This is a genomic window from Lysinibacillus sp. NPDC093216 (assembly GCF_050280325.1).
Taxonomy (GTDB): domain Bacteria; phylum Bacillota; class Bacilli; order Bacillales_A; family Planococcaceae; genus Lysinibacillus.
The window spans coordinates 179978-237648 of sequence record NZ_JBNNVB010000005.1 but is presented as its reverse complement, the minus strand read 5'-3'; the positions used below and the strand labels follow the sequence as shown (position 1 = coordinate 237648).

The 57671-nt window shown below is 35.8% G+C and carries 66 protein-coding genes (1 of these 66 cut by a window edge); 27 read left to right on the top strand and 39 right to left on the bottom strand.

Annotated elements, in window-relative coordinates; translation table 11 throughout:
• On the bottom strand, window positions 1-201 hold the 5' end (the start) of the coding sequence (locus ACQKOG_RS08830; RefSeq protein ID WP_402869002.1) for a formate--tetrahydrofolate ligase. Its footprint begins 1479 nt before the window's first position; 201 of the gene's 1680 nt are visible here — the first part of the coding sequence; its start codon is at window positions 199-201; its stop codon lies beyond the left edge, outside the window.
• Window positions 202-525: 324 nt separating this feature from the next.
• Between ACQKOG_RS08830 and ACQKOG_RS08825 the strand changes: the two genes are divergently transcribed.
• Complete coding sequence (locus tag ACQKOG_RS08825; RefSeq protein WP_132358884.1) at window positions 526-726, top strand: cold-shock protein; 201 nt, start codon at window positions 526-528, stop codon at window positions 724-726.
• A gap of 81 nt (window positions 727-807) precedes the next feature.
• Here ACQKOG_RS08825 and ACQKOG_RS08820 read toward each other — a convergent pair whose 3' ends face one another.
• Complete coding sequence (locus tag ACQKOG_RS08820) at window positions 808-1593, bottom strand: VOC family protein (protein WP_370077417.1); 786 nt, start codon at window positions 1591-1593, stop codon at window positions 808-810.
• Between the two features lie 203 nt (window positions 1594-1796).
• On the opposite strand from ACQKOG_RS08820, the gene ACQKOG_RS08815 reads away from it, so the two are divergent.
• Both ACQKOG_RS08815 and ACQKOG_RS08810 read left to right on the top strand, forming a co-directional pair.
• Window positions 1797-2285 (top strand): flavin reductase family protein, encoded by a 489-nt coding sequence (locus tag ACQKOG_RS08815; RefSeq protein ID WP_370077416.1) that lies wholly within the window; start codon window positions 1797-1799, stop codon window positions 2283-2285.
• A 134-nt stretch (window positions 2286-2419) separates the two neighbouring features.
• Entirely contained in the window at window positions 2420-2935 is a 516-nt protein-coding gene (locus ACQKOG_RS08810) for a carbon monoxide dehydrogenase (RefSeq protein ID WP_427446024.1), read from the top strand.
• 91 nt (window positions 2936-3026) lie between these two features.
• On the opposite strand, the gene ACQKOG_RS08805 is transcribed toward ACQKOG_RS08810, so the two are convergent.
• From ACQKOG_RS08805 to ACQKOG_RS08795, 3 genes are all read right to left on the bottom strand, one after another.
• Window positions 3027-3182: a YezD family protein gene (locus tag ACQKOG_RS08805; protein WP_370077414.1), complete on the bottom strand. Its 156-nt coding sequence runs from the start codon at window positions 3180-3182 to the stop codon at window positions 3027-3029.
• A gap of 336 nt (window positions 3183-3518) precedes the next feature.
• On the bottom strand, window positions 3519-4184 hold the full coding sequence (locus ACQKOG_RS08800; protein ID WP_370077413.1) for a phosphopantothenoylcysteine decarboxylase: 666 nt from the start codon (window positions 4182-4184) through the stop codon (window positions 3519-3521).
• A gap of 620 nt (window positions 4185-4804) precedes the next feature.
• Window positions 4805-5680 (bottom strand): LysR family transcriptional regulator, encoded by an 876-nt coding sequence (locus ACQKOG_RS08795; RefSeq protein ID WP_427446021.1) that lies wholly within the window; start codon window positions 5678-5680, stop codon window positions 4805-4807.
• 134 nt (window positions 5681-5814) lie between these two features.
• Here ACQKOG_RS08795 and ACQKOG_RS08790 point away from each other — a divergent pair, with 134 nt between their 5' ends.
• On the top strand, window positions 5815-6714 hold the full coding sequence (locus ACQKOG_RS08790; protein ID WP_427446019.1) for a DMT family transporter: 900 nt from the start codon (window positions 5815-5817) through the stop codon (window positions 6712-6714).
• Window positions 6715-6810: 96 nt separating this feature from the next.
• Here the strand turns inward: ACQKOG_RS08790 and ACQKOG_RS08785 are convergent, their stop codons facing one another.
• From ACQKOG_RS08785 to ACQKOG_RS08765, 5 genes are all read right to left on the bottom strand, one after another.
• The gene (locus tag ACQKOG_RS08785; RefSeq protein ID WP_427446017.1) at window positions 6811-7158 is read right to left on the bottom strand and encodes a general stress protein; all 348 of its coding nucleotides are present in this window, start codon (window positions 7156-7158) and stop codon (window positions 6811-6813) included.
• A gap of 221 nt (window positions 7159-7379) precedes the next feature.
• A complete protein-coding gene (locus tag ACQKOG_RS08780; protein ID WP_427446015.1) occupies window positions 7380-7820 on the bottom strand; it encodes a Dps family protein in 441 nt (146 codons plus the stop codon).
• Between the two features lie 230 nt (window positions 7821-8050).
• Complete coding sequence (locus ACQKOG_RS08775; protein WP_427446013.1) at window positions 8051-8281, bottom strand: hypothetical protein; 231 nt, start codon at window positions 8279-8281, stop codon at window positions 8051-8053.
• A 112-nt stretch (window positions 8282-8393) separates the two neighbouring features.
• Entirely contained in the window at window positions 8394-8600 is a 207-nt protein-coding gene (locus tag ACQKOG_RS08770) for a hypothetical protein (RefSeq protein ID WP_427446011.1), read from the bottom strand.
• Window positions 8601-8714: 114 nt separating this feature from the next.
• Window positions 8715-9665: a hypothetical protein gene (locus tag ACQKOG_RS08765; protein WP_427446009.1), complete on the bottom strand. Its 951-nt coding sequence runs from the start codon at window positions 9663-9665 to the stop codon at window positions 8715-8717.
• Between the two features lie 168 nt (window positions 9666-9833).
• On the opposite strand from ACQKOG_RS08765, the gene pepF reads away from it, so the two are divergent.
• Together pepF and ACQKOG_RS08755 are read left to right on the top strand one after the other, a co-directional pair.
• Entirely contained in the window at window positions 9834-11648 is a 1815-nt protein-coding gene (pepF, locus tag ACQKOG_RS08760) for an oligoendopeptidase F (protein WP_427446007.1), read from the top strand.
• Between the two features lie 230 nt (window positions 11649-11878).
• On the top strand, window positions 11879-12862 hold the full coding sequence (locus ACQKOG_RS08755; RefSeq protein ID WP_415730257.1) for an SEC-C domain-containing protein: 984 nt from the start codon (window positions 11879-11881) through the stop codon (window positions 12860-12862).
• A 297-nt stretch (window positions 12863-13159) separates the two neighbouring features.
• On the opposite strand, the gene ACQKOG_RS08750 is transcribed toward ACQKOG_RS08755, so the two are convergent.
• Window positions 13160-13351 carry a zinc-finger domain-containing protein gene (locus tag ACQKOG_RS08750; RefSeq protein WP_132358910.1) on the bottom strand — a complete coding sequence of 64 codons (192 nt, stop codon included), beginning with the start codon at window positions 13349-13351 and terminating at the stop codon, window positions 13160-13162.
• A gap of 468 nt (window positions 13352-13819) precedes the next feature.
• Here ACQKOG_RS08750 and ACQKOG_RS08745 point away from each other — a divergent pair, with 468 nt between their 5' ends.
• Window positions 13820-14212, top strand: a complete 393-nt coding sequence (locus tag ACQKOG_RS08745; protein WP_427446004.1) for a ribonuclease HI family protein — start codon at window positions 13820-13822, stop codon at window positions 14210-14212.
• Window positions 14213-14568: 356 nt separating this feature from the next.
• Window positions 14569-15237: an NlpC/P60 family protein gene (locus ACQKOG_RS08740; RefSeq protein ID WP_427446002.1), complete on the top strand. Its 669-nt coding sequence runs from the start codon at window positions 14569-14571 to the stop codon at window positions 15235-15237.
• A 41-nt stretch (window positions 15238-15278) separates the two neighbouring features.
• Here the strand turns inward: ACQKOG_RS08740 and ACQKOG_RS08735 are convergent, their stop codons facing one another.
• Together ACQKOG_RS08735 and ACQKOG_RS08730 are read right to left on the bottom strand one after the other, a co-directional pair.
• The gene (locus ACQKOG_RS08735; protein ID WP_415730427.1) at window positions 15279-16475 is read right to left on the bottom strand and encodes an MFS transporter; all 1197 of its coding nucleotides are present in this window, start codon (window positions 16473-16475) and stop codon (window positions 15279-15281) included.
• A complete protein-coding gene (locus ACQKOG_RS08730; protein ID WP_370077402.1) occupies window positions 16475-16873 on the bottom strand; it encodes a MarR family winged helix-turn-helix transcriptional regulator in 399 nt (132 codons plus the stop codon). Before ACQKOG_RS08730 ends, ACQKOG_RS08735 begins: the two co-directional genes overlap by 1 nt.
• Window positions 16874-17102: 229 nt before the next feature.
• Between ACQKOG_RS08730 and ACQKOG_RS08725 the strand changes: the two genes are divergently transcribed.
• Window positions 17103-17657 (top strand): DJ-1/PfpI family protein, encoded by a 555-nt coding sequence (locus ACQKOG_RS08725; RefSeq protein ID WP_370077401.1) that lies wholly within the window; start codon window positions 17103-17105, stop codon window positions 17655-17657.
• A 37-nt stretch (window positions 17658-17694) separates the two neighbouring features.
• Here the strand turns inward: ACQKOG_RS08725 and ACQKOG_RS08720 are convergent, their stop codons facing one another.
• The 5 genes from ACQKOG_RS08720 to ACQKOG_RS08700 form a co-directional block, all read right to left on the bottom strand.
• Entirely contained in the window at window positions 17695-18024 is a 330-nt protein-coding gene (locus tag ACQKOG_RS08720) for a DUF3889 domain-containing protein (protein ID WP_370077400.1), read from the bottom strand.
• Window positions 18025-18120: 96 nt separating this feature from the next.
• Window positions 18121-18264, bottom strand: coding sequence for a hypothetical protein (locus ACQKOG_RS08715; RefSeq protein WP_323656514.1), 144 nt, complete (start codon window positions 18262-18264; stop codon window positions 18121-18123).
• Between the two features lie 22 nt (window positions 18265-18286).
• Window positions 18287-18523, bottom strand: a complete 237-nt coding sequence (locus ACQKOG_RS08710; RefSeq protein WP_402868978.1) for a hypothetical protein — start codon at window positions 18521-18523, stop codon at window positions 18287-18289.
• A gap of 254 nt (window positions 18524-18777) precedes the next feature.
• Entirely contained in the window at window positions 18778-19398 is a 621-nt protein-coding gene (locus tag ACQKOG_RS08705) for a tyrosine-type recombinase/integrase (RefSeq protein ID WP_427446040.1), read from the bottom strand.
• Window positions 19399-20017: 619 nt separating this feature from the next.
• Window positions 20018-20407 carry a hypothetical protein gene (locus tag ACQKOG_RS08700; protein ID WP_370077398.1) on the bottom strand — a complete coding sequence of 130 codons (390 nt, stop codon included), beginning with the start codon at window positions 20405-20407 and terminating at the stop codon, window positions 20018-20020.
• 115 nt (window positions 20408-20522) lie between these two features.
• Between ACQKOG_RS08700 and ACQKOG_RS08695 the strand changes: the two genes are divergently transcribed.
• Both ACQKOG_RS08695 and ACQKOG_RS08690 read left to right on the top strand, forming a co-directional pair.
• Window positions 20523-21035, top strand: a complete 513-nt coding sequence (locus ACQKOG_RS08695; protein WP_370077397.1) for a matrixin family metalloprotease — start codon at window positions 20523-20525, stop codon at window positions 21033-21035.
• A 15-nt stretch (window positions 21036-21050) separates the two neighbouring features.
• Complete coding sequence (locus ACQKOG_RS08690) at window positions 21051-21674, top strand: hypothetical protein (RefSeq protein ID WP_427445998.1); 624 nt, start codon at window positions 21051-21053, stop codon at window positions 21672-21674.
• Window positions 21675-21786: 112 nt separating this feature from the next.
• On the opposite strand, the gene ACQKOG_RS08685 is transcribed toward ACQKOG_RS08690, so the two are convergent.
• The 4 genes from ACQKOG_RS08685 to coaW all read right to left on the bottom strand — a co-directional run bounded on the left by ACQKOG_RS08685 (window position 21787) and on the right by coaW (window position 24009).
• Window positions 21787-22455, bottom strand: a complete 669-nt coding sequence (locus ACQKOG_RS08685; RefSeq protein WP_427446038.1) for a DNA ligase — start codon at window positions 22453-22455, stop codon at window positions 21787-21789.
• Complete coding sequence (locus tag ACQKOG_RS08680; protein WP_370077395.1) at window positions 22437-22670, bottom strand: hypothetical protein; 234 nt, start codon at window positions 22668-22670, stop codon at window positions 22437-22439. Before ACQKOG_RS08680 ends, ACQKOG_RS08685 begins: the two co-directional genes overlap by 19 nt.
• A 115-nt stretch (window positions 22671-22785) precedes the next feature.
• A complete protein-coding gene (locus ACQKOG_RS08675) occupies window positions 22786-23088 on the bottom strand; it encodes a hypothetical protein (RefSeq protein ID WP_370077670.1) in 303 nt (100 codons plus the stop codon).
• Window positions 23089-23172: 84 nt separating this feature from the next.
• Complete coding sequence (gene coaW, locus ACQKOG_RS08670) at window positions 23173-24009, bottom strand: type II pantothenate kinase (protein WP_370077394.1); 837 nt, start codon at window positions 24007-24009, stop codon at window positions 23173-23175.
• 745 nt (window positions 24010-24754) lie between these two features.
• Here coaW and ACQKOG_RS08665 point away from each other — a divergent pair.
• Window positions 24755-25576: a squalene/phytoene synthase family protein gene (locus tag ACQKOG_RS08665; RefSeq protein ID WP_427445996.1), complete on the top strand. Its 822-nt coding sequence runs from the start codon at window positions 24755-24757 to the stop codon at window positions 25574-25576.
• Window positions 25577-25636: 60 nt separating this feature from the next.
• On the opposite strand, the gene ACQKOG_RS08660 is transcribed toward ACQKOG_RS08665, so the two are convergent.
• Complete coding sequence (locus tag ACQKOG_RS08660; protein ID WP_370077392.1) at window positions 25637-26125, bottom strand: metal-dependent hydrolase; 489 nt, start codon at window positions 26123-26125, stop codon at window positions 25637-25639.
• Window positions 26126-26334: 209 nt separating this feature from the next.
• Between ACQKOG_RS08660 and ACQKOG_RS08655 the strand changes: the two genes are divergently transcribed.
• Entirely contained in the window at window positions 26335-27579 is a 1245-nt protein-coding gene (locus tag ACQKOG_RS08655) for a ferredoxin reductase family protein (protein WP_427445994.1), read from the top strand.
• Window positions 27580-27743: 164 nt separating this feature from the next.
• Entirely contained in the window at window positions 27744-28370 is a 627-nt protein-coding gene (locus ACQKOG_RS08650; protein ID WP_370077390.1) for a nitroreductase family protein, read from the top strand.
• A gap of 213 nt (window positions 28371-28583) precedes the next feature.
• Here ACQKOG_RS08650 and ACQKOG_RS08645 read toward each other — a convergent pair whose 3' ends face one another.
• From ACQKOG_RS08645 to ACQKOG_RS08625, 5 genes are all read right to left on the bottom strand, one after another.
• The gene (locus tag ACQKOG_RS08645; RefSeq protein ID WP_220443510.1) at window positions 28584-28691 is read right to left on the bottom strand and encodes a putative holin-like toxin; all 108 of its coding nucleotides are present in this window, start codon (window positions 28689-28691) and stop codon (window positions 28584-28586) included.
• Between the two features lie 173 nt (window positions 28692-28864).
• A complete protein-coding gene (locus ACQKOG_RS08640) occupies window positions 28865-29092 on the bottom strand; it encodes a YdbC family protein (RefSeq protein WP_370077388.1) in 228 nt (75 codons plus the stop codon).
• A 147-nt stretch (window positions 29093-29239) separates the two neighbouring features.
• Window positions 29240-30241, bottom strand: coding sequence for an HNH endonuclease (locus ACQKOG_RS08635; protein WP_427445991.1), 1002 nt, complete (start codon window positions 30239-30241; stop codon window positions 29240-29242).
• A gap of 11 nt (window positions 30242-30252) precedes the next feature.
• Window positions 30253-30462, bottom strand: coding sequence for a nucleoside triphosphate pyrophosphohydrolase (locus ACQKOG_RS08630; RefSeq protein ID WP_427445990.1), 210 nt, complete (start codon window positions 30460-30462; stop codon window positions 30253-30255).
• A gap of 331 nt (window positions 30463-30793) precedes the next feature.
• Entirely contained in the window at window positions 30794-31480 is a 687-nt protein-coding gene (locus ACQKOG_RS08625; protein ID WP_370077386.1) for an NERD domain-containing protein, read from the bottom strand.
• Window positions 31481-31875: 395 nt separating this feature from the next.
• Here ACQKOG_RS08625 and ACQKOG_RS08620 point away from each other — a divergent pair, with 395 nt between their 5' ends.
• Window positions 31876-32367 (top strand): hypothetical protein, encoded by a 492-nt coding sequence (locus ACQKOG_RS08620; RefSeq protein ID WP_415730273.1) that lies wholly within the window; start codon window positions 31876-31878, stop codon window positions 32365-32367.
• Between the two features lie 58 nt (window positions 32368-32425).
• On the opposite strand, the gene ACQKOG_RS08615 is transcribed toward ACQKOG_RS08620, so the two are convergent.
• The gene (locus tag ACQKOG_RS08615; RefSeq protein WP_402868967.1) at window positions 32426-33505 is read right to left on the bottom strand and encodes a DUF1835 domain-containing protein; all 1080 of its coding nucleotides are present in this window, start codon (window positions 33503-33505) and stop codon (window positions 32426-32428) included.
• A gap of 188 nt (window positions 33506-33693) precedes the next feature.
• Here ACQKOG_RS08615 and ACQKOG_RS08610 point away from each other — a divergent pair, with 188 nt between their 5' ends.
• Both ACQKOG_RS08610 and ACQKOG_RS08605 read left to right on the top strand, forming a co-directional pair.
• Window positions 33694-34842 carry a pyridoxal-phosphate-dependent aminotransferase family protein gene (locus ACQKOG_RS08610; protein WP_427445989.1) on the top strand — a complete coding sequence of 383 codons (1149 nt, stop codon included), beginning with the start codon at window positions 33694-33696 and terminating at the stop codon, window positions 34840-34842.
• A 258-nt stretch (window positions 34843-35100) separates the two neighbouring features.
• Window positions 35101-35292 carry a hypothetical protein gene (locus ACQKOG_RS08605; protein ID WP_049666523.1) on the top strand — a complete coding sequence of 64 codons (192 nt, stop codon included), beginning with the start codon at window positions 35101-35103 and terminating at the stop codon, window positions 35290-35292.
• 71 nt (window positions 35293-35363) lie between these two features.
• On the opposite strand, the gene ACQKOG_RS08600 is transcribed toward ACQKOG_RS08605, so the two are convergent.
• Together ACQKOG_RS08600 and ACQKOG_RS08595 are read right to left on the bottom strand one after the other, a co-directional pair.
• A complete protein-coding gene (locus tag ACQKOG_RS08600; RefSeq protein ID WP_427445988.1) occupies window positions 35364-36704 on the bottom strand; it encodes a D-serine ammonia-lyase in 1341 nt (446 codons plus the stop codon).
• Window positions 36694-37167, bottom strand: coding sequence for a YaiI/YqxD family protein (locus tag ACQKOG_RS08595; protein WP_370077381.1), 474 nt, complete (start codon window positions 37165-37167; stop codon window positions 36694-36696). Before ACQKOG_RS08595 ends, ACQKOG_RS08600 begins: the two co-directional genes overlap by 11 nt.
• 188 nt (window positions 37168-37355) lie before the next feature.
• Between ACQKOG_RS08595 and gdhA the strand changes: the two genes are divergently transcribed.
• From gdhA to ACQKOG_RS08580, 3 genes are all read left to right on the top strand, one after another.
• Window positions 37356-38729, top strand: a complete 1374-nt coding sequence (gene gdhA, locus ACQKOG_RS08590) for an NADP-specific glutamate dehydrogenase (protein ID WP_402868962.1) — start codon at window positions 37356-37358, stop codon at window positions 38727-38729.
• A gap of 186 nt (window positions 38730-38915) precedes the next feature.
• Window positions 38916-39602, top strand: a complete 687-nt coding sequence (locus ACQKOG_RS08585; protein WP_402868960.1) for a phosphoribosylaminoimidazolesuccinocarboxamide synthase — start codon at window positions 38916-38918, stop codon at window positions 39600-39602.
• Between the two features lie 170 nt (window positions 39603-39772).
• Window positions 39773-40423, top strand: coding sequence for a YIP1 family protein (locus ACQKOG_RS08580; protein WP_370077378.1), 651 nt, complete (start codon window positions 39773-39775; stop codon window positions 40421-40423).
• A 42-nt stretch (window positions 40424-40465) separates the two neighbouring features.
• Here ACQKOG_RS08580 and ACQKOG_RS08575 read toward each other — a convergent pair whose 3' ends face one another.
• From ACQKOG_RS08575 to ACQKOG_RS08550, 6 genes are all read right to left on the bottom strand, one after another.
• On the bottom strand, window positions 40466-41668 hold the full coding sequence (locus ACQKOG_RS08575) for an NAD(P)-dependent malic enzyme (protein ID WP_370077377.1): 1203 nt from the start codon (window positions 41666-41668) through the stop codon (window positions 40466-40468).
• A gap of 418 nt (window positions 41669-42086) precedes the next feature.
• Window positions 42087-42917: an MBL fold metallo-hydrolase gene (locus tag ACQKOG_RS08570; protein ID WP_370077376.1), complete on the bottom strand. Its 831-nt coding sequence runs from the start codon at window positions 42915-42917 to the stop codon at window positions 42087-42089.
• 282 nt (window positions 42918-43199) lie between these two features.
• Window positions 43200-44381, bottom strand: a complete 1182-nt coding sequence (locus ACQKOG_RS08565) for an anti-sigma factor family protein (RefSeq protein WP_370077375.1) — start codon at window positions 44379-44381, stop codon at window positions 43200-43202.
• Window positions 44371-44913: an RNA polymerase sigma factor gene (locus ACQKOG_RS08560; protein WP_370077374.1), complete on the bottom strand. Its 543-nt coding sequence runs from the start codon at window positions 44911-44913 to the stop codon at window positions 44371-44373. Before ACQKOG_RS08560 ends, ACQKOG_RS08565 begins: the two co-directional genes overlap by 11 nt.
• A gap of 214 nt (window positions 44914-45127) precedes the next feature.
• Window positions 45128-45937: a sulfurtransferase gene (locus ACQKOG_RS08555; RefSeq protein WP_370077373.1), complete on the bottom strand. Its 810-nt coding sequence runs from the start codon at window positions 45935-45937 to the stop codon at window positions 45128-45130.
• A gap of 10 nt (window positions 45938-45947) precedes the next feature.
• The gene (locus tag ACQKOG_RS08550) at window positions 45948-49559 is read right to left on the bottom strand and encodes a dynamin family protein (protein ID WP_427445984.1); all 3612 of its coding nucleotides are present in this window, start codon (window positions 49557-49559) and stop codon (window positions 45948-45950) included.
• Between the two features lie 638 nt (window positions 49560-50197).
• Here ACQKOG_RS08550 and ACQKOG_RS08545 point away from each other — a divergent pair.
• Both ACQKOG_RS08545 and ACQKOG_RS08540 read left to right on the top strand, forming a co-directional pair.
• Window positions 50198-50617 carry a DUF4183 domain-containing protein gene (locus ACQKOG_RS08545; RefSeq protein WP_402868954.1) on the top strand — a complete coding sequence of 140 codons (420 nt, stop codon included), beginning with the start codon at window positions 50198-50200 and terminating at the stop codon, window positions 50615-50617.
• Between the two features lie 29 nt (window positions 50618-50646).
• Complete coding sequence (locus ACQKOG_RS08540; RefSeq protein WP_402868952.1) at window positions 50647-50967, top strand: DUF4183 domain-containing protein; 321 nt, start codon at window positions 50647-50649, stop codon at window positions 50965-50967.
• Window positions 50968-51115: 148 nt separating this feature from the next.
• Here the strand turns inward: ACQKOG_RS08540 and ACQKOG_RS08535 are convergent, their stop codons facing one another.
• Entirely contained in the window at window positions 51116-51730 is a 615-nt protein-coding gene (locus ACQKOG_RS08535; protein WP_402868950.1) for a pyroglutamyl-peptidase I, read from the bottom strand.
• 578 nt (window positions 51731-52308) lie between these two features.
• Between ACQKOG_RS08535 and ACQKOG_RS08530 the strand changes: the two genes are divergently transcribed.
• The 5 genes from ACQKOG_RS08530 (at window position 52309) to ACQKOG_RS08510 (ending at window position 56452) form a co-directional block, all read left to right on the top strand.
• Window positions 52309-52764, top strand: a complete 456-nt coding sequence (locus ACQKOG_RS08530; protein WP_402868948.1) for a chemotaxis protein CheX — start codon at window positions 52309-52311, stop codon at window positions 52762-52764.
• A gap of 358 nt (window positions 52765-53122) precedes the next feature.
• Window positions 53123-53245: a hypothetical protein gene (locus ACQKOG_RS08525; RefSeq protein WP_255505077.1), complete on the top strand. Its 123-nt coding sequence runs from the start codon at window positions 53123-53125 to the stop codon at window positions 53243-53245.
• Between the two features lie 103 nt (window positions 53246-53348).
• On the top strand, window positions 53349-53840 hold the full coding sequence (locus ACQKOG_RS08520; RefSeq protein ID WP_370077367.1) for a cytochrome c oxidase subunit II: 492 nt from the start codon (window positions 53349-53351) through the stop codon (window positions 53838-53840).
• On the top strand, window positions 53827-55488 hold the full coding sequence (locus ACQKOG_RS08515) for a b(o/a)3-type cytochrome-c oxidase subunit 1 (RefSeq protein WP_370077366.1): 1662 nt from the start codon (window positions 53827-53829) through the stop codon (window positions 55486-55488). The genes ACQKOG_RS08520 and ACQKOG_RS08515 overlap by 14 nt, the downstream gene beginning before the upstream one ends.
• Window positions 55489-55753: 265 nt before the next feature.
• On the top strand, window positions 55754-56452 hold the full coding sequence (locus ACQKOG_RS08510) for a hypothetical protein (protein WP_427445980.1): 699 nt from the start codon (window positions 55754-55756) through the stop codon (window positions 56450-56452).
• Window positions 56453-56531: 79 nt separating this feature from the next.
• Here the strand turns inward: ACQKOG_RS08510 and ACQKOG_RS08505 are convergent, their stop codons facing one another.
• On the bottom strand, window positions 56532-57383 hold the full coding sequence (locus tag ACQKOG_RS08505; RefSeq protein ID WP_402868942.1) for a CPBP family intramembrane glutamic endopeptidase: 852 nt from the start codon (window positions 57381-57383) through the stop codon (window positions 56532-56534).
• Between the last annotated feature and the right edge of the window lie 288 nt (window positions 57384-57671).

Here is a 57671-nt window from a genome sequence, read left to right as displayed (position 1 = left end):
ACTAATAGCTGTTACCAATACAACCTTTGCATCCTCACCATGTGCTGTTATTTTTAATGGATCAATTTTTGCTTTGTAGCGACCATACTGTTCAAGTGCATCCTCTGGAATACCTGCAGCTTTCGCTATTTGAGTAATAGGTTGCATAACCGCTTGATTCGCGATTTCTAGATCTGTTAGAGGTTGTTTTTTCGTTGTCATTTGGCATCCTACTTTCTATGTCGATCAATTATGCCTCGGCATAATTGCGTCCGGAATCGGCTTTGTGCGTACACAAAGAATTCCTTTCCGATTCTGTGACATCCGCCGGAGGCCTTAACTTCTTGCTGAAAGAAGTTAATTCCATTATAGACTTTATTGTAAAAAAAATCATAGTAAGTTATTCAAGTATTTCGACAATCAATTGACAACATTGCTCAATTCATGTATGTTCTAAATGAAAATGCATTTTTTCACATTTTCACAATTTATGTCACGACTTAATTGATTTTATTCTACATTCAAGCGCATGGGAGGCGAATGCTTATGCAACAGGGAATCGTAAAGTGGTTCAATAATGAAAAAGGTTATGGCTTTATAGAATGTGATGATGGAGAAGATGTATTTGTACATTTTACGGGAATCCAAGAGGAAGGCTTCCGTACACTTGAAGAAGGTCAAAAGGTATCATTTGAAGTGGTGGAAGGCAATCGAGGGCCACAGGCGTCAAATGTTGTAAAAGTATAAACTCAAAGGAGCTGTTCGATGGATGAACGGCTCCTTTTTTCAAATGCTCTTAAATGTACTATCGCTATAAACACTATAACTTCAGCGATTGATCCAATAAAAAGCTCCGGGAAAAACTAGCGTTTCCTTCGTTCTGTCAGTATCCATAAGTGTTACCCCAAACGCCCCTTCATTTAAATGACCTAGTGTCATAGTAGCTGCAGCGACTTTGTCATAAAAATCCAGGCGAATATTTGGTAAATGTAAGGAGATAAACTGTTCTTGTTGTTCAGGCTCTGGTAGTTGTAATACTTTCCTCCATAAATTCACTGTTGCTTGCACATCTTTCACATAAAATTGGACAGATTCCATCGATATAGTTTGATTCGTATCAATGGCTCCATTTGCTTTTAATTGTGCAATACGTTCCTCATCTGTATCAGTCCACTCAATCAAAAATGGAAAATCAATTGCCTGCTCTGGCTTCCCAAAATGCAATAGCTTCCATTCTACTACAGAGCCATCTGGTCTTGTACGACTACAAGCATCTGGTCCATATACTTCAAATCCAAGTGAACGTAAACGTTGTGCCTCTTCTTCAATATTTTTTGTACGTAATGCAATTCTTGAAAAACCATAGCGCTCGTTAGCACGTTTAAACGTATAATGTAAGGAATAAGGTGATTTCACTGCATTTTCAAATAAATTACGATCATAAATTGCTATTTGCTCAATATAGTTTAATCCAAAATAGCTTAACGTATTGTATGTCCCCCACATTGTATGTTGACCACCGTTAACTGTATGGATATTACGTTTATTTAAGAAAATCTTTGTATTTTCTGGTGATTGAACTTGATGAACTAGATGGTCAAAATATAAAGTCATGACTGAACCCCCTTTTTTCTCTATTATATACTTTACCTGTTAGTTTTGTTGGTTTAAAATAAAATTTAGAATATTATAATTATTAGAACTTACTATATTTTATGATATCTTTTTTAAAATGCCCGGCAACAAAAGGATTTCAATGCTAGTAGTTCATCAAAAAAGATTTTTTATTTTCGTAAATCAATGAAGAGGTGATTAGAATGACAGACAAAGTAGCTGCTTTTAAACTAGCATTAGGTAATTATCCAACAGGTGTTACGGTTGTCACTGCTTGTAATGACATAGGTGAACCTATTGGCTTAACTGTCAATTCCTTTGCGTCAGTTTCCATAGATCCACTCCTTATTTTATGGTCGCTCGATAAAAAATCACAGCTACATCCATATTTTACAGTGGCTCAAAAGTTTGCTGTAAATATTTTAGCGAGCAATCAAGAACAATTATGTACGCTATTTTCAAGTAAAATCCCAGATCGTTTCGCCCAGGCTAAATGGTCAAACTCAGCTTTAGGTCTACCGGTTTTACATGATACTGCGGCCATTTTACAATGCAAAACATCTCAGCAAATCGATGCTGGAGATCATACGATATTTATCGGGCAGGTCCTAGAAATTGAGAATGCACAGAAGGAACCCTTACTTTACCATCGCAGACATATTGGTGAAATCCCAAATAGTTTTTATGATTAGGCTTTGGCAAAAATATATACGCAAAAAACAGGATGATTGGTCGTAATCATCCTGTTTTTTTGACGTATCTTTCCGCTCTTTATCGAAATAATAAGTTTGATTGATGAAAAAGTAAGAGATGAGGTGTATTACAAATGTTTAAAAAAATCCTTTTCATGATATCTATTATTTTTTTATTTTCTACAAATGAATGGGTAACTGCAAATTTCGAAAACCCTCCTCCTTCCTTTGAGGAAAAATTCGCTGAAGGTGGATATAAATCCGTAGAAGAGTCCGTTAAGGAATTTGAAAATCATTGTAAATGTGCGGTAAAGTTACCCCAAATTATGCCACCGATTTCCTTCACACATCAATTTGGGAAATTTTACGAAGATAAAAAATATAATATGAATGATGCATTGAGTCTTATGTTTGTTAATAAAGAAATAAAAGGAAATATTTACAAAATTGAGATTCGATCAATAGAAAATAAAATAAACTTCAAAGACAAATTGAACTTTAAAGGTAAAGAATATACTCTTCAAGATGGTACAAAAGCTATTTATTTTGAAAACCAACTATTTAACTTTTTTGTTTTCGAAATAAATAATTTGCAATATTTACTCGGTATTTATAAGAAATATCTAATACCGATACACCTTACACATTAATTAAAATAGCTAACTCTATAAAATAACCTATGCTGTTGCGAAAATGGCCACATAAAACGAAGGAAATAATTTTTGTGGCCTTCTATACAGTTTACTTTTTCTGTGGAAATCTTTGCTTTTCAAGTCTGTTAATTTGCACAATGACACCATCTTGAATCGTAATGTGTACTTCTCCAAACTCCAAATTTTGAATCGCCTTTGCAATTGCCTCTAGTTTTTTGTCATCTACCTTTACCTGTTGAGTCATCCGATACACCCCTTCTTTTAACATATTTTGAGGCCAACTCATCAATCATAGCCCACTTATCCCTTAGATAGCTCTGTTGGATTTGACCTACAATATTTGTTGTCAAAGCTTCTTTTTAGGCCTAGTTGTCGGTATTTCGTTTCATGCAAATAATTCTATAATTCAGAAAACCCATTGTCAATATAAATATTACAAAACTTAGTTGTTTACTAAGAAATAAAGGAATATGAAGTATGTCTATAGTTATGCCAGTAAGTATCACTATAGACTTTACGGGGGAAAAAATAAAAACTGCGCAGATCAATTTGCCTCTACACAGTTTTTGTTTTAATCATTTTATAAAAGATCCATTAATGCTTTCGCTGTCTTTTGCTTGCCCATAACCTTTATCGGTTCGCCTTTAGCCGGTACAATCCAGTGTGGCTCATCTCCACCATATAAAGACTGTGAGCTATTTGCTACCATAAACTGAGCGTTGGCCGATTCCATTCGTAGGCGTGCACGGGACAGTAAAAATTCCTCGTCATCTGTTGCCTCAAGTTTAAAGCCCACTAATGTAACTTTTGGCTGCCACCCTTTAATTTGACCTAATACTTTAGGTGCCTTTTTAAAGTGAATGATAGGTGGCTCATCAGATGGCATTTTACCTACTTCCTCCATTAAATTCCCAGATTGATCATACACTTTGTCAATGAGCCAATCAGAACCTGCAGCTGCCATAATAACGATATCTACTTGTTCTTCCTGAACAGCATGTCGAATTTTCTCACCTAAATCTTCAATACCTTCAAATCGAATGTTACGCATTTTATCTTTGTTCTCAGGAAGCTGTGCAAAATAACCATGCATATACAATACGTTTGCCCCAGCCTCTAGTGCTGCTTCAGCTAAATAACAGCCCATCGACCCTTTCGATAAATTCGTATGCCCACGCACACGATCCCATTTTTCAAGTGTTCCCCCACTTGTAATGAGTACGGTCTTACCTCGTAATGTCCCCATACACTCACCTTTTTTCTAATCAATTTCACCTTGGCGTAATTGTAGCTGTCGCTTTGCTTTCGCTACAGATAAACAATGCGACCGGATTTTGAATTGTGCCTAGGCCTGCACGAGGGCCGACACGATGTCGGTCATTTCGGTAATGCCACAGGACGTGGCGTTTTTACCGATGCAGGTCAGTTAGCCGTTTTCGCAGGATGCGAAGATTTTAGGCTAACATCCTTATATTCATTCCTTTGAAAATCCGTGACATCCGCCGGAGGCTTTGGGCCAACATGTTTTTCGCGCGAAAGCGTAGTACTAACGCAGCATCAGCAGCGTAATGTTGGTCAATCAGTCGTGTGTTGTTGCTGACGCTTCGCTTTCGCACAGATAAATTGCCACAGGACGTGGCTCTCTTAGGCTAAGTTCCTCTATTTCAGTAAGTGTTTGGACACACACTGAAAAAGTAATCAAAATTGCATTCATCTCACCACCTTTAGAGGTGGGAATCTTCTGTACCTGTCGCTACGCTTTCGGTACAAAAAAGATCTGCTGAAGATAAATATACAAATACTATTTTAACGTAATGCTATGTTATGCTTCAATGTTGTTTTTATAAGGTTGGAGTTAAATTAATACTATTTCATATTTTGCTCTTTTAACCAGGAACTTAATATCTCAGCAAATTTCTTGGTCACTGGTGATGCCTGATTTTTCATAGCTATTCCTATTGTGCGATAGCCACCTTGTTTTAAAGGTATAGCTTTTATCGTAGGAGGCAAGTTATACGTCACTAATTTCGGTAAAATACTAATTCCAAGCTGGTGAGCAATCATCGAAATGATCCCTACCTCTTCTGATAGTTCAAAGCGAATATTTGGCTTTACGTGATATTGCTCTAACAGTTCTTTTACATCATTAGTGCCTTTATATGAAGTCATGATAAATGGCATGTCTTCTAGTTCAACAATATCAATTTCGGCTTTATTATAAAGTGGACTTTTATCGGAGACAATACACAGCAATGGATCCTGCTGAAGTTCGGTAAACTGAAACTGCTTAGATTTTTGACCATTTAAAAATCCCGCATCAACCTCTCCACTCAATAGCCATTGTTCAATTTCATAATAATCTCCCTCGCGCAATTCGACTTGGATACCAGGAAATTGATTGTCCATAATACGAACAATTTCCGGCATCCAGTTTGAAGAAATACTTGAAATTACACCAATTCTCACTTTCCCTCGAGTAACGCCAAGTATATGTGCAGCTTCTTGCTGTAACAGTTCTTGTGCATCGAGGACATGTCTCATTGCTCTTAGCATTACATTACCTTCACTTGTTAACGTGACACCTGCTCGACTTCTGTGAATGAGCGCAAAGCCGAAATCCTTTTCTAAGCTTGAAACAGCATGACTTACAGCAGATTGGGTTAATCCCAATGCTTCCGCTGCTTTTGTAAAGCTAGCTACCTCAGCCACTTTATTCAAAATCTCATATTTGACTAAACTCATCGCCTTGTCCTCTATATACATGAATTTTTTTAATACTAACCATTATAAACATTCGTTTTACTAATCACAACACAAGATATATAGTAAATTTTAGTATAAAAACTGTTTTAGTACACAGATTGTAGGTGAGCATAATGAGTATCCAAGGAAAAGCAAATTTATTGATGGTTATAGTGACAATGTTCTGGGGCTTATCTTATACTTTTATGGTAATGGGGCTTGAAACATTGGCTGTTTATAATGTGGTGGCATTGCGTTGTATCATCGCATTTTTCGTAGCTGGTATTATCTTTTATAAACGTATGATTAAAGTCGATGTTAAAACATTAAAATATGCAGCTATACAAGGGTTTCTATTATTCATTGTGTTCGTTCTAAGTTTATTCGGACTAGAAACTACATCGGTATCAAATGCTGGTTTTATTTTAAGTCTAACAGTTATCTTAGTGCCTATTTTCAGCAGTTTTATTGAAAAGAAATTACCTTCAAGAGCAGTTAGCTTTGCGATTATTTGCACAATGATTGGGATTACAGTTTTAACGGCACATGGTTCATTTACCTTTCAAAAAGGGGATATTTTAATAGCCATCGCTGCACTATGTTATTCGTTTTATTTACTGTTAAACAGTTCATTTACACGGAGCGTTGAATCAATTTCTTATGGCATTTACCAGCTTGGTTTTGCAGGACTTTATGCACTTGTATTAACATTCATTTTCGAAACACCAACACTTCCAAATACAACGACTTCTTGGATTGCTATTATAGGACTTGGTGTCATTTGTAGTGCATTTTGCTTCGTAGGTCAAACTGTTGCACAACAGTTCACCTCTGCTACACATACAGGACTAATATTTTCCTTAGAGCCAATTTTCGCAGCGCTGTTTGCCATGATGTTTATCGGTGAAGGAATAACGGTAAAAATAGTAATTGGCGGTAGCTTTATTCTAATTGGTAATCTTGTTGCTCAATTGGAGCATCTCCATATATTACGCTTTATTAAAAAACATGAACATGAAAAAGCTATAAATTAATCCTACTATAAAAATAAACAGAGTGATGCATATGCACTCACTCTGTTTATTATATATTTAACTCTAGACACGTGAATCAAAACGAATTTCGATATATTACGCCGTCATACGTTTAGTTGAATGCTCAGCAAATAATACGATGACACCCTGTTCAACGAGATGAGCATAGTAAGCTGTTTGACCTTCCGTAAGATCAAATCGCTTAAATCCTTCTTTTACAGCCGATTCACCGGTAAACCAAGACTTAATTTGATCAACCCAATTCCCAACCTCATGTGTTTTAACATTAGCATCCCATTTCACACCTTCAAATTTACTTGGATCCTTTGCAATAACGTAAATATCCTCTATTTGATATGCATCTAATTGCATACTTTCTAAAATATGAAGCATTTCTTCCCTTGTATGGGCCACTTCAATTTTTTGGTTTTGTTCATTTATCATGCTCAATTCCTCCTAATTTGTATGGCTTACTTGGTATCTACCCTTCCTATTCAAGAAAAAAACCTTATTACCTATTCTTTTAACGAACTGTAATATTTGTAATATCTTTGTGATACATCTTCACCTTTTGAAACAATGGTCTTAATTTTTCACGAAATGTCAAAAAATAGGCAATGGGTGCGAATTAAGAAGTCCCATCGCCTATCATTTACTTGTGGTTATTAATGTCCGAGGAAGGCTTTCAGCATCCATGTATGCTTTTCTAGGGACTGATACATAGCATTTAGTATATCCTCTGTTCGATCGTCCCCTTCTTCTGCCGCAAGCTCCATTGTTGAATTTAAAGCTTTCATAAGTGTTTGGAAATCGGCAATGGTTGTAGCCACCATTTCCTCTGTCGTCTCATTCCCTTTTGCTTCCTCTACAAAGGACAGCTCAAGATGTTCTTTTAACGTAGCAACTGGTTTTCCATCTTTCGAAAGAATACGTTCTGCAATTTCATCTAGATTTAACGTTGTTTCATTATATAATTCTTCAAATTTTACATGTAGTGTAAAGAAAGCATTCCCCGTTACATACCAATGATAATTGTGCAATTTCGTATAAAGTACAGACCATGTAGCGACAAGTTTATTCAATTGTTTGTTTAAGTTTTGTGACATTATTTCTCCTCCAATGTGCCAGTTGTTCTAGCCTTTAGTATGCGTTGCAAAGTATGCTTGCTATACACACATTTTTTCATTGAAAAAAATTCTAAGGTCATCTGTAGATACAAAAAATACAAAACCAAAACATTTTCCACTACATAGCCAGCCCTAAAAAACAGATGGATTACATTAATTGGACGTTTAAAAATCACAACAAACCTATAAGAGATTATCATACAATTTGACTACTTCAGTTCCTTACGAATTTCTTTTATCTTTGTTATTGGAAGCTTTGAAACTTTTGCAATCCACTCATCGTCAGCACCTGTTTCAATCAAACCAGTAATTATTTGTTTCCTCCCTTGCTCAAATCCTTGCTTGAAACCTTCTTTGAAACCTTGCTCAAATCCTTCTCGCCTGACTAATTCCAATACTCCAGCAAGTGTCGGCGGTAGATCTTCTTTAAATAGATGCAAAATCTCTTCCTCCCCCTCTTTTACCTTTCATATCTCTTCCAAGCTACCCAAACATATTTTTTGTAGTTTCATTTGTCTTTCAACAATAGTGTCTAGATCTAATACTTTTTAATTATTTCAGTTCCTTACGAATTGCTTTTATCTTTGTCACTGGAAGCTTTGAAACTTCAGCAATCCATTCATCGTCAGCACCTGTTTCAATCAAACCCCTGATTATTTGTTCAATTCCTTGTTCAATTCCTTGTTCAATTCCTTCCTGTCTTTCTAATTCCAAAACTCCAGCAAGTGTCGGCGGTAAACCTTCTTTATTTAGATGCAAAATTTCTTCCTCCCCTTTAATTTCGTCTTTTACATCTCTTCCAAGCTGACTAAACATATTTTTTGCAGTTTCATTTGTCTTTCAACAATAGTGTCTAGATCTAATACTTTTTAATTATTTCAGTTCCTTACGAATTGCTTTTATCTTTGTCACTGGAAGCTTTGAAACTTCAGCAATCCACTCATCGTCAGCACCCGTTTCAATCAAACCGCTGATTATTTGTTTAATGGCTTGCTCAATTCCTTGTTCAATTCCTTCCTGTCTTTCTAATTCCAAAACTCCAGCAAGTGTCGGCGGTAAACCTTCTTTATTTAGATGCAAAATTTCTTCCTCCCCTTTAATTTCGTCTTTTACATCTCTTAAAAGCTGCTCAGACATAGATTTTGGTAGCTTTAATAAATAATCAATGAAGTAAAGAAGCGCACGTATCTCTGTCCGTTCAACATTACTTAATAACCATACTTCTCTTAGTAATGCTCTTTTGTAAGCACTACGATGGCTCATTTCGTTTTTTGTTTGATTTAAATAAATTGATGCTAGTAAAGCTTTACTAAACAGCTTCGGTGATTTTTTCAATTCTTCTTCATCAAAATCTGACACGACAAACTTGTTAAATGTATAAGTTATTTCTGTACCATAATATCTTTCATGATACTGATTCGTGCTTTTGGTACTCGTATCTGTAAAGATTGCAATGGCCACAATCTTCTTACCATAACGATCACTGATACGATAAAAATACTCAAACATTCGCTTCGCAAAATGCACTTCATCTACTGCTTGTATCTCTGTATGGACAAGAATCCATTGCTCTGCCCCACTCTTTAGATGAACCTTCGCAATTTGATCAGCTACCTTGCGCCCTTGACGATGTTCAATTATTTCTTTGAAAAGCTCTTGCTGTAAAAACTCCACTTGCTTAGAAAAATCAAATTCTGCATGTAAGTCTGGCAAAAAGAACAACAAAAAATCTTCAAACAAATCCGCAATTAACTTCTTCCATAGATTATCTTGATTCACTTGACTAAGCTTATATACATCTGGTTTCTCCCAAACTAGCTGCATTATAACTACATCCCCCCTTTAACTTTAAATCTATTATAGCTATTACGAACAAAGTTTCCACTCTATTGTTATATTTTTAAGAACATTGAAACTATTTTCTATAATTATTTCACTTTCCGAAATAGTTTCGTTATAATGGAATCACTTACTAAAAAGGGGTGTTAATTAATGGAGGTATTGCCATTACGAAAAGATGTACCAGTAGAACAAACATGGGATTTAACAGTTTTACTTGAAAATGACGCGGATTTTGAACCTGCTCTAGCGAAGCTTGTGGAAGATGCAAAAAATTTCGAAAGCACGCATCAAGGTACAATTACGGATGCTCAAAAGGTAATTGATGTTTTAACAGCTTATGAAGCACTATATGAAAGCATAGTTCCTATTGGTACTTATGCAAGCTTAAATAATCAAGCTGATCATACAGATAATGAAGCCCAAATGCGTGCTGCAAAATATGGTACAGCAGTCGGAAAAATAAGTAGTACAATTTCTTTTGTACGCAGTGAATTACTAGCACTAGATGAGTCTATTTTAGAAGAAGCTGCTACATTAAGCCCTAAATATAAAGTCTATATAGAGGAATTATTAAAACAAAAGCCTCATCAGCTACATCCAGAGGTAGAAAAAGCACTAGCTGCATTTAGCTCTACTTTTGATGCACCATATGAAACGTATAATACGACAAAGCTTGTAGATATGCATTTTGGAGAGTTTGAGGCCAATGGCGAAAAACATCCACTTAGTTTTGTATTATACGAAAATGATTGGGAGTTTGACGCTGATACAAATGTTCGCCGTGCAGCTTTCCAAGCATTTTCGAATAAGTTGCGCGATTATCAGCACACAACTGCAAAAATTTATAACACTCACATTCAACAAGAAAAAACTATGGCTGATTTACGAGGTTTTGATTCTGTCATTGACTATTTATTATTTGATCAAGATGTTGATCGTACGCTTTATAATCGTCAAATAGATCTGATTACGAAAGAGCTTTCTCCGCATATGCGCCGCTACGCAAAGCTTATTCAACAAGCAAACGGCATTGAAAAAATGACATTTGCTGATTTAAAGATTGCCCTTGATTCAGACTATGATCCGAAATTAACAATGGCTGAAGCAAAAGAATATGTTGAAAAAGCATTAGACGTTTTGGGTGAAGATTACAAAGAGATGCTCGAAAAGGCGTTTAACGAACGCTGGATTGATTATGCACCTAACAAAGGTAAATCGACTGGGGCATTCTGTTCAAGTCCATATGGTAGTCATCCGTATATTTTAATGTCTTGGAATGAACGTATGAATGAGGTATTTACTTTAATTCATGAGCTTGGGCACGCAGGGCATTTTGTGAATGCACATGCCAATCAATCTTATTTTAACAGTCGTCCTTCGTTATACTTTATCGAGGCACCATCAACAATGAATGAAATGCTACTAGCTAATTATTTATTAACCCATAACGATGATCTTCGCTTCAAACGTTGGGTAATTTCAAATATTGTATCCAAAACGTATTATCATAACTTCGTCACACATTTACTTGAGGCAGCTTATCAACGAAAAGTATATGAATTAATCGACGCTGGAGAAGCTGTGAATGCTACTGTTTTAAATCAATTAAAACGCTCTGTATTAGAAGATTTCTGGGGTGACACTGTCGATATTACTGAGGGTGCAGAGCTTACTTGGATGCGTCAACCGCACTATTATATGGGCCTATATCCATACACATATAGCGCTGGCTTAACAATTTCTACACAAGTATCTAAGCGTATCTTAAAAGAAGGTAAGACTGCTGTAGATGAATGGCTAGCAGTCCTTCAAGCAGGAGGTACGAAATCACCTGTAGAGCTAGCTCAAATGGCAGGTGTCGATGTTACAACAGACCAGCCGCTACGAGATACGATTGTTTATATTGGTCAACTTATTGATGAACTAGAACGATTGACGACTGAAATGGAAGCTGTCAAAGGCTAAACAAAGCGAGAACCATCTACGCTATTTCTAAAGCGTAGATGGTTTTCTTTTTTTTAGGTTCTAAGCAGGAAAATACATACATATACTAGAATCAGGTCGTCCTTCTATGTTTTTTGATATTTCTAAATAGACAATCATTTTTCTTCGTACAAATGTACCGTTATTATTAATTGTATGCAATTTATTTAGCAAAATTCTACTAACAATTTTCAAAGGAAGTGTTTCTAATTATGGTAAAACGTAATGATCCATGCCCATGCGGTAGCGGCAAAAAATATAAAAAATGTTGTGAAGGTAAACAACAGGTTACCGTAGAAGCTGTAGCAATCGAAGAATTAGAGCGTGTACTACAAACATTTTACTTAGAATATCCTGAACGTAAAGATGTTCGTGCCTATATAGAGCATGTAGGTACATGGCAACCTAAATTAGAGAGCGTACTACAAAGAGAGCTGATTGAGGCGATCGCGTTAGACGACTTCTTCTTCCACCAAGAACCCTCTATTTGGAAAGGTTACTTAAAGAAAACAAAGAAAAAAACGGTAAGACCTTCTACGGTAAATGTGTTAGAAGGCTGGTCACAACCTCGTCTATTTGTTGGTTCCGTGTCAGTTGTAGAAGAAAAATATTTCAAGGCTACACATGTGTTAACAAATGAAGAGATTAATATTCGTCGTGAAAATGACAAACCAATCCCTGAAGGTATGCATGTCTTTGCATTCATCTTACCAGATGGTACAAAAAAATCAGAGCATTATTTAGCTGTATCAACGCTTATCTTCTTCCCAGAAGATCATGCTAAAGTATTTGAGCAATTCAAGAAAAATTTTGAGGCTTCTGAGAAAAAGGCTGGAGCATTCTTAAAAGAAGAGCATTTATCCTTCTGGGAATTACTTGTGTCAAACGGTTATAAAGGCGAGGAGTTCACGAACTTTGAGAGCAATGTAATCACACAGGTAAAAGATTTCCTTGAGCAAAATGAGCGTGAAACAGCTCCTATGTTAGAGCTTTTAGAGGACTATTTAATTGAAGGACAACCATCTGCGCGCAAAGAGGCGGCCATTGCTGCCGGCGCAATTCGATATGGTCAAGAAAAAGAGCTATTCGAGCCGTTATCACTGACTGTAAAAGAAATTGCGGCGACGTTCGATATTTCAGCTTCCTCTCTCACAAAATACTACCAAGACTTAAGTAGCTATGCTGCAACTAAATAATGCTTAAAATAGCGCAACACACTCTATGCAATTTTAGAGTGTGTTGCGCATTTTAGTTTACATAGAAAAAAGCTACCTTTATTATCGGCAATGAGCCAACAATAAAGGTAACTTTTTCCATGGTAACCAACCAATACTATCATTTCCGAACATATTGTTATTTATGCATCGAATTTAGTAAATATGATTATTTATTGAGCAATATGAAATAAGCTTTATTTTATTTAAACATAGTCTGTTTAGTTCCTATGATTACTTTGCCATAGTTGTAAAACATTTCTGTAATGGTTTAAAACATTATTTACTATACACCTTCAAGAGCTCTTCTCCGAGAAATTGTAGTCGCTCTCCTACAGTGCAGGCTTCAATACAGAAACGGTGAGCTCCAGGTTTACCACGATCTTTTCGTAATTGCTTTATGACCAAGCAATCAGCACAATACGTGTCATGTAGTTCATCAATATCTTTCATAACCGTCACTTTATCCAAATTGAACTCTCGCTCCTTTCACGTCCAAATTTCGCTTCTTACTATTATGAAGTGAACATTTTGAACAAGCAACTATTTTGTTTAACCATTTAGCAAATCTCTTTTGTAGCGACAGGTAAGTAAGTTCCCCACCTCTATAGGTAGTGAGATAAAAGCCGATTTGAGCTACTTTTCTTTTCAGCTGGTGATCCAAAGCCTCTGGCGGATGTCACGGAATCGGAAAGGAGTTCTTAGAGGATGTTAGCCTAAAACCATCGCATCCATGCGATAACGGCTAACTGACCTGCATCGGTAAAAACGCCACGTCTTGTGGCATTACCGAAATGACAGACATCGTGTCGGCCCTCGTGCAGGCAAGACAAAGCCGATTCCGGACGCGATTATGCCGAGGCATAATTCTAAGATATTGTGAAAAAGCACTATTGATGTACAATTAATGTATAATCTAAATTAAAAAGTAGGGATTTTATGTTAGAAGTATATATAGATGCTGCTAGTGCAGGTAATCCTGGCCCAAGTGGTATTGGGATATTTATTAAAGGAGAAGGCCATCATATACAAATCAGTGAGTATATAGGGCAAACTAATAACCACATTGCCGAGTTTACTGCCTTAGTTCGCGGTCTTGAGGAAGCACGAAAGCTTGGTTCAAACCTAGTCTCAGTGCGCTCAGATTCAAAAATTGTTGTTGCCTCTATGGAAAAAGAATATGTGAAAAATGAGGAATTTAAACCTTATCTTGAGCAGGCACTTACACTTGTGAGTAGCTTCGATTTATTTTTCATCAAATGGGTTCCAGATACGCAAAACAAAGCAGCAGATGCACTTGCACGTAAAGCGATTCAAAATGAAAAAAATTAATTTATAGGGACTGCCTCTTGTCTTACCAAGAGTCGGTCTCCTCCTTTCACTTCATTCAGATACTTAATATCCCCCAATATTTTAATTTTTATCATCTTCATTTTCATATATAAACAAAATATATGCCATGCTCATAAGGAATCGCCAAGTCCTCATCCAATTAACTTACATACTTGGCATATATATATAAATATCTCCCCTGATTTTTGATGATAAGCCATAAATCAATATATTTTCCAATTATTATTAGTATAATTTGTATCCTCAATGTTATTTTATTGACATACTATTGTAATATTACAATGTTAATATCATATATGTATTAAGTTTTTAAAGTTATTAGGAGGATACATATTATGAAAAAGAATAAAAAGTATAGATGGGGATTGAAATTAGCTACATTGGCTTTAAGTTCATCTGTACTTTTTTCAACAATTGACACAGCATCAGCGGCAACTTATACAGTAAAATCTGGTGATTCTTTATGGAAGATTGCCAATCAGTATGGTGTTACTTATCAAACATTGATGAAATGGAATAACTTATCTTCTACGACAATTCGCGTTGGACAAAAGTTAAACCTCAATACCCCACTCACATCAGCAACAATATCAACACCTACACCTAAACCAACAGCTGCAGCTAAACCAACAGTTACACCTAAACCAACAACTAACCTAGTGCAAGTTGCTAAAAAACAATTAGGCGTAAAATATACATTTGGTGGAAGTAAACCGAGTACAGGTTTTGATTGCTCAGGCTACGTCACTTACGTATATAATAATGCTGGTATTTCGACAGCTCGTAAGTCTGCAGCAGGTTTTTACAGTACAGCTAAAAAAGTATGTTCACCTCAAGTAGGTGATCTAGTATTCTTCGCTAATACATATAAAGCTGGTATTTCACATGTAGGCATTTATATTGGAAATGGTCAAATGATTAGCGCAAGTGACGGTGGTGTTTCTATTGCTAACATTAATAGCTCTTATTGGAAAACACACTTTGCTGGATATGGTCGTATATAGTGAATAAAAAAAACAGTTGGGATTCCCCAACTGTTTTTTCTTTATACATGTGCTACTTTTTTCGATTTTATTTTTGCTAAACGTAGTAAATAAATGATAAAGACTACAACTAGCAAGCCTGCTCCAGTTAGATAAACAGAAGAATAGCCTGCTTGCACGGCCACCATTCCTAAAATGTATGAGCCAAGCGCAATGCCAAGGTCAAACATCGTAAAGAACGTTGCTGTTGCATAACCACTGCGTGTATGTGATGTAGATTGTATAGCTAATGCTTGTAAGCTTGTAGTTACTGCCCCATAGCCTAATCCAATAAAGATGGCTGCAAATAAAAATAATGCTGGTCCTGAGACAAATGCGAGCATAACAAGACCGATAGCAAAGAGTATAATACCAGGTATAATAACAAACTGCGGCCCTTTTGTATCATAAAGTTTACCTGTATATGGACGTGTAATAAGCATTGCTGCTGCAAAAACTGCATAAAATAGACTCGCTACAGCCATTAAATCTTTTTGCTGTGCGTAGACTGATAAAAACGATAAAATACTCGAATATGAAAAAGCTACTAAACTAGCAATCGCCGCAACTGGAAGTGCACGACGTTCAAATAAATCATCAAATTTAAATGTCAATTTACCCTGATGTTCAGGCTTGGATAAATCATCAGTTTTTATCGTTGCAGCTAGGATGCCCCCTGCTAATATACAAATACTCATCACAATAAATAATACATTGAAGCTACTATATTGAATAAGTAGCAAACCGATAAATGGTCCAATAACTACTGCTAAGTTAGTAGACATTGCGAAATAGCCTAGACCTGTACCTTTTCGATTGGCTGGCACTATATCTGCAGCTAAAGAGCCAGCAGCTGTTGTAATAATACTAAAGAAAATCCCTTGAATAAAACGTAGTCCTAGTAAAAGTCCAAAAGGATGAATAAATAAATATAAAACTGTACATAAAAAATATCCTATAATTGAAATAACTAAAAGCTTTTTCTTCCCAAAAACATCTAATAGTTTACCCGAAAAAGGACGAACGATAATGGCTGATAATAAAAATCCTGATATTAACAATCCCGCTTCCTTGTCTGTCTGGTGCAACTCACCAATCGCATATAGCGGCAAAGTCGTTACCAATCCATAAAAAACAAAAAAGACCGAGATATTTGTTAAAAAGAGACTAATAAACCGCTTCGTCCATATTTTTGTATTCCCCTCTTGCTGCACGTCTATCAACCTTTCATTTTTTCCAATAAAATTATAAATTGCTGTTGTTCCTCGACAGTCAATGCCCCTACCATTTCTTCCTCAAAAACTAAGATGGTTTTAGTGATAGCAGGCAAATGTTCCTCTGCAAATGGTGATAAAGTAACGATTTTTTCACGTTTATCTTCACCTTCAATTCTAAGCACCCAACCTAAAGTCTCGAGTCGAGTAATTGCTCTAGTTATACTCGGTGCCTCAACGTTTAAATACTTCCAAATTTGTGTTAATGTCATTGGCCCATGATTATGTAAGCAATATAAAATAGCCCATTGTGAGCTATACAAGTTATGCTGTTTCAGTACTTCATTTAAACAATTCGTTAAATAACGACTTTTTTGGAATAAAGCATGAAAGATAGGATTCATGTTAGCAACCTCCTAATTTATTTACCTAGCTAAATAAATACTATACTCTTCATTTTTTTCGTTGTAAAGCAAGTTGTTTGAAGGTGCATTGTAGGAGCAATGATCCCCAGCCGACTGTCGTATGATTCATTATTATCAGCGATTCTCTCCGATGTACTAAATATCAGAAGGGAATTTTTTGAAAGTGTCGAATTAAGCTAATAGATTACAAATAAAAGGAGATGGAAGCATGGGGAAAAAGGTATTAATACTTGCAGGAGACGCAGTTGAAGCTTTAGAAATTTTTTATCCTTATTACCGTTGTCTTGAGGCTGGCTATGATGTAACGATTGCAGCACCATCCGCGAAGAAATTACAGACTGTATTGCACGATTTTGTTGATGGTGTCGATACATACATCGAGCGTACAGCATATGGCTTAGAAGCACACGCATCCTTTGCAGAAGTAGATCCAGCACAATTTGACGGGCTCATCATTCCTGGTGGACGAGCGCCAGAGTACATTCGTTTAAATGAACATGTTCCAGCACTAGTGAGCCATTTCTTTGAAACAAATAAACCAATCGCTGCTGTATGTCACGCAGCTCAAATTTTCGCGACCATTCCAGAAGTTCTGAAAGGACGTGAACTAACAGCCTATATTGCATGCAAGCCCGAAGTTCAAGTAGCTGGAGCGACGTATATCGATACTAATCTTCACACAGACGGCAATTTAATTAGTGGTCATGCATGGCCAGATTTACCTGGATTAATGCGAGAATTTATTAAAAAGCTAGAAAGCTAACGGAATGAGGATGCCCGAAAGTAGGCATCCTCGTATTTTATGGAGTGGTTTCTTGGAATTCAATTTTCACTACTTTATTTGTATTGGTTACATATTTGATTCGAACATGTACACCGAATTCCTTGTCACTTTGTTTTAGCCAAAGTTTAAATTTTTCAATAGTGGAGTCTTCAACAACCTCGCTTCCCTCATGCAAATAATCGAGGATTTTTGCTTGAGGGTACTTTGCATGTGTCTCTTTTATCGCTACTTTTCCCCATTGAGCATGAGCTGGTATCCCCTGTTGAGCATAAGTAATTGTTGGGGTGTTTATGAATGCAGCAAACAATACAAGAAAAATGCCAAGTTTCACACAAAATTTCCACAAGTTAATCAACCTTTCATATTCTTTTGGTATAAAGTAGCCAAAACTGCAAAAAATAAGTGCTCCTTAAGTATTCTCAACCTTAAGGAGCAGTTTTTGTTATTTTTTACTGGATTGTTTTGGTTGTTGAGGATTGTTATGAATTACTTGATTAAATTCTGCTGAATATTCTTCACGATCATTTCTTTTATGTGTATCTTCTTTCTTTTTCTTTTTAAAGCTCGTTTTATTCTTCTTTGCCATTATTTAAGCCTCCATACTTTGGTTATTTGTTTTTGTTGGACTGCTGATTTTTCTTATGGTTCGTTTTATTATCTTTATTTTTTGCTTTCGCATCAAATTCTGCAGCGAATTCTTCATTGAGATTGTCATTCGGGTTATTGTTATTACTATTTGATTTATCGAGGTCTATTTTTTTGTAGGTATCAAAGGGATTATGCGTTCTAACATTCATTGTTTTATTGTTGTTTTTGTTGTTTTCATTGGTGTTTCTATTGGCCACGGATCTTCACCTCCTACATGTAATGTGCTCAGGATAGAAGGTTTTATGCTTTGGGGATTACTACAGACATTGCTAAAACTTTTACAGTATAAAAAAATGTACATCACTAATATTAATTAGTAATGTACATTTCATTAACTTCCTAGAAAAAGAAATAAACCCGAAACCTATATATATCAAGGGTTTCGGGTGGTTTAGAGAAGTGGATTATTTGCGTTAATTTATATTTTGTGAACAATCATATTCTCCCTTTTTCACATAAATTGATCATAGGTTTCCTTACGAGCATGATCATAGAGCCTTGCATATAGTTGCGTATGCTGCATTTCCTCATGGCCGAGGAGAACCTGGATGCATGAGAGCAGCATTCCCTTCATAGCTAAATGAGATGCAAAGGTATGTCGCAATGTGTGGGGGGTAATTTTCATACCTAACTGGTCTCCATACTCGGCTAATTTTTTTTGGACAGTCCTATGGCAGATTGGTCCTTTTCCAGTTGTATTCACGAATACATTGGGCATATCGTCTTCTCTCCCTTTTAGATACCTGGATAGTTGTTCCCCACATTCTCGTGTAAAAAGAACAATTCGAGACTTTTTACGTTTACCTTTTGTAATTACAATTGACCGTTCGGACCAGTTAATGTCTTCCTTTTTCATGGCAGATAATTCACTAATTCGTATGCCTGTAGTATACAAGATTTCAACTACAACTCGATAATACTGGGCATCTTTTGCCAATTCCCTTAAACGGGTCACTTGTTCCATGAAGTCTGACGGACAGCGATTTTGTATCTCCCTGTCCGTTATGCTTTTCTGTCTCTCCTTGCCACTTGTATTCTCAGCCCTCTTAGTGTCTCCTATGGGATTCACCATTTCTTCCACTAAGTAAGTCCTTCTTTGGATTGTCTGCTTCATCGAACAAGTGAAATTCGAGTTTATTCCACACTTCTTCATAGTTCGGTCCTTCCCATGTAAACGGTACTATGACCTCTGCTGACTTCTGATGGTTCAGCTACTTATCGCTAAGTAGGTTACAAAGTGTACTTTGCATTTCCATCAGAACTCCCCGGGTAAGCGTATGCACTTTCACACCATCTATCCGCCTCATTTACTCGATATGACCTTCGACAGAATGGACTTTGTGTTGTTATGCACACTCATCCAATCATACCTAGCCTTATATGAGATTCGTGTTCCTCGGACCGGTGTTTTGCCTCCAGATTCCGCTTCGCCACGGACACCCTTGCTCTTGGCTAACCTCTACTTCTGTCTTCGGGGTTCGGGACTTGCACCCTATAGTTCATACGCATGCCGGGCGCACATAAAAGAGTCTTTAAGACTCTCTCAATAGTTGTGAATATTTAGTTTTGAAAACCTAGTATTTCTTTTATTCAAGTATTTCTTCAATATAAGTTCTTAATTAAAAATGTTTTGGTTTTTCTATCTATGAAGCTTGTTAAGTCGTCATTAAATTGTAATATTTTCCTTTTTGTTATTTATTTGGTAGTATATCAAGTAATTCTTTTGATTCTCCTTTTGATAATTTAGTATATTTCACATCATTTTCTACCAGAATCACTTGTTCATTTGAATTTACATAGATTAAATAATAAGAAGACTTCAATTCCTTATCAGAGTCTATAAAATCAAAAGACATTCTGTACTTTAATAGTCCAAATGATTCTTCACTTTTTTCTTTCCATTTAACTTTATTTAGAATTTTATTTATTATCGAAACTTGATCTTTATCTAGGATTTCTAAACTCTCTTTAAAATCCCCATTTTCATTAGCTATCTCTAAAATAATTTTCTTTGCATCATTAGAACATCCAACACATAAAAAAATCAATGCAAATGAAATAATAATTATTTTTTTTAACACAAAAATCCCCCCCTTCTAATTGTATTTCTTATTAAATTTTAACACTATTGACTTTTATTCTCAATTTACATTAATATGGTATTGTTGTTATATTATGTAAATAGGAGATGATTGTATGAAGAGGAAATTTTCGTTTTTAGCTTTATGTTTTGGAATCTTTTTTTGTTTTCAAGTACCTGAAGGACAAGCTTATGAATTAAATAGCAAAAAATTTAGTAATCCAAAAGATGCATTTTATTGGATAGACCCTACTTTTGATAGTTACAAATTAGGTGGTGAAGTTAAAAGTGGAATTTTAGCGTGGAATGCGCTCCCTGAAATCAATTTTACAAAAAAAGTAGCTACTGCATCTGGTGTAGAAGCAAGTGTTGAATACTTGGATAAATATAATGGAGATACTTATGGTCAAAGTTTTGGTAGTGGGCGAATCACTATTTATAAAAAATGGCGTGAAGAGTTAAATTCAACTCAAAGAATTGAAACTGTAGTTCATGAAGTTGGTCATGAGGCAGGATTAGGTCACACACAAGAAAAAAATGATGAAATAGCAGTTATGAGAAAATTAGGCTTTAATAACAAAGCTTATCCTTTAAAAGATGACAAAGCTGGAATCGCAAAAAAATATTGAAAGGAAGGTTAAAAAATGAAGAAAAATTTTTTCATGATTAGTGCCGGATTAATAGTTTTATTTAGTGGTAGTTTTCTTATTTCAGAAGGATTTTCTATAGAAGATACTAATGAAAATAAAATTATTTCAGAAGATTCTCCTTCAAAGCCTAAAAGAATTGATGGCGAAGCTAAAACGAATGGCTTCATTGATTTGAATGAATTAGCGGAAAAATCACCTATTATTGTTAAAGGAACTAAACTAGAGGATGTGCGAACAGAAGTATTTAAATCTAAAATAGATGAAGCCGTAATTGGTGGATATACAGTTGCAGATTTTGAAATTACTGAAGTTGTAAAAAATGCGACTACCAATGATAAAATTAATCTAGAGCAAACTATTCCTATTGCAGAATTAAATTTTGAATCAGAAGGTACTATTTACAGCGTTAATGGGTATGAAAAAATGAATAAAGGTGATGAATATTTACTATCTCTAACAGACGAACAAGATGAAGTATTTGCTACAAGTGGTGTTACAGTTGGTAAAGTCCCATTGGACTCTAATGAATTAGAAATTTATGAAGAAAACTTAGATGATTCAGAACTGAAATTAATTGAAAGTATTTTTAATGATGCTAGAATAGAATTCAATAACTAAATAAAATATGTTAAATCTTCAATTCATTTAAATAGAGAAAAAGCGTGTTCCAAAACTTTTTTTATAATACGCTTTTTCTCTACTTTTTTAAGTGGTTATTTAATTTTGTATTTTAAAGCTCATTAACTTCAAAATTAAATCCTTTAAATGAAACGATTCTTAATGATCCTGTGCTTGTTTTCTCAAGATACTGTACCTTACAGAATAATCTTGGTTCTAGCCACATTACATCTCGTTCCACGCTACCTATTATCTGTTTAGCTATTTCTCTAAATGCTCTTTTTTCATCAGGTTTAAAGCCAAACTCCACATTCGCAACAGGTCTATAATTACCATTTCTTAATTGCGTACCTACTATCATTGTAAATGGATTTTCTTTATAGCCTAATATAATAGTGTCCATTACTTTAAAGTGTTTATATTTTAACCAACTATGCGAACGATGCTTAGCTTTGTAGGTAGAATTGCTTCGCTTTCCTACGATACCTTCCATACCCTTTTCTTTGGTCAACTGAAAGATATCATTACCGTTACCCATAACTGAAGGTGTAATCAACAAATTATTTGAAGGTGCAATTATCGATGAAAGCATTTCTTTCCGTTCTGCCAATGGTTTATTCATAACGGATTTATCAGTCGATAATATGTCGAATGCGATAAACGTAGTAGGATGAGTTATCGCAACTTGTTCAATTTTTTCTTTATTAGAAAGTCTACCTCGATATGCAAAATCATCAAATACAGATACCCCATTTCGTAAAACTACACCTTCACAATCAATGATTGCTTCATGTTCCTGAATTGATTGTCCTGCAGCTTGTAATTAGCAGTTACATTATTTCCATGACGAGTATACGCTTCTATTCGATCATTTTGTTTATGCAAAAGGATGCGCCAACCATCCCATTTTATATCGTAAATCCATTCAGGATCATCCATTATTTCATTATTGTTACCCATCGAGAGCAACATAGGTTTTATTGGAGTAAACAACATTGTATCATCTCCTTATCTATAATTATCTCATGATTGAACGTTCAAAAACATAAGAAATACAAGGTACTTATGGTAATTAAAAAAAGAGAGTCAACAAGACTCTCTCAATTTGATTCTATTTGTTTAATATTGCTCTAATTTCAGATAATGACTGATCACGAACCAATTTACCATTTACGAATACATCTTCTAATAAATCATCATCGTAGATTGATTCATTGTATAATCCATCAACGTAAGAAATACTTCCGTTTGATTCATAAACTTTAACTTTGCCGCGCAGACTACGTTTAGTTCCATCATCTGTCTTAGGATCTTTGAATAATAACTTTTCTTCACCATTAATAACTGCATAAGTAGCCTTCATTGCAAATCCAAAAGAATCTCGTGTATTGTATTGGAATGTATAAGAACCGATACCATAAACTACATTTGTTGATGCAAATCCTTTAGCTTCTAATCGCTCACAAATTTCTCAAAAGAGCGTTAATCTACATTATAGTTAGACAATTGTATATTCAGTTATATTTAATAATGCACCGACTGCACCTGAAAAACCGTGGTCATTTATAAAGACTGGTGTATGTTTTTTCGTACGTGTGTAATTGGCAATAACACGTGTAAGTTGATCGTTATTACTTAAAGTTGAACCGATATAAACGATATGTTGAGCATTTTTTTCTTCAGCATATTGAATACTAAGTGTTGTAATAACCTCACCTACAAGCCCTTGTACAGTTGCAATAATATCTTCTTTTGGATGTTTGACAGATTCAGTAATACCAACTTTCCCAAAATTACTAGCTGTCAATTGCCCATCAATAGGTGTGTCCATCCCTTGATAAATATCCTTTACTAGTAAATCAATTTCTTCTCGATTACCTTTAGTGGCCAGTTCTCTTATTTCATTATAATCCGTGATGCCAGTTGTAAGCGCTGACAATCCAATCAATGTTCCACCACCTACACCTGTTCCACCAACACGAATATGCGTATTATCTTCCATATAATGAATTGAAGTACCAGTACCAATATTAGTAATCATACTTCTTTCGAAGAAGTAGCCCTCTTTATGCAATAAAAATCGGACGCCCTTCAATGTGGCTTCAAACTCTACTATATAATGAATCGATTTCATTGTTTTGATGACATCCAGTAATTGTTCTGTACGCCCTCCCGTAACACCAATATCCTCAATATCTGGATGATTAATAATCCAATTCTGCACTGCTAGCAAATCATTTGACGGGAAAGTTATTAAAACGAGCTCATTATGCTCATCTAAATAAGCAACTTTTGTCAATGTTCCGCCTGCGTCAATACCTATAGCCTTTGGCATACCATTCTCCTTTGACTTTACGTACAATCTCTATTTCAGATGGTGAGATATATACTAGATTTTGCTTGTATTCAAGAGGCGTTTAAAAGCCAGTTGAATAACGTTCATGCCTCCACAAATGTCACGGATTTTGCAAGGAGTTATTGTGCCAAAATCCGATGTATTGTATTTCAATACCGAAAGCAAATCAACACAAATGTCTTCTGCGCGAAAGCGAAGCGTCAGCAGCAAATGTTTTCTGTGCGAAAGCGCAGCGGCAGCAACAAATGTCTTCTGCGCGAAAGCGAAGCGTCAGCAGCAATTACTCGAAAAGTGAAGTTGTATCTCTGTCCTTCCTAAACTTTAACGCTGTTGAAATAAATGTGCAATAACTTAGCAAACTTTCATGAAAAAAAGACGAAAAATATCAATTTTTTTCTATTAATCACACGATTTTCGTCGCATTTTTATAACTTTAACATTATTCTACTATAAAAACACAAAAGAAGTGAAAATGCAATGATACTCGATGCATCATCGATTCTAGCAAGTGGGTGTCGTTAAAAATTAAAAGTTGGGCGATAATTGCTGAAAGTGTTCCGATAAATGTCATGTGAAATTGCAACCCGATTATCTCCCCTCTCTTTGTCTTAATCTTTACCAATTGAAAATAGTTGAATATAAATTGAACAATCTGTTTTATCTTTCATCACTTTTACGATACGATATACTATAGATGTGTTACCATTTGAACGGAGGAATACAAGTGAAAGATCAAAAAAAACTTTATAAAGAAGCGATGCAGGTTTTAAAGGAAACTAGTCGCACTTTTTATATACCGATTACTTTTTTAAAAAATGATTTAAAATTGTCTGTGGCAGCCGCATATTTAGCAATGCGTGCTATAGACGAAATTGAGGATCATGAAAACCTATCTAATGACGTGAAATTCGATTTACTTAATGCAACAAGCGAGTTATTAAAGGAATCATTTAATGCTGAAGCTTATGAAACATTATTAGCGCCATATGCAGATCAGCTACCTGAAGTATCTCTTCGTTTAGCAGATTGGCTAACGTTTTGTCCTGAAGGCTCACGTAAAATTGTCCAAGCTTCAACAAGTGAAATGGCGTTTGGGATGGCAAAATGGGCAAAAGCAAACTGGCAGGTGCATACGCGAGAGGATTTAGATGATTATACATACTACGTTGCAGGGATTGTTGGGACAATGCTGTCCGAGCTTTGGGCGTGGGGTGCTGACATTCAAACAGATCGCGATTTAGCTATTGGCTATGGCCGCGGTCTCCAAGCAGTCAATATTTTACGCAATCAGCATGAGGATATGGATGAGCGCGGAGTAAGTTTCGTTCCTGATGGTTGGACTCGTGAAGATTTATTTGCATATGCGGAGGAAAATCTCGCAAAAGCTGATCTTTATATGAAAGATATTAATAAACGTACGGTATTATTATTCTGTCGTTTACCACTTGCATTAGCCCATAAAACATTGAAGGCCATGCAAGAAGGTCGTGAAAAAATGTCACGAGCAGAAGTAGAACAAACAGTCGAAGAAGTACAGGCTGACTAAAACTTTCACCATTTAAAAACAGCCTCAGTATGAGAAACTCTCATCCTGGGGCTGTTTTAGTTATACGGACTGGACTAGATTAACAATCATTTCATAACTAAAAAAGACTGAAAGCATCGTTAACAACATAAACACTACCTTTTCAGCTTTACTGCCCGTTTTTGTAGTAATGGGTAGACGTACTGAGATGGATACTGGGAAGAACAGCTTAACACCCTTCTTCGTCCCCATATCAAGGAAAATATGACTTGCCATCCCTAATAAAATACCTAGCGAAATGGATTCGTAAGGTATAAATGTATGTAGTAGCATCCAAATCAAAAATAAAAAAAGCAAACTATGTGTAAAGGAACGATGTCCAAACAGCGAATTCACAGTTTTTGATATGATGGGAAACTTCCTCCCGATTTTGCTGCCTCCATGGCAAATATCTGGAAGTAATGCACCGATAACGCCCGCCCCTACTAAAACAAGCGGATTATCATTAGAAATTTGTGCAAAAGCAAGACTTGCAGTGATGCCCCCGATAATATGTGTATTCCCTTGCATTATTTACTTCTGCTCCTTATATCTCTATATTTTTACCCTTCTTAATTTAACACACCTCAGCGCAAAAGGGAACATATATTCCGAACGTATAATCCCTTTTTTATTGACGAAATTAACTTTCATATCAAATTAAAAATATCAGAAACATTTCAGGTTCTTATTGTATATATAGGATACTTAGAGATAAAAATGAATAGTGGAGGTTATTTATGAAATCTATCAAAGGAATTTTGTTTATCATACTAATAATGAGTAGTAGTGCTTTACTGTGGTATTTTGCTACACCTATAGAGCCTATCCAGGCAGTTAACAGGCTCAGCCACATCATTGGAGGCATGGCCATCACAGGCTTCTTTCTTGTCTTTTTGTTAGCAACAAGAATGAAAATTTTTGAACGTTGGTTTCATGGACTAGAAAATGTTTATTTTTATCATAAATATGTAGCAATACTTTCACTAGTATTAGTGGTTATTCATGGTCAATTACAAGGTCTGGTCCCCCACTGGGATAAAGTACAAAGAACTTCACTCAGCGAATTTGCGAAAGAGCTAGGATCACTTGGGCAATATGGTTTCATAGCGCTAATTGTAATTGCGCTTTTTGCTAAATTTCTAAAATATGAGCACTGGCGGATCTTTCATCGGTTAATGCTTATCCCTTATACATTTGGAATTTATCATGCCTATTTTTCAAGCAGATACGATTTATTACAGCCTACACCTTTAGGAATTTTTACAGCAATAACTGCAACTATTGGATTTATGTCAGCATTATATATGCTGACGATGTATCAGGATATGTTTTTTAAATATAAAGGCAACATTACGGAGATTAAAAAATTGGGCTCCAATGTTATTGAACTGGAGCTAACACTTGATAAAAAATTACCATTTCGTCATGGACAATTTATTTTTATCAAGATTTTGCAAGATGGCATAGAAAAGGCGCCTCATCCCTTTTCAATTTCAGGTGGCGATGGAAAAATATTATTTGTCACTATAAAGGCGATTGGTGATTTCACAAAAAAAGTATATGATTCAGTTCAGCTGAATACACCAGTTACACTTGATGGTCCTTATGGTCATTTAAACTTTGAAAACGGAACACAACAACAAGTTTGGATAGCTGGTGGTATAGGCATTACTCCATTTTTATCTTATTTGCAATCACAGCCCGTAAATCGTGATATTGAGTTATTTTACACTTATCATGGTCAAAATGATGCTATCTATAAAGATTTTTTACAGGAGTATGCAGAAACTAATCAACAATTCAAAGTGAACTTTATTGATACTACCCAAATGGACAGGCTTTCATTTAAAAATTTTGCAGTGCCCCCGCAAACAAGTATTTTTATGTGTGGCCCTGAAAAAATGCTAAAACATTTTGCCAAGCAATTGAAATCCCGCAATAAAGATATAAGCGTTGACTTCGAGGCATTTAAATTTAAGTAATAATAATCAATTATGCCTCGGATTATCAATTATGCCTCGGCATAATTCCGCGACATCCGCTGAAAGAAGTTAATCAAAACTCTCTAAGGCGAGCGATTTACTTGGAATTCTAAAAAGAATATCGTATAGTAAAATATCATAAATATAAAGGAGATTTTTTAACGATGACTACAACTAAAAGTTATATAAATAAAGTAATGCACGATCGTAAATCTGTGCGTAAGTATGAGGCAAATTATAAAATTCCTCAATCAGATATAGAGGAATTACTTGTCGAGGCAACAACCGCTCCTTCATCAAGTAATTTACAACCTTGGCGCTTTTTAGTGATCCAAGATGAGGCAGTAAAAAAAGAACTACGTTTAATTGCTAATAACCAGGAGCAAGTAGAAACTGCGTCTGCCATCATTGCGGTATTAGGCGATACAGCAATGTACAATAATGTTGAAGAAGTCTATACAAAAAACTTCGAGCTTGGCTATATGGATGAAGCAACAAAAAACATGATGATCGAAAATTCATTAAAGATTTATTCTAATCTTCCTAAAGAAGTTCTAAAAAATATAGCTACATTTGATGCAGGCTTAATTTCTATGCAAATCATGCTTTTAGCAAAAGAAATGGGCTATGATACGGTTACAATGGGTGGCTTCAATAAAGAGGCTTTTGCGAAGCACTTTGAATTAACAGATAATCTAGTGCCGATCGTCTTAATCGCCATCGGAAAAGCAGCATCACCAGCTTATGGCTCTTCTCGTTTAGCGCTAAATGACATTGCAAAATTCATTTAATCGAGAGAGAAAGACTGTATCAATTACGCTTGGCTTGAAATGCCCACTGAATGAAGAAAAATGTTCTTTTTCGAATAAATATGATACACTATATATAGAATAAAAAAGACTGGATGCGTCAACATCCAGTCAAAGCAACAATCATGCCGCAATCATAGCGGCTGACCAAGTTAAAGTTGTAGCTATCGCCACCTTACTTAGCCGGCAGGGTGGCTATTTCTTTTTATTTTGAGAGACAATAATGCTAAGCATCAGTGTCAGTACCGCAATTAGCAAAAGGCTACACTGCACAATCAAACTGAATGCTTCAAATACTGTCATCCGCCTCACCCCCTTTCAAAAGGGAGTTCAGCCGCCACCTGCATTATGAATTGTTGCTATTGTTAGTCTAACAATTTTACGAAATATATTCTATGAAAAATCCTCAGAAAATTTAATATTGCTACTCATTTGCGTAATTATTCTAAAACAACTCTAAAGAATAGTTTTGTACATTAATCTAAGCCTGACAATTTAGCTAATGACTCTTTCAAAAGCTGTAGCTCAGACAGTGACAACGTAACACCCTTCCCCATCTTTGTATGATCCTCCGACCAATCTCTAATATCGTATTTCGGTTCACGACCATTCCAGCTAATTAAATTCAATTCTTTTTTCCAGCCTTTATTGCCTTCCGATAATACCGCAACTGTTTCAACAATTTCGTATTTAACTTCTGCCATATTTATTCCTCCTTATTTTATCTGTAATAAGAACTATATATTGAAATAATAGGATAATCAAACGTGACAACACTTGAAATAATTACACTTCCTAAGAAACGTAAAATCCGTCAGAGTTATTCTATGTTCTTCCATAATAAAATCAAATTAATTTTTTAACTTATGTACCTTCCTCGGCTCCCATAACGTCGTATATCCGTTCATTATTGAGTAATCATATAAATCCACAAGTTTGCTATTTTCATATGTATAAAAATAAGTTGGTTCTCTAACAATTGACACTAAATTATAGTTTCTTTCGAACATGGACTCTAAATAAAATCTAGTTGTGATTTTGTCACTTTTATGCAAGTTACAATCATTACACGCCAACACTAAATTCCATAAATTATCATTTTGAATAAAGCTCCACGGAATGAAGTGATCGACGTGTGTTTTTCGACGATTAGTTGATAAATCACAATTACAATAGAAGCATCGATTTTGTTCAAATTGTGTAAGAACCTTGTAAAATGTTTCTAAAGAACTGCGCTTTGAAATGACTTCTACTTTCGAAAGCAACGCCATTGTACTTGTGACTTCATTCACTTTTTCAAGATATTTGGCTAAATGATAATTTGTTAGATTTATTAAAACCCGCTGGTATTTTTTCATGAATTGATAGACAGGATTGTTGAAACGAAAATGTGCATGTTTGATGTCAAATTCATAGAATACCCCTGCTGTATCTCCGTAAAATGCGCCGATAACGTTCTGCTTACAATCACGCTTCACCTCATTGACGATTTTTAGTTGCAACGAATCTAAAAGCTGATCGAATTGCCATTCTGGAGGGATAGCATTGTCATTAGCATATTTCTGTAAGATGGTTTGGGCACGAGCAGGTTTATTTTTATTAGGTGATTGTGCTAACTTGTGATGAATTACCAGATTCCAATATATATTTGTGAAAGAATAAAATATTTGATCATAACTGAGTACTAACTTCTCGTCTACATTGTATAAATTTTCAAGAAATGCTTTAAAAAACACATATTTATAAGAAGTTGCGACTGATGAACGATAGTAAAAATTATTCAGATGTTGCCAAATCTGATCCTCAGTTACATATTGTTCACGTATTTCACCGACCTTTAAATCATGCGACATACTGCTTCCCCCTACTCCTTCACCTCAATTAAATATATACCTTTCGAAAATCCTCCGCGTTGGCTCTTCTTCTGAGTACGTATTTGTTCTAATTGTTCGTAGGACACGTCGTACATTTGTATAGCTGTATGTACTAATTCTAAAATATCCGCAAGTTCCTCAACGGCCTCTTTTGGTGAGGCTGCCTCTAGAAATTCTAATGCTTCTTCTTGCATTTTCACTTTTATTTCCTCTAAGTGTTCTCCTTGTTCTAATACTCTTATGCTACATGTTTTACCCTCTTCTTCAATTACTTGAGGAAATCAATTATGCCTCGGCATAATTGCGTCCGGAATCGGCTTTGTGCTTGCACAAAGAACTCCTTCCCGATTCCGTGACATCCGCCAGAGGCTTTAACTTCTTTCAGCGGATGTTTGGACACCCGCTAAAAAGTGAATTAAAACCGCATTCATCTCACCGCCTATAAAGGTAGGTGACTTCTGCTGAAAGAAGTTAAATCACGTACTAATTTATTGTATATTGGCATGCTTATAGTCCCCTTTTAACACACGATTATTTTCCATATTTCTGCTGAATCGTTTGAATATGTTGTTTTTTGATTTCATTAGATACTTGCATTTGAGGTACAAGCTTATTGTAAATTGCTTGAATATCTTCTTGTGAGAAAAACTGTTTTGCAGTTTGCTTTTGCGTTTGGATAAAACGCCTTAAATCCTCTCGTTTTATAACATGTACATTTTGGGAAGTTACTCCCACTTTTTTCAATGTACAGCGTTCGCTAAAGACAATGACTGAATGAATTGCTTCTTTCGGAAGGTCTAAAAAATCTTGAATTGCACGGATATGCGTAGCATTTTGCCGGATCGGATTGAAAAATTTATATTTTTTCTTATTCGGCATCGTTTGTGTCCATTGCTGTTGTGTCTCATTACCAAAAATCCAGCCACTATAGTTTTTTGATTCAATCACATATAGACCAGTTCGATCAATATAAAGCAAATCAATTTCCGTTAATTCATCTGAATTTCTCTTTGGAATATATACATTTAATAATTGTCTATGACTTTGTAAGGCATGCCTCTCAATAATTTTCGATGTTAAGTACTCACCATTTCTCCCTTTATCGAGTTTAACTGCAAAGAAATTATTTTTTGTCAGTTTATAATAGACACTTTTCCGATAATTTTTTTCCATAAGGTAAAAGCTTATCACTATCAATATAAAAATTATAATTAGCATCACTTACTCTCCTCTCTCTTATTTCTTTTACTTCATATAAGCCAAAAATCCTAAAACTATTATACCAATACTTATGAGGATATTTTTAGCATCTTTTACATTAGTGCTCAAATATTCATCAAGATAGTTTCTTGTAGAATTTAAATTTATTTGTAAGCTGTCTTGTTCAAGCACTGATTTTTTGTGACGTCTACAACAATTGGCTACTAGTTTGCCAACCTCTTTTTTTGATCCAACAATCATTTATCAAAAAATGAACATTAATGCAATATTTACATCTATTCAAATAGTGCAAATACATCATTAACATTAAATTCCGGATATAATTAACTGTAGATTCGTGACTTTAGTATTGTTATTATTGTGAAGTATTTTTTTGGAAAGGAGGTTTTTATATGTACGATTCTTCATATTACAATGATTTCGATGATTTAGATTTGGCATTCCTCTTTATTATGTTAATTTGTATTGCATTGATAAGTATCGCAAGCTATGTAATTAATTCACTTATTTATTACCAGGCATCTAAAGCAAATGGCTTTAGCAAACAAGCTTATATTGCTTGGATTCCAATTGCTGGTGTTTATAGCCTTTTCTTATTAACAGCAAAGGGTGATGATGACGCAACAATTCGTTCAGCAGCAATAAAGAATGTTATTATTTACGCTGTATTAACAATTGTTTCATTAATTCCGTATCTGTTTCTGGATATAATTGCTTCAATAGGTCTTCTTGGCTTTATTTTCTACTTCACATATCGCCTCTTCTATCGTTGGACTGGCGGAACTGGGAAAGCTGTACTTTATACGATTTTATCGTTCATCACATTAGGACTATTCTATGCTATTTACGGCTTAATAAAAATGAATAAACCTTTCGTTGCATAATACATATGCAAGTACAAAAACCTCTTTACACTTTTAAAGGTGTAAAGAGGTTTTCTAGTTATTCACGTAATTTTACACTATAGTGTCTCATGGACTTAGGAATACCTTTTAATGCAAGTACCCCACTATAGACTAAAAATCTTATTCTACATTCTAAAAAGAAGACACTAGGAAGCTCTTCTATTAAAGGTAAGAGTTCCGTAATCACTGTCCCTGTCTTGATAAAATCTTTTGTTGCTTGTTCATTATGTAGCCTTTCGATCGTTTCTATAATAAGTGGATCAAAATAATTTTCTGGAACCCCTTTTATTTCATTATTGATCCATAAGCGCAGAATATCGTTAGTTTGCGATAATGTTTCCCATTCATTTTGGAAAATAAGACGGTCCTGGATAGTTAATGGCTTTTTTTCTTCTATGTTGATAAAAAGCTGTGCTAATTGCTGTGAACTAAGATGACTTGTTGCACAATTAGCCTTACTATGTTCTGTTGTATTAATAAGAAAAATCTCATTTGATTTATCTCGCAATAAATAGAGGAAAAAACGAAGCCCACATTGTTCATCGGCATTATTACCATACCAAATATAGATCGGAACATGATTAGAAATATCTTCTATTTCACGCAAAGTATTTATAAACTTATTTTGATAAACATCTTCCTGTCCATCATTAATATTTTCAAATAACCAATTATTTCGGAATGTTTGACCTCTTTTCTCCTCTAGCTTCCACAATGGTCCAATTGAGAAGCAATCAGGGAATCCAATCACATGTTTAGGTGGTGGTAGTGCTACTCTCACTGAACCAGCAGCAGATTCAGAGCTCACAATATGAACTGCCTGCGTTGTTATTCGATGGTCCACAAAACGATGTTTTTGAATACAGTCATTGATAATTTCTACTATGTCGCTTAATTTATGTTGCTCAAGCCAGAACCCACACCCCTCAATTGCTTCACTTTCTTCATGGTTGAATGCTTCAAATTGATCATGATGCTGTAATTCATAAGCCTCCCATTCACTCCTATCTATCAAATCCGATGCGTTCAGATAATGATGTGTTTTAATTCGATAGACAAAAACCATATTTGATTCCAATAAAAAATAAATATATGGATAATTTACTTTCGATTCCATAACTCAGCCCCTTATATAAAAATTTTACCATATTAAAAAATTGAGAACTATTCGTTGTATTTTCTACTCTCTTACGACACTTGATCTATCAAATTTTGAAAAAGAAGTTAGATAACAGAAAAAATATGCTATATTATAGTTAGAAAATTTCGAATTTCTAATTTTTAATACAAAGGGGTTTGATGATTGTGTATGAAAATATTTTAAGACATCCAGGACCTACGCCAATTCCGAAAAAGGTTCAGCTTGCGATGAGTCGCGATATTATAAGTCATCGAAGCAATGAATTTGTAGAGCTTTACCGTGAAACAATTGAATTAGTAAAACCTGTTTTTGGGACAAAGCAGGATATTTTACTCCTTCCATCAGGTGGTACAGCTGCTTTAGAGGCTGCGGCGGTTAACACTGTCTCTGCTGGTGAAAATGTAGTTGTCATCACTGTTGGAGCATTCGGAGACTATTTCGTTTCGATTTGTGAGAAATACGGCTTTCATGTACATAAGCTTGAAAAAGAATGGGGGCAAGCTTGCACAGCTAAGGAGTTACGAGAATTCTTGCAGCCGTTGAAAGATATTAAAGCTGTTTTTGTCACATACAATGAAACTTCCACTGGTATCTTAAACCCAATTGCTGAATTAGCACAAGTTGTACGTGAGGAAACGGATGCATTATGTATTGTCGATGGTGTAAGTTGCCTAGGTGGAGTTCCTGCAGAAATGGATGCCTGGGGAATCGATATTCTTGTTACTGGATCTCAAAAAGCGATGATGCTACCTCCAGGACTTTCTCTTGTCAGCGTTAGTGATAGAGCTTGGAAAGTTATTGAAGAAAATAATACGCCTTCCTATTATTTAAACTTATTAAGCTATCGTAGCTGGGCAGAAAAAGGGATGACTCCAAACACGCCTACTGTGACACTTATTTCTGGACTGCATGAGGTTTGTAAACTTATAGAGGAAGAAGGAGGCTTTGAACATACAGTTGCCCGCCATGAACTAATGAAAAACATGGTGCGTCATGCTATGAATGCCCTTAATATTGAACTTCTCACTACGGATGAGCATGCTTCTCCGACCATTACAGCGATTATGGCACCAAAAGGGATTGCACTCGGTGACTTCTTGTCGCATTTAAAGCAACAATATCATTTAGATTTCGCTGGAGGACTCGGTCATTTGCAAGGGAAAATTTTCAGATTCGGCCATATGGGTTACTGCTTCCCAAGTGATATTTTACAGGCCGTTTCTTTAATGGAAGCTGCACTTCAAGACTTTGAATATGACTTTGAGCCAGGTGCAGGTGTACGGGCAGCACAGGAAGTATTTTTAACCGCTTAGCGAAAACAATTGCAGTTGTAAAGCTTTAACTAATGGAAAACCTCCAAATCTATGTATGATTTGGAGGTTTTATGATTACATTCACGAGGGCCAGGAGTCGCACAGCTTTCACACCAATTAATATATATCATGGCATAATAAGTCACGGCATGATCGACCGAATAATCTTTTAAAGCCAGAATTATGAATATGAGTGCATTTTCAATAGCTAAAAGTGTTATACTAATAAGCACGTTATAAATTGAGGAGTTAGAAAGAATGAAATATTTTAAACCACAAATGCAGCAACTTGTGAAAGAAAACCGTGAATTACATGATCGCCTAAAAGAGTTAATGTCCGAAATGGATTTGCAAAAAAATTATGCTTTAAAAGCTCTATATCACGCTGAAGTAGCAGACGGTGGACGCTATCAGCAAGATTATCAAGCGTTGGACTATTTATATAAATAACTTTAAAAGTAATAAATGCAAGAATGTTAATTCCAAATAGCATTCTTGCGTTTTCTTATTAACTAACTACCTTAATCATTAGTTCTTGCTACTTGCACTACCTTTGCCATGTATTCCTCACGCATTTCCATCGGCACCATACTTCCACCTGTTGCCCATACAAGATGGGTAGCTTTCTCCATCTTATCAACTAAATCATACTTTTCTAAATAACTTTGACCATTTTTCATTAAATGAATTGGTCCGAACATCCCTGCATGCGCAGATGGCTCTAAAAATAGACCTTCCGATTCCATCGCTAAACCGAGCGACGTAAATAATTCTTCATCTTTCACTGTATAACAACCACTAATATACGTCTCCATTACTTTACCAACGAATTTAGAAGCACGCCCGACTGCTAGACCATCTGCTTCTGTTTTATTGTCTAATCCAATATCTTCTACACTGATCTCATCATGTAAACCTGTCATCAAGCCGATTGTCATACAAGGGGATGCTACGGGCTCAGCGAAGAAGATGTGGGCATGTTCTCCAAAAATTTCACGTATCCCGTACGCAACTCCCCCCGGTCCTCCACCTACACCACATGGTAAATACACGAACAATGGATGGGCAGCATCTACAGTAATATTCGTCTTTTCAAACTGTGCTTTTAAACGCTTCGCCGCTACTGCATAGCCGGCAAATAGGTCCTTCGAATTTTCGTCATCAATAAAATGACACATAGGATCTTGTTCAGCCTCTCGACGACCTTGTTCTACAGCAACGCTATAATCTGCTTCATATTCAATAACTGTCGCACCTTTTTCACGCAGCAATGCTTTTTTCCACTCTTTTGCATCACTCGACATATGTACAACGACATTAAAGCCGAGTTTTTTGCCCATAATGCCGATACTCAATCCTAAATTACCTGTAGAACCTACGGCAATTGTATATTGCTGAAAGAACGATTGAAAGTCCTCTGTTGCCAACACGGCATAACTATCCTCTTTTGTTAGCTTGCCACTAGCGATTGCAAGCCGTTCTGCATGCCTTAATACTTCAAAAATACCACCACGGGCTTTAATAGAGCCGGAAATTGGCAAGGCATGATCGCACTTTAAGATAAATTGACCTGGTATTAAAACATCAAATTCCTTTTCAAGAGCTTTCTTCATGAAAGGTATATCTAGTAAAGATGATTCAATAAGCCCTTTGCTTTCCAAAAGCTCTGGAAATGCTAAAATTAAATAGGAAGAAAAGCGTTTAAGTGTTTCTTCTGCCTCCTCAACTTCCTCTATTGAAAAAAGATTTGTTTGCGCCTTTTTTTCTCGATTTGTATTTTCCCAAAGTACAGTATTATGATTTGCTAACTTATTTAGTCTCGGAAATTGATTAAATAGTTCGTGTTTACGCTCATTTTCCACCTTCAGATTCCTCCATTTTTTGAGTTATAATTGCTCGTTCACAAATTTGTCGAAATTTCAATTCGAACGAAATATTGTTTTCTTGTGTTCGTTTTTTAGGTCCTCTCGTACGTCCCCCAGCACGTCTAATTTTTTGTCCAACATGGCGCATGTCGAGCAAACGTTCGATATTTTCATTAGACATCTCTCGTCCATTTTGATCGATTGGATAACCGCCTCTCGCCAAAACCATAGCTGCTAAACCGTAATCCTGTGTAATGACAATATCGTGTTTTGAAAGCGCATTCACTAGCGTAAAATCAACCGAATCTGGACCTTTCGGGACCATAATTGTTATTACATTATCACGTTCGATACGGTGGGATGTATCGCAAAACAAGATTGTTTCAATCTCAAACTCAGATGATATAGATAGTGCTAAATCCACGACTGGACAGGCATCAGCGTCAATTAAAACCTTCACAATAAAGCATCATTCCTTTCTCATAATTAGATAGATCACTCAAACTCATCATTATTTTGATATAATAAATTCTCACCCCTACTTGTTAAATTTTTCACAAACTTTAGACTGTTGGAAAAAGTATTTTATTGAATAGTGCGAAAAATAGATATACGATACAAATATCAAATAACTGGAGGTTTTTTACTATGACAACTACAACTGTAAGCAACGAACAATTAGCAAAAGAATACGTTGATGGCGTATTCGAGCAACTAAAACAACAAAATAGTTATCAAGCGGAGTTCTTACAAGCAGCTGAAGAAATTTTCATTTCATTAGTGCCTGTATTTGCACAACACCCTGAATATATTAAAGCCAATATCTTATCTCGTATCGTTGAGCCAGATCGTATCATTTCTTTCCGTGTAGCTTGGCAAGATGATAACAATCAAGTTCAAGTAAACCGTGGTTACCGTGTGCAATACAGCAACGTAATGGGACCATACAAAGGCGGTCTTCGCTTCCACCCTTCGGTAAATGAATCAATTATCAAATTCTTAGGCTTTGAACAAATCTTTAAAAATGCTTTAACAGGTCAACCAATCGGTGGTGGTAAAGGTGGTTCAAACTTCGATCCTAAAGGTAAATCAGATTCGGAAATCATGCGTTTCTGTCAAGCATTCATGACTGAATTATACAGCCATATTGGTCCAGATGTCGATGTTCCAGCAGGTGATATCGGTGTTGGCGCTCGTGAAGTAGGTTTTTTATGGGGCCAATATAAGCGTTTAACAAAAGCAAACGAATCTGGTGTATTAACTGGTAAAACTCCTGGCTACGGTGGTTCTTTAGCCCGTAAAGAGGCAACTGGTTATGGTACTGTATATTTTGTAAATGAAATGCTAAAAGATGTCAACGATTCATTCGAAGGTAAAACAGTTGTAGTTTCTGGTTCTGGTAACGTTTCAACATATGCTATTGAAAAAGCACAAGCTTATGGCGCTAAAGTTATTGCTTGCTCTGACTCTTCAGGCTATGTTTACGACCCAGAAGGTTTAGATCTTGATGCAATTAAAGAAATTAAAGAAGTAAAAGGCGATCGTATCTCCACTTACTTAAACTATCGTCCAAATGCTACATTTACAGAAGGCTGCACTGGTATCTGGACGATCCCTTGTGACATCGCGCTTCCATGTGCTACACAAAATGAAATTAATGGCGATTCAGCGCGTACTTTAATCTCTAACGGAGTGAAAGCTATTGGTGAAGGTGCAAACATGCCATCAGATCTTGAAGCAATTAACGAATTCTTAAATGCTGGCGTATTATTTGGTCCTGCTAAAGCTGCTAATGCCGGAGGTGTTGCTGTATCTGCTCTTGAAATGGCGCAAGATTCAAGTCGCGTTTTCTGGTCATTTGAAAAAGTAGATGCTAAATTACATGAAATTATGAAAAACATTTACGCAGACAGTAAAGCAGCTGCCGAAAAATATGGTTACCCTGGGAACCTTGTAGTTGGCGCGAACATCGCTGGCTTCGTTAAAGTTGCTGATGGTATGCTAGCTGAAGGCGTTTATTAACAATAACTTCAGAATCCTTTCAATCCACGTAAGGTGATAACAAACATTCGTTATCACCTTATTTTCCATTAGAAAAGAAGTTAAAAAGCACAAAAAATATCGTTTAAAACGAACATTTTTACTATTAAACATTTAAAACATTCGTGTTATAATAATGAAGTACTACGAAATATTGGAGGGTTTTTTGTGGAATTATTGTATACAGGTAAAACGAAAAATGTGTTTCAATTAGAAGATGGTCATTACTTATTAAAATTTAAAGATGATGTAACTGGAGAGAACGGCGTATTCGACCCAGGTGCTAATACTGTAGGGTTAACAATCGACGGTGCTGGTTTAGCTGGACTTCGCTTAACTTCTTATTTCTACTCAAAACTAAACGAACAAGGTGTTCCTACTCACTACGTTGATGCAAACTTCAACGATGCAACAATGACAGTAAAGCCTGCAACTGTTTTTGGTAAAGGTTTAGAGGTCATTTGCCGCTTCAAGGCAGTAGGCTCTTTCCTACGTCGCTATGGTGCATACGTAAAAGAAGGACAAGACTTAGATTCTTTCGTAGAAGTTACTATCAAAGATGATGATCGACTAGATCCTCCCATTTCTGAAGATGCTTTAGCCATGTTAAACCTGTTAACACACGAAGAATACGCAATTTTAAAGCAACGTACAATTGAAATCGCTAAATTTATTGCTACAGAGCTTGACAAAAAAGGGTTAACACTTTACGATATTAAACTTGAGTTTGGCCGCGATGCTAAAACAAATGAAATTTTATTAATCGATGAAATTTCAGGTGGTAATATGCGTGCTTACAAAGGCGAACAATACATAGAACCATTAGAACTTGAAAAAATTATGTTAGCTGAATAAAAAACCATTCTATTAAAATGCTATGCCTGACTAGATACGAGTAATCAAAAAGAGTCGCTTTCTTGCGGCTCTTTTTGTTGGTAAGATGTTTCTTCGAAACTTTTCATTCGTTCACTCGTATACTAATTATACGCATAATGCATTTATACTATTATTTTGGAGGTAATTTAATGGATGACTTTAATGAAACATCACAAGAAAGGCTAAAGATTAATCCATTTTTGTCTATTTGGTTGCATCCAAAGCAAACAACCCGTTACATGATAGAAGAAAAATCAATAGGTTTTGCTCTTCTTCTTTTGTCAATTGGTTATATTGGTGTTACACTTTCAGACCTTATTGATAAGATATCCGTGATAGACTTTTCTCCTTGGCTTATCTTACTATTTTGTGTTATTGCATCACCGATTTCAGGAATAATCGGTACAGCTTTTGTTGCACTCATCGCTTGGCTATTCGGTAAACTTTTTAAAGGAACAGGTACGTACTCACACTTATTCAAAGGGCTAAGTTTAACGGCTATTCCATCTATAGTCCTTATTCCTTTTTATTTAATTTGGTTATTTACATCACCTGAATCTTTAATGGATCCTAACTTCGCCGGGCCTTACCCTTGGGTTTTTTGGATTGCAATTTTATTATCGATTGTGGTTGCAATTTGGAACCTCATTATTACAGTAGGAATTGTTGCAGAAGCACACCAAATAACCAATTGGAGAGCGTTCTTTACACTCTATATTCCATGCATTATTCTCATTGCCCTCATTATTCTGGTGATTGTTCTCTTTGCAGTTATCGGCATTTTAGCCGGAACAATGTAAAAAATCTCCCCTCTCTCTATGAGAGTGGGAGATTTTTTCACATTAAACTGAAAGCACTGTATTTTGTTGGAATAGCTCCGACACACCAGACTCAACAGCTGCTCCACTTACAGCTTGGGAAACAATTTCAACAACCCGCTCATCTAATGATTTAGGTACAATATATTCCTCCGTTAATTCCTCATCACTTACAAGAGCGGCTATCGCTTCCACTGCAGCTATTTTCATAGCCTCATTAATATCTGTTGCTCGAACATCCAATGCCCCACGGAAAATACCAGGGAAAGCAAGCACATTGTTAATTTGATTTGGATAATCGGAGCGTCCTGTTCCCATAATACGTACACCCCATGCTTTAGCATTTTCATACGTAATTTCAGGATTTGGATTTGCTAGTGCAAACACGACTGGATCATCATTCATTGAAGCAATATGTGCTTCTGTTAATAAATTAGCAACCGATACGCCGATAAAGACATCAGCACCTTTAATGGCATCTTCCAATGTCCCATGTATTTTTCCAGGATTTGTTAAATGTGCCACTGTTTCTTTAATTGGATTCATACCTTCAGCGCGACCTTCATAAATGAGGCCTTTTGTATCGCACATATAAATATTTTTATAGCCCATTTGCACAAGAATACGTAAAATAGCAATACCCGCTGCTCCTGCACCATTAATTACGACCTTCATCGTTGCCACATCTTTCTTCACAATACGATTGGCATTAATCATCCCTGCACCTACTACAATCGCCGTTCCATGCTGATCATCATGGAATACGGGAATATCACATTCTTGGCGCAGACGATCTTCAATTTCAAAGCATCTTGGGGCTGAAATATCTTCTAAATTTACAGCACCAAAAGTAGGAGCAAGCGCCTTCACAATGCTGACGATTTCATCCGTATTCTTCGTATCTAAACAAATAGGAAAAGCATCAACATTGGCAAAACGCTTTAATAAAATAGCCTTCCCCTCCATTACTGGTAATGCTGCCTTCGGACCAATATCCCCTAACCCTAATACCGCCGTTCCATCTGAAACAACTGCCACCATGTTACCTTTCATTGTATAGTCGTAAACAAGTGATGGATTTCTCTCAATCTCTACACAAGGCGCAGCTACCCCTGGCGAATACGCAAGACTTAAATCATATGAATCTTGCACAGGCACCTTAGAAATCACCTCTAATTTCCCGCTATAATACTCGTGCATTTCTAAAGCCTTTTTCATAATGTCCATTCAATCCCATCCTTTTCTTTTCAAATTATTATATATTTCAGAATCATAATACTTTGTGAAAGTAAAGTCAACGAATTTTCTGTCAATTTTAGTTTTTCATCTAAATAGCGCTATCTATTCTCATCTCCGCTAATTTTATGCTTTGTTCTTAACTTCACAATCAATTATTATAATATAATATTCGCATCGATTAGCTTTATTAAAAATGTACAAATACCGCCATTAAGCCTGTTCAACTTTTCACATAGTATTTTTCTTGTGTAAATGAGAAATTTTTCACAAACTAATGTAAGCGTATCCATTGTTCCATCTGGTTCCGTCACATTTTCTTCACATTTTTTCACAAAGTTTTTTATTATGCATCCTCAAGTATTCTTTTTTTCCTTACTGAATCCCTCGATTAGCAAAAAAAGAGCCCTTATTTTAAGGACTCATGCGTAAATTGATTTATAAAAGCAGTGATAATATGTTTGGAAGACCACTGTTCTCCTGATACTTTTGTAATCGGATAATCACGAGAAAAGATAGCTTTTGTAATTTCATCAACTAAATAACCTTTAAGAAACAACTGCCTTATATTACTCTCCATATCTTCTAAATAAGCAATTTTTTCTTGTATTTTCGTTCGACCATCCGCTATAAAGCCTGCATGACAGCAATAAACTTCTTCGAAATCATAGTTTAATATTTTCTTCAAAGACGCCAAGGTATGTACGATATTTTCTTCATCAAGGACAACCTTAGTTTTCGTCTGTATATACAAATCTCCTGTAAACATAGCACCAGTTTCTCGATTGTAAAATGATACATGATCTGTCGTATGCCCTGGTGTTTCGATAACGTCCAATGTAGCTGATTTCGTTTGCAATGTATTGCTTATTGGTTGGGCAATAAACGCTGGTCGCTCCCCCCATAATGCCTGTCGATAAAATGGATACTCTCCATCCTTTGCACAAAGACTTACCGAATCACGGTGAACATAGATAGGTACACCCTTATGTTGCTGAATCCATGCTGCATTTCCTGAGTGATCCTCATGCGAATGAGTGAGCGCCAATTGTTCAATCGGTATTTCGTTAAAAAAGGATTGGAACTCCTGTGAAAGTGAATATGAGCCTGTATCAATTAGTAAGCCATCTACAAAAAAGCTATAAACACTCATTCCTATCCCCTGAACTGTCACTTTACCGTGAGCGCATTTCACATCACGATTTTGTTGAATCTCTATACTTTTCTCTCGTTCAAACATCCTTTCCCCCCCCTTTGTAAAAAGAGTGTAGCATAAAATGAATAATCAGTCATTTTATGAATAAATGCTACGCAAATGGAAAAGGAATCGTAAGTTGACGATTACTATCAAAACAGCCCCTTTTATTAATAGAGAGATTATAATTTTAAAGGGAAGCCCGAATTCAAAAAATGCATGGTTTTATACACATATTCTTAGCTAGATATAAGTACAATCACAATTACATTTTTAAAATCTTATCAAATTACTAGACTGTCGTTTAAACACTCGAGGGCTTTTTTGTTAGTGTAAATCCAAAACAATTGGATCAATTTGTTTTTTAATCCTTACAGTAGACGGCACTAATTTTAAATTAGCTGGGATTTGTTCGAAATTCTCAAACTGTAATTTGTAAACGGTACGATTATTTGTTCGCTCAGAATAATTTACATTTGTCCGGTTAGAAATAATTAAACGATCGTTAATGACCATCTCCCAACCAGCTGCACGAACTTTTTGATCACCTTCCGTAGAAATTTGTAAATGTAATGTACCTTGTTTGATTTCTAATGAATCAATTGTATATGTTACGTTATTCAATTTGAATGGCTGTAATTGTTTTGTATTCACTTCCGTCTCAAATAAATCGAACGCAGATGCTTCCATTTGAAACACTTCAAACGTTGCTGGGTTAGTATACTTTGGGACGGATATCGTGTATACCATTTCGCCCAATACATCTGTGTCGAAACCACTAGGACCTGAAAAGTCTGTAATCATTGGTTGTTCGCCAGTACGTCCATCACGTCTAGTAGTTAAAATTAATTTTCCTGCTTCATCTCGGATTTCAAATCGGACGTCTGTTGTTACTTTACCGAAAAAGTCATCTTGTGCATTGTCAAATTTCGGCATGTTCGCCACTTCTATATATTGGTATTTATTTAAATGATGTTTATATATATTATCTTGATCTCGCTGGTATTGTTCTTTAAATTTAACTCGATATTGAATATCAATGTTTTCCCCATTTCCGACAACTTTATCAATAGAAACATCCAAGAATGGCTCATTATAATTTAAGACTTGTTCACCATCTAAATGTTCTTCCTGCTCGCTACTATTCGTTTCTACTAAATGTGTTGGCTCATCAATCGGCTGTGCCACTTCAATCGGTGGACGATTCCAATAATAAAACGCAAAACTTAGCATAATAATAGCTGCACTGATTACAGTAATTTTTAAAGAATACCAAGATTTTTTACGCTTTGTATTCGTTTGAATACGTTGCATAATAGCATCACCTTGGCTATGTGTCATCATTGGCTTATTGAGCTGTGCAAATAATGTTTTTTGTTCATTTACTAATTGCTCATATTCACGTTGACAATTTTCACAGAATTGCAAATGAGCTTCCATTTTCTTTTGTTCAATCTCATCTAAAAAACCTTCTACATAATCTTCCAGCAAATTCGAATCACATTTCATAAAAATAACCTCCTTTTGTCATTGTGATTGACCTAAGCTTTCTTTTACTTCGGTGTAACTTATTTCGAACATCATTTAAAGAAATTTGAAGCACTTCGCTTATTTCATCGTAGCTTAGCTCATTTACATATTTCAGTAACAATACCATGTACTCTGTTTCATCCAACTGTTGAAGAAGCTTTTCTAACTGCTCATTTCTTTCATGTAACAACAATATTTTTTCAGGAAAACGATTATCCATTACATCACTGTCGATTCGTATCGTTTGTAACTTATGAACCCGTAAATAATCGAAACAATTATTGACTACAATTCGGTATAGCCACGCATTAAATGAGCCCGTTTTTTTATACTTATGTAAGCTATAAAATACTTTTATAAAAATATCTTGTACGATATCTTCAGCTACCGACTGATTTTTTACTATTCTTATGACAGTGATAAAAACTTTCTGCTCATAATGTTTTACAATATGTGCAAAATGATGACTTTCACCGTTCTTTACTCGTGTGATTACTTCATCCATCTCCATTTGTTTCACCTCCCTACTACTATAACGATAAAAATTGCATTTCCTCTCAAATTTTCCCTATATTTTTTCTCTAATTTCGAATTTAGGATTTGTTATTCAAACAAGCTCTCTCTGAAATGTTTGAGTCTGCTTACATTTAAAGCAATTAAACCTTCTCTTGCCCTCACTCCAAGAAAAAAACGCCCACCAAAGTGAGCGTTTCTTCCTCAATCATTTATTCATTTGTTCCTTTTTCTACATCATATTGTGTAATCCAGTCACTAAAGCTGCCTACATACAGTTGAATATTTTCATAACCTTCATCTGCTAGTACTGCATACAATGGTGATGCTGTAACACCGCTGCCACAATATACAACAACGTGCTCGTCTTGTGCAACCTTGCTGCGTAACTCATCATTGGCTTGTAGACGACCATCTGACTTTAATTGTTCCCAGTCAAAGTTTTTTGCTGTTGGAATATGCCCAGCTACCATATCAAGAGGCTCCACGTCACCACGGTAGCGAGCTGCGGCACGTGCATCTAGCAACGTCGCATTGACTTCTCCATCTACAATAGCTTTAACTGCTTCACGTGGAGCATATAGCTCATCTCGCCAAACAAATTCAATCGTAGTCGGTGGATATTTTATAATGTCTTTTGTGAAAGATATTTTTTCCTCGAGCGCAGGTGCACCACCATTCACAATCACTACATTTGGAAAGCCTGCATATGTCAGCATCCACCAAGCACGTGGTGCAAATGGCGCAGCCCCTTGATCGTAAACGACAATTTGATCTTCATAATTTAATCCTAATCCTTGAAATACTGCCGATAGCTTTTCCTTACTTGGCATAGGATGGCGGCCATCGCTAGACCCCATATCTGATAGATCCTGCTCTAGATCGATATAAATCGCTCCTGGTGCGTGTCCCTCTTCAAATATTTTATTCCCCGCCTCTTTGTTTTGTAAATCAAAGCGGGCATCTAAGAAACGGACTCCATCTAACTGAATTTCCTCAACTGATTTGAATACTTTTCCCAAATGAATCACCTCATGCGTATTGTAATTGTTCGTAAATAGCTTTCCAAGAAGCTAAACGACTTTCTTCCTGAAGTGCAAGTCTTTCTGTTGCAATTTGTTCAAGTGCCTGATGGTAAATATGCAGACGTAATTTCTCTGCTTCCTCAGCAATATAGGTAATAGCCCATGTCATGAGGGATACTTTCTGTGAATCTAAATAGTTTTGCGCATCTGGTTTTGTTAATACTTCAAGCGCCTCACTTAGTTTCATTTTTTCATTCTTCTCAAAGAATGCCTTTTGATTGCGGAAGTGTGATTTAACACCCGAATATTTCGCGATATCTGTAAATGGTCCTTCAAAATCAAGTAAATCTGGCTCAGAAGATTCAAACGCTAAGAATGAGAAGCTACGGTTTAATTCTTTCAGCTCACGTACTTCATCTTTAAAGCGTAATTGCATCTTCTTACTAATAAACTGTGATAAACGGAAGTTTGTTACACGCATTTCTTGTGTAAAGTCAAAACGTAAACTTTGCATTACTTCTTTTAAAGCATGCTCTAATGCTTGCTGAGCTGGCATTGCTGAAAATGTTGAAGGATTGTAGCCTTCCTTAAAGAACTCTGGGTAACGATAATACACACGCTGAAGAACATAATACAATAATTCATCAAGCTCTTGCTTCGTTTCACTTTCTAACATGCTTGTATTAAGCGTATTAAACTTCGATGTTATATGCTGTTCAAGAGTTGTTAATTCCTCTAAACGCTCATCCTTACGCTTTAAGTTCTCTTCTGTCTGCGTAATTAAGTCACCTAAACGTTGTTCCGTTTTATCGACTTCCTCTGCAAGTGCCTGAACAGCCAATGCACTTAATTCATCATTTAAGAATGTGTGGAAGGCATCTTCGAAAGGTGGCATACCTGATGTTAAATCAGCACCCTCAACTTTTTCCTTTAATGCCAATAAGCTCGACACACCGTAAAGTCGAGGGAAGCGAATGCCAAAACGTTGTAGCTCTGAACGCACATAACCTTTTACATCTTCCTGCTCTTCTTCTGTTGTCGCTAAATCAATCGCATTGACGATAAAGAACATTTTATCAAGTTCGAAGGCATCCTTCACACGCCCTAGCTGAATTAAAAACTCACGGTCAGCTTTAGCAAAAGCATGATTATAATAAGTAATAAACAAGATTGCATCAGCATTACGAATATATTCAAACGCAACACCTGTATGACGCGCATTAATAGAATCTGCTCCTGGTGTGTCAACAAGTGTCACACCCATGCGTGTTAACGGACTATCATAATAGAAATCAATATTATCGACAAAGCATGATTTATTTTCTTGCGCAACAAATTTTTCGAACTCTTCACGGTTAACACGTAATACTTTTCCAAGCTCAGACTTAAATGTTGGGAACCCTTCTTTATATGCACGAATAAATGATTTATGCACATTTAGGCGTTCGTCCGATAGCTGTACCGCAAGTCCTTCATCTGCACGATTAAATGCCTCTTCTAAAGAAGAAACTGATAATCCAACTGCTGCATATGAAGCTTGAATATCCTCTAGCATTTGGTCAGCTGTTTTTAATAGTACATCTGCTGTTTCATGCGGATGCTCTGGTGTCACAGGACGAATTTTATTAATAGCCGCTGTTGTAGGGTTTGGTGATACAGGTAAAACTTTAGCACCCATTAACGCATTAGAGAACGAAGATTTCCCTGCACTAAATGCACCGAAAAGCGCGATTGTGAAATCTTTTTTCTGTAATCGTTCTACTTTATTTTCTAAGTAAGTTGCTACTTCCGCAAAGCCTTGTACATCTTTTACCGAGTTTGCCGTATGAAGTGCACGCTTCACTACACCTTCAATAGGAAGGCTAGTTGCGCTAACTGCTTGCTGTGCCTCTTCCTGTTGTAATGCTTCTTCTTTTGGCTTTAACATCGATTCATCAAACAATCGAATATCTGCTAAATCTCGCTTAAAGGCTTGATCCCAATTTGTAAGTTGTTGATTTGCTAGCTGACGTATTTCATTGCTTGCCTGGTGCATAATACTTGCACTATATTGCTGATAGCCCTCGATTTCAAGCACTGCCTGAATAGCATCAACTTTCGCTTGCATCCCAGCCATTTTTAATTTAGATGGAGCAGCTGTTTCAGTAGCCACTGCTTCTAAAGTTGTTGCTTGTGCATCCTTCCAATTATCTGTTTCCTGGATGAAGTAGCGTTTTGTTGCCTCTGCTACACGGTTAGCGAAGTTTAATACGGCATCTCCAGTTAATATGGCACCAGCTTGTACCTGCTGCTCAATAAGAGAGAATGGTAATTCAAAGGCGTAGGCATCAATAGCGGTAGCACGTTCTTCATTTAATGCACTAACATCCTTTAACACCTTTTTCATTAGCCCTTTTAAATGTCCAGTAATCTGTGCATGCACAACATTTTGATAGGCACTATAGGCATCCTCTTTACGGCGGTTACGCTCTTCCTCTGTTTTTTTCTTAGCAGTAAATAAGCCCCCTACCTTGAAACCATCCTGCTGACTCTCTAAATACAGACGTAATTTATCGCGTAAATCAGCTGGCATAATGGCAGCATTCGCAAGAAGTTCTTTACGTTGGTCCTCGAACGTTTCATTCCATGCTTCAATCGAGAACAATTCAACTTGACGATTTAGCTTATTGTATTGCTCTAAAATATCTTTATGGTTTGCCCAGTCATCGGCACTTAATACATCTTCATCGATGTCTAAACGATCTTCTCTTTCTTCTGTTAAATAAGTGTCGTGCTCACTTTGTAATAAACGCAGCGTATTTGATGCTGTCTTTACAAGTTGATCCTGCCAATCATTCATACTATCCATAACAATTTTCTTAACAGCTTTAAAATCGTTATAAGGGTGCTCAGGCTCTCTTAATGAAGTGAAAAATACACCTTTTGGTACTACACCCCAAGCCGCAAAGGAATTGTGAACTGTTGCTTTAAATTCCTCAAAGCTTAATTCATTTTCATTATGCTTATCAATCATGTTTACAATTAAATAAACGTTTGGATTGTACTTCATTAATTGCTTTGTAAATTGGAAATTCAATTCTGATTGCACGTGATTGTAGTCCATTGTATAAAATACGATATCAGCAATATGAAGGGCTGACTCTGTTGACATACGGTGTGCATCATCTGTTGAGTCGACACCTGGCGTATCCATAACTGTGACACCTAGTGGTAATGTCGATGTACTATGACCAATTTCAATTTGAGACACTAGGTCCCCATCTTTACTAAGCTCTTTCACTGTTTTAAAATCATAACCCGCTTCAAATTTCACAGGTTTTTCATTGTGCATATAGACAATCGCAAAGTCTTCATCTGATTTATGGACTTTGACGATATTGGCACTCGTTGGAATAGGACTTGACGCAAGTAAATCTTCACCTGATAGCGCGTTAATCATACTCGACTTACCAGCAGAGAAATGGCCAGCAAAGCCGATAACATATTCTTTTTGCTGTATTTTACGTGCAAAAAGTGATGTCTTATCCATACGCTCTGTATCACCATTATGCTGATAAATTATGTATTGTAACGACGCTTGCTTTAATAGCGCCTCCAACTGTTGTTCAAAATCATTCATAAAACCAGTAACCCCTTTATTCATATTAATCAATTTCGCCTTGGCGTAATTGCCGCTGTCGCTTCGCTTTCGCGCAGATAAACAATGCGTCCGGATTTTGAATTGTGCGAGCACAATTCACTCCTTTAAAAATCCGTGACATCCGCCGGAGGCTTAATCTTCATTCAGTAATGTTTAGAAAGGAACTATATCCTGATTCATCTTACCACTTTAGAGGTGGTAGTTTTTCTGAATGAAGATAGTCATAAATAGTATTCTACCTTATTCGACAAACAAAGTATAACACTAATTTACTTTGAAAAGCATATATATAAAGGTTTCAGACGCCATATTCATCCATATCGCCCTGTTTAACCAAAAAAATGCATTATTCAGGCTCACTATCAAAACGTGGGGTTGATTTCATACGTTTTAACAAAATGTCATTCTCAATTTGTAGTGATGGGCCAATATTTTAAAAAAACTACTAATTTCTATTTCAAAATGGTTGCACAACTAAGCAATTTATTATTTTCTTCATATTTTAAGGTAAGGCAAATTAAGTTTTAAAAAAGTTTAATGTGTGATTGTAATACTAATAATAGTGAAAATTACAAAGTTAACTTGGGGAAAAAATAATTAAATGGGGTGATAAAAAAATGGTGAACTTTAGGAATCACCAAAAACTCGAGCAAAAATGTGGATGTGAAGACCGGTTTATTTGGCCTCGTATAAAAGCTAGTACTCTTCCTCCGGTAGACCCTCCTCCAGTCATTGAACCTAATGGGAATATCATTCCAACAGTAAATAGATATTTCTATATTGCTACATCAGATATTAATTTAACGAATGGGGCGACACTATTTGCTAGTCAATTTTGGGGTGATGATGGGAACACAGCAATTGAATTTATGATTTTCAATCCGAATGGCTACGTTAATCTTTACATCAACGCCGTAATGCAGGAAGGTGGAATTTACACTATAACTCCAACCTCCTTAACTTTAAGTCCAGATAATTCAATAATTTATAGAGGTACTCCAATCATCATAGAATCAATAGGATTTTCTACAATGTAAGTAACATACCTGAAAGGGGGTGAAAATAAGTGGCACTTTCTATTATTAATATTCATGTCAATGTTACAGGTACTTCGGCTAGATTTTTCAATGTTTTAGCTGCACCCTTAACGATCTCTGATGGTACAACGGTTGCCTCTACTACCTTTTTAAATGATAGCGGTTCTGCTGCAACTACTTTCCCGATCGTAACAAACGGGTACTATAATTTATATATAAATGGGGTGCTTCAGGAAGGTGGTTCTTACTCAGTTTCTGCAACAGAATTAACATTCCATACTGTTACAGGCACTTTACCAGCAGGAACTCCAATTATTGTTGAGGCTGTTGAATTAGTGACTACACTTTAATCGCCTTAAGTAAATCAAAGATACTTTGTTTCATGAGTAAAAGAATAAACCTCATATAAATAAAAAAATGGATGCCTTAAAATATTTTAGGGCATCCATAAATACAAAACGATTTGTGTGTTGGCTAATTCACATCGTATGAGCAAAATCAATCATTCGTTGAACGAATTGTCTCCTCGATACAAAGCTTAATGGAAGTTATTAAATCTTGAATATTCCATCCCGGTATTTTCCCATGCTGAATCGCCAAATCGAATGATGCAGGAATATGAATAAATCCAGCGCGGACCCCCTTATGTTGCTTTGCGTAAACTAGCCCCTCATACATAATATTGTTGCATAAATAAGTACCTGCCGTATTTGATATTTCTGCTGGATACCCTTCTTTGCCTAATCGATTCACCATATTTCTAATAGGTAAATTCGTAATATACGCGTCTTCACCACCATCATAAATGCTTTCATCTGTTGGTGTATAACCATTGTTATCCGCTTCACCATCTTTAATATTAATCGCAATTCGCTCTGGCGTTATTTTAAAACGTCCTCCAGCTAATCCTAAGGAAATAATGATTTGTGGCTGTATCTCGGCAATATATTGTTTCAGTTGCTGAGCAGATTGCTGAAAATCCACAGACAGAATGCGTCCTACAATTTCATAGCCATCCATCACTTCTCCATGTAAATTTTCTACAATTTGCATTGTAGGATTAATTTTATACTCAAGAAATGGTACAAATCCTGTTAATAATATTTTTGTCATTGTCTTCACCTAATTTCTCTAGGACGTCGCTGTATCGTCCATCCATTTTTATTTACTGTTTCTGATACTGTAACCTTAATGATTACTGATTAAACGAATGAATCACTTACCCTATTTGTATTGATATACGTTTTTGTTTAATTCTACAAAAATACTATTCACATTTACAATATATTTCAGAAAAAAACAAATAATCCTTTTCTTTTTATTACATTGAAAGGATTAAAGATAAATATTATTCAAAAAAAGCATGGTCTCAAAATTACTCGGACCATGCTCTATCTGTATAAAAAATTGAAATTCTATTATTTTAAATGTGCAGTCGTCTGTTTCATGACGTGTGTTCCCACTCCAATATAGATAACCACTGCCGCTCCAATAAATACAAATGTCATCGCTGACCGCTCCTTTTTATATAAAAATTTTTATTCGAAAAGACTTTAACGTCCATTTATTGATTTTGAAAATCATTCTCATTAATATAATATAAATTTCCCATTAATTCGTCAAGACATACTTTCATCTTACCCATTTAACATGGTAAGATGTAGAAAAGTCGGAAAAAGGATGCGGTAATGATGAGTAATTCGAAGTACTTTCAAACTATTTTAAACGGGACAATTCACGCTTTAAAATCGATCCTACCTATGGATATAGAGGTGAAAACACCTAGTATTATTTCTGAACCATTTCAACAACAGCAAATGGGTGTTTTAATTGGTTTAATAGGAGATTTAAAGGGCCGTGTAATCATTGATTCCTCTCCTGAAATTTTTAGTGGCATCGGCAATACAATGTTTGGTATGCCTCTTGAAGGAGAAATGTTGGAATCCTTTACAGGGGAATTCGGAAATATGATTGCAGGAAATTTATGCACTACTGTAGGACAAGAAAGCTTAGAAATTGATATCACACCGCCAACAGTGATGGTTGGCAACACAAAGTTATACGGCTTTGAAAAGGCATTTGTACTCCCTGTTACAATTCCAAGCGTTGGTCCGCTGACAGTTCTTTTAACAATTGAAGGAGAATAGAGTACTAGAATATCGAACTGTTCCAAATGATATATCCTATGCCAATACATTAAACATTTATGACCATGCTTTATCATTCTCTATAATTAACAATGGATGCTCCATTAGGCTCAAGTCCAAATTTCAATTAGTAAAATCTTTCGAAAAATAAGAGTTTTTAATAATAATTCCTCTAATTCTAACCAATAAGTGGCTATCTCAATGACTATTGAGGTAGCTATTTTTTATTCCCCCCTCAATTTTTCACATTTTTTTCACATATTTCGCCAAGATGTGTGATTTTTTTCACATCAAAAAGAAATTTATTTATATATCATGGCAATAAGAAAGACACAATAAAAGCGTAGGAGGAGCAAAAATGGCAAATAAAAAAAAGTCAGATGAAAATTTAAAAGGTTCACTCTATGCGGTATTTGGAGTAGGAATCATCATTATCTTGCTTTGGGTGTACTGCTTCGATTTGTTCATCAATCGTTTTTAACTTCCTTTCAGCGGGTTTCCACTGAAAGAAATTAAAGCCTCCGGCGGATGACACGGAATTATGCCGAGGCATAATTGATTCTACTAAGAAAGGACAGAGACATATGCACTTACATAAGTATGAGAAGTATTGGCTTGTGTTCGGAGTCGCTACTTTAGTAGCATTCCTTATCATTCTAGGCATCGGTGCATTCCATCAAGGCTCACATCCGAACAATGGTAAAAAAACACTAGATTATGAGAAAGTAAAAGAATTTGCACCCTTCGATAACCCGGGTGTACATAAAGTAGAAGGTAAAGATTGGGATTACGAAGTAGTTGTTTTAGCTTCAGCATTTAACTACAATCCTCCAGAAATTGAAGTGCCACTTGGAGCTAAAGTGAAATTTATTGCAACGAGTGCAGATGTAATGCACGGTTTTGAAGTTGCAGGTACAAATATTAATATGATGCTTGAACCAGGTTACATTTCTGAATATGTAACTACAGTAAATAAAGAAGGAGAGTTTTTAATCGTATGTAATGAATACTGTGGTACAGGACATACGATGATGCACTCTATGCTAAAGGTGGTGAAGCCAAATGAGTCTAAATAATAATTTGACGAAAGTGGATCGTCGTGATGCGAAGCTAGCGATGGCACATATTTACGTGGCATTCATCGCATTGTTATTAGGGGGTCTTGCAGGTTTATTACAAGTTTTCGTTCGTTCTGGTCAATTTACATTACCAGCAGGCATTGGTTACTATCAAGTTTTAACCGTACATGGTGTTTTACTCGGTCTTATTTTAACAACATTCTTTATTTTTGGTTTCCAAATTGCTAGTGTTAGCCGTACGTCAGGGACTTTTTCAGACGGTCAACGTCGCCTTGGCTGGATCGGCTTCTGGTTAATGACTATCGGTACAGCAGCAGCTGCAGTAATGGTTCTACTGAACGAAGCATCTGTTTTATATACGTTCTATGCTCCACTGAAAGCTCACTGGATATTCTATTTAGGCCTTACATTAGTCGTTGTTGGTTCTTGGGTTGGCGGCGCAGGTCAAGTTTTACGTTATGCACAGTGGCGTAAAGAAAACAAAGGTAGTGGACAACGAAGCCCATTACTGTCATTTATGGTTGTTGTCAATAATTTAATGTGGTTCGTAGCAACTCTAGGTGTAGCTGTTTCTGTTCTATTCCAGTTACTTCCATGGTCCTTAGGCTTTATCGAACGTGTTGATGTAGCACTATCCCGTACATTGTTCTGGTATTTCGGTCATGCCCTCGTATACTTCTGGTTATTACCAGCATACATGGTTTGGTATGTCGTTATTCCGAAGGTTATTGGAGGGAAAATTTTCTCTGATTCTTTAGCAAGACTGTCATTTATGCTGTTTTTAATTTTTTCTGTACCAGTTGGGATCCATCACCAATTAACAGAGCCAGGTATTGATGGCACATGGAAATTCATACAAGTTGTTTTAACATTTGCGGTAATCGTACCATCCTTAATGACAGCCTTCTCGATGTTTGCAATGTTCGAATTACGTGGTCGTGAATTAGGTGGGAAAGGGCTTTACGGTTGGTTTAAAAAATTACCATGGAAAGATGCTCGTTTCTTCGTGCCATTTATCGGTATGTTAGCATTTATTCCTGGTGGCGCAGGCGGTATCATTAATGCTTCTTACCAAATGAACCAATTAATCCATAATACTATTTGGGTTACAGGGCACTTCCATTTAACGATTGCAACAACAGCCGTTTTAACTTATTTTGGTGCGGCATTTTGGTTAATTCCATATTTAACAGGTCGTACATTGACTAAATCTTTGAACAATCTTGGTAATTTTGCAGCTATTTTATGGGCTACTGGTATGACAATTATGTCTTCCGCTATGCATATCGCTGGTCTGATCGGTGCACCTCGTCGATCTGATTACTCTGAGTATGGCGGTGCTCAACAAGCTTATGATTGGATTCCTTATCAAATCGCTCAAGCTGTTGGTGGTACGATACTATTCATCGCTATCTTAATCATCCTTTATATTGTGGTGAAATTAGCATGGTTTGCACCAAAAGGCGAAGAGGAATTCCCAGTTGGTGAAGTACATGAAAACGGTGGTACTACTCCAGCTATCTTAGAGAACTTTAAAGTATGGCTTGTTATTTTAGTAGCATTAATTTTATTTGCCTATACTATTCCAATTATCGATATTATTTCTAATTCCCCTCCTGGCTCTAAAGGCTATAAGCTTTGGTAACAATCTCTTGCATCTTCATAAAAAGCGATTTCTCTACTCTGTAATATTAAAAACAAGTTATGATGATTTCTTACATCATAACTTGTTTTAATGTTTCACATTATATAAATATGTTATAAAAATGTACATTACTAAATTCAATTTTAGTAGTGTACATTTTTATTTTGCTTAACATTTCTACTAGGATTTAATAAAAGGGTTAACATTTATAATTGCAAGAAAAAAAGTTAATATAGAACAGGCGTTCTTTTGGAGGTGTTAGTAATTGTATTGGTATGAGTATTGTCCAAAACATATTGAAAGCAAATATGAATTATTGGTATTTAGAGATAACCAACCGTTCCTTTCCTTGTCGGATTATTACTTTGATTGTGTAGGGAGAATCGATAAGAGTTCTGCAACTTCTTATTTGAAATGTTTACTTCCCTTTTTCAAGTGGTTAGAGGAAGAAAGTAATTATCAAGGGCAACGAGTGGAATGGAATGATTCAGAGGAAAAGATACGAGTAGTTGTTGAGGAATATTTGAGGCATGAAATGAAGTGTAAGGTTCATGATAAAGATTCGTTTCGTTTGGTAAGTTTAACAAATAAAAGCCCAAACACAATTAGCCGTTTTTTATCAGCGTTAAAATCCTTTTATAAGTCTATGATTCATTTAAAACAATATACACATAGCAATCCATTAATGGATGGTCAAGCTTTCTTGCATAATTATAAAGAAGAATTAAAAGGTGTTCGAGATGGCAAACCAAGAATGCCTTCGGTGTCAGGAACAGAAGAACCTATATTTGATGAAGCGACATTAAGAAAGATTTCCCCTGAACGTGATGTAAACATCGCTAAAAAGAAGTATATGCAGCTTACAAAAGAAGAATTGGTAAATAGATTGCAGAAAATCAGAAGCGATGGGTCGCTAATCATTTTGAGCAGTTTAAATAGAAAGTTAATTGAGATACCAAAATAGCCTTGTTAGATTGTTTTAACAAGGCTACCTTTACTTTTTTGTTCAACTAAAGCACCATAGTTGAAGAGAAAAGTAAAGTTTATTCAACAATTGCGCTCGTTTGTTTAAGATTTTTTTGGTTACCTAATTCCACTTCAGGAGAAGATTTCTTATATCCCAATTTACCCTTTGTAAAAATAAGAATTATCAAAGCGAAAAGACCTAATCCTAGACAAACAGATAAATCAGATTCTTTCAAAGCCGGGTTAGTAAAATGAGGTTGTATAAAACTAAAAGTATTCAAACTAGCGTGAACCAAAATAACAATAAACAAATTTCCTTGTTTGGAGTTGAACACCCAAGTTAAAATGATGGAAGCAGCTAGGCATAGCACAATAAAAATAGGTAAATCGTAATAAAGAAGAGAAATGTTTGAACCCGGACCTCCTCTTTGTGCTGCGGTTAAAAAATGAGGTAAATGCCAAAACGCCCAAAGAATTCCGAGCAATAGCGTTGCTTTTAATGATCCAAACTTAGATTGCATTCGAGGTAAAGCAAAACCACGCCAACCGATTTCTTCTGGAAACGGGCCACCAAAGAAGAAGACTACAACAAGATAAATCGGGTATGTTGCGTAAAATTGCGTTGTAAGCCCTTTAGAATTTGGAATCCCTCCGTTTAACATTACAAATCCCAAATATATCACAGTAGGAATGACGATAAGTGCAAAGAAGTACCATTTTAAACCTACTTTAAGTTTCCATATTCCTTTTGTAATAACTCTCCAAGCTCCTTTTCCTTCGAGAGTCCGAATCATAATATATGTAGCTAACATAGGACCAACGAAAGCATTAAGTCCAAAGAAAACATCGAAAATTTTAGCTTTGGGGATGATATTCCATTGAGATAAGATAAATGGAATTAATACAATCCACGAAAATAAATATGCCATAACAAAGAATGAAGTTAATGGATGAGATTTTAAAATTTCTTTTAGATTTCTTGAGGTACTTTTTGATTCTGTTAAAGGTTTCAGTACAAACCACTCCCTCGATTATAAAAGACTTTGATAGGTATAATATTGGTTTTTTGATCAATAACACCTCGTAAACCCACATTTCAGGTTAAATGTCTCCCTCATACTAAGATATGTTTAAAACAGCAGAGGTATTACCTCCTTGTTCAACTAAACTGCCCCGTTAGCCATCCATGTAGCGCAAAAACCAGCGCTACACCACAG

Coding starts and splice junctions, on each gene's coding strand:
- ACQKOG_RS08660 (WP_370077392.1), bottom strand. CDS start 26,125: ATGCAAGGGAATACACATATTATCGGGGGCATCACTGCAAGTCTTGCT.
- ACQKOG_RS08810 (WP_427446024.1), top strand. CDS start 2,420: ATGTTTAAAAAAATCCTTTTCATGATATCTATTATTTTTTTATTTTCT.
- ACQKOG_RS08825 (WP_132358884.1), top strand. CDS start 526: ATGCAACAGGGAATCGTAAAGTGGTTCAATAATGAAAAAGGTTATGGC.
- ACQKOG_RS08605 (WP_049666523.1), top strand. CDS start 35,101: ATGAAATATTTTAAACCACAAATGCAGCAACTTGTGAAAGAAAACCGT.
- ACQKOG_RS08560 (WP_370077374.1), bottom strand. CDS start 44,913: ATGGAGATGGATGAAGTAATCACACGAGTAAAGAACGGTGAAAGTCAT.
- ACQKOG_RS08780 (WP_427446015.1), bottom strand. CDS start 7,820: ATGTCACAAAACTTAAACAAACAATTGAATAAACTTGTCGCTACATGG.
- ACQKOG_RS08815 (WP_370077416.1), top strand. CDS start 1,797: ATGACAGACAAAGTAGCTGCTTTTAAACTAGCATTAGGTAATTATCCA.
- ACQKOG_RS08520 (WP_370077367.1), top strand. CDS start 53,349: ATGCACTTACATAAGTATGAGAAGTATTGGCTTGTGTTCGGAGTCGCT.
- ACQKOG_RS08725 (WP_370077401.1), top strand. CDS start 17,103: ATGGGGAAAAAGGTATTAATACTTGCAGGAGACGCAGTTGAAGCTTTA.
- ACQKOG_RS08655 (WP_427445994.1), top strand. CDS start 26,335: ATGAAATCTATCAAAGGAATTTTGTTTATCATACTAATAATGAGTAGT.
- ACQKOG_RS08740 (WP_427446002.1), top strand. CDS start 14,569: ATGAAAAAGAATAAAAAGTATAGATGGGGATTGAAATTAGCTACATTG.
- ACQKOG_RS08625 (WP_370077386.1), bottom strand. CDS start 31,480: ATGCTAATTATAATTTTTATATTGATAGTGATAAGCTTTTACCTTATG.
- ACQKOG_RS08620 (WP_415730273.1), top strand. CDS start 31,876: ATGTACGATTCTTCATATTACAATGATTTCGATGATTTAGATTTGGCA.
- ACQKOG_RS08765 (WP_427446009.1), bottom strand. CDS start 9,665: ATGCAGCTAGTTTGGGAGAAACCAGATGTATATAAGCTTAGTCAAGTG.
- ACQKOG_RS08525 (WP_255505077.1), top strand. CDS start 53,123: ATGGCAAATAAAAAAAAGTCAGATGAAAATTTAAAAGGTTCACTCTAT.
- ACQKOG_RS08650 (WP_370077390.1), top strand. CDS start 27,744: ATGACTACAACTAAAAGTTATATAAATAAAGTAATGCACGATCGTAAA.
- ACQKOG_RS08640 (WP_370077388.1), bottom strand. CDS start 29,092: ATGGCAGAAGTTAAATACGAAATTGTTGAAACAGTTGCGGTATTATCG.
- ACQKOG_RS08515 (WP_370077366.1), top strand. CDS start 53,827: ATGAGTCTAAATAATAATTTGACGAAAGTGGATCGTCGTGATGCGAAG.
- ACQKOG_RS08505 (WP_402868942.1), bottom strand. CDS start 57,383: ATGGCATATTTATTTTCGTGGATTGTATTAATTCCATTTATCTTATCT.
- ACQKOG_RS08545 (WP_402868954.1), top strand. CDS start 50,198: ATGGTGAACTTTAGGAATCACCAAAAACTCGAGCAAAAATGTGGATGT.
- ACQKOG_RS08715 (WP_323656514.1), bottom strand. CDS start 18,264: ATGGCAAAGAAGAATAAAACGAGCTTTAAAAAGAAAAAGAAAGAAGAT.
- ACQKOG_RS08690 (WP_427445998.1), top strand. CDS start 21,051: ATGAAGAAAAATTTTTTCATGATTAGTGCCGGATTAATAGTTTTATTT.
- ACQKOG_RS08795 (WP_427446021.1), bottom strand. CDS start 5,680: ATGAGTTTAGTCAAATATGAGATTTTGAATAAAGTGGCTGAGGTAGCT.
- ACQKOG_RS08680 (WP_370077395.1), bottom strand. CDS start 22,670: ATGTTGTTTACTCCAATAAAACCTATGTTGCTCTCGATGGGTAACAAT.
- ACQKOG_RS08755 (WP_415730257.1), top strand. CDS start 11,879: ATGGTAAAACGTAATGATCCATGCCCATGCGGTAGCGGCAAAAAATAT.
- ACQKOG_RS08570 (WP_370077376.1), bottom strand. CDS start 42,917: ATGTTTGAACGAGAGAAAAGTATAGAGATTCAACAAAATCGTGATGTG.
- ACQKOG_RS08705 (WP_427446040.1), bottom strand. CDS start 19,398: ATGGTGAATCCCATAGGAGACACTAAGAGGGCTGAGAATACAAGTGGC.
- ACQKOG_RS08550 (WP_427445984.1), bottom strand. CDS start 49,559: ATGAATGATTTTGAACAACAGTTGGAGGCGCTATTAAAGCAAGCGTCG.
- coaW (WP_370077394.1), bottom strand. CDS start 24,009: ATGCCAAAGGCTATAGGTATTGACGCAGGCGGAACATTGACAAAAGTT.
- ACQKOG_RS08800 (WP_370077413.1), bottom strand. CDS start 4,184: ATGGGGACATTACGAGGTAAGACCGTACTCATTACAAGTGGGGGAACA.
- pepF (WP_427446007.1), top strand. CDS start 9,834: ATGGAGGTATTGCCATTACGAAAAGATGTACCAGTAGAACAAACATGG.
- ACQKOG_RS08820 (WP_370077417.1), bottom strand. CDS start 1,593: ATGACTTTATATTTTGACCATCTAGTTCATCAAGTTCAATCACCAGAA.
- gdhA (WP_402868962.1), top strand. CDS start 37,356: ATGACAACTACAACTGTAAGCAACGAACAATTAGCAAAAGAATACGTT.
- ACQKOG_RS08790 (WP_427446019.1), top strand. CDS start 5,815: ATGAGTATCCAAGGAAAAGCAAATTTATTGATGGTTATAGTGACAATG.
- ACQKOG_RS08745 (WP_427446004.1), top strand. CDS start 13,820: ATGTTAGAAGTATATATAGATGCTGCTAGTGCAGGTAATCCTGGCCCA.
- ACQKOG_RS08530 (WP_402868948.1), top strand. CDS start 52,309: ATGAGTAATTCGAAGTACTTTCAAACTATTTTAAACGGGACAATTCAC.
- ACQKOG_RS08645 (WP_220443510.1), bottom strand. CDS start 28,691: ATGACAGTATTTGAAGCATTCAGTTTGATTGTGCAGTGTAGCCTTTTG.
- ACQKOG_RS08565 (WP_370077375.1), bottom strand. CDS start 44,381: ATGAAATGTGATTCGAATTTGCTGGAAGATTATGTAGAAGGTTTTTTA.
- ACQKOG_RS08730 (WP_370077402.1), bottom strand. CDS start 16,873: ATGAATCCTATCTTTCATGCTTTATTCCAAAAAAGTCGTTATTTAACG.
- ACQKOG_RS08535 (WP_402868950.1), bottom strand. CDS start 51,730: ATGACAAAAATATTATTAACAGGATTTGTACCATTTCTTGAGTATAAA.
- ACQKOG_RS08580 (WP_370077378.1), top strand. CDS start 39,773: ATGGATGACTTTAATGAAACATCACAAGAAAGGCTAAAGATTAATCCA.
- ACQKOG_RS08635 (WP_427445991.1), bottom strand. CDS start 30,241: ATGTCGCATGATTTAAAGGTCGGTGAAATACGTGAACAATATGTAACT.
- ACQKOG_RS08695 (WP_370077397.1), top strand. CDS start 20,523: ATGAAGAGGAAATTTTCGTTTTTAGCTTTATGTTTTGGAATCTTTTTT.
- ACQKOG_RS08805 (WP_370077414.1), bottom strand. CDS start 3,182: ATGACTCAACAGGTAAAGGTAGATGACAAAAAACTAGAGGCAATTGCA.
- ACQKOG_RS08575 (WP_370077377.1), bottom strand. CDS start 41,668: ATGGACATTATGAAAAAGGCTTTAGAAATGCACGAGTATTATAGCGGG.
- ACQKOG_RS08785 (WP_427446017.1), bottom strand. CDS start 7,158: ATGATAAATGAACAAAACCAAAAAATTGAAGTGGCCCATACAAGGGAA.
- ACQKOG_RS08615 (WP_402868967.1), bottom strand. CDS start 33,505: ATGGAATCGAAAGTAAATTATCCATATATTTATTTTTTATTGGAATCA.